The organism is Paenibacillus sp. J31R30 (assembly GCF_059692115.1).
The window spans coordinates 1,384,118-1,441,788 of record NZ_JCAUAV010000001.1 but is presented as its reverse complement, the minus strand read 5'-3'; the positions used below and the strand labels follow the sequence as shown (position 1 = coordinate 1,441,788).

The window sequence follows — 57,671 nt, the reverse complement described above, 5'->3', positions numbered from 1 at the left end:
GTGGAACAATCATTTGCCTTGCTGGATTCGGGACAGAAGCATCTTCAAAATCTAAAGCAATTACATGAGGGTGAGATTCGAATCGGGGCAAGTGATTCATTGATCAAGCATCTTCTGCTGCCTCAATTGAATACTTTTCACAAGAAGTATCCGGGCATACGGATTCGACTTTCGCATGGGAAAACGCATGAGATTACGAAGCGATTAAAGGAAGGCGAGATCGACTGTGCCATTGTTCACATGCCGATAGACGATCCTGAACTATCCATTCAAACTTTGGCGGTGCTAGAGGATTGTTTTGTGGTTGGGGAGGCTTTTCAAGCGCTGACGAACCATCCGATAACAATGAAAGAACTAGCGGAGCTTCCGCTTATCCTCTTATCTCCTGGCAGCAGTACTCGCGTATTTATCGAAAAATGGTTTGCCGCTAAGGGGTTAGAAGTGAAACCAGATATTGAATTAGGGAATATTGATCTCTTAGCGGAGTTCGCAAGGTTGGGCTATGGAGCTACCTTCATAAGTCGGTCATTTGTACAAGAAGAACTTCAATCAGGCACTCTTTTTGAACTCAAAATAGATGATCCCCTGCCTCCACGCAGTATAGGCTTGGCTGTGCGCCGAGATTTGAAATTATCGGTTGCCGCTGAAGGCTTTGTCGAGATCCTTAGAGCTTAGCTGCGATTGATCGCATAAATGAACAATATTCCTTACGCCAACGTCTAATAACGTACAAGTTAAAAGAAGGAGCTTGAGGATGAAATTTTTTTTCACATCACGAATGAATTGGCACACTTTCACTGAACAAGTAGAGTCCTATTGGGGCGCAAAGGTGTTGAAATGGAAAAAAAGGTTAAATCCATTGACGAATAAGATCGGGTATGGCATCTACTTTTATAAAAATATGACCCTCAATCTCAATCGATTGAACAAAGAGATCTTACAAATTGCCGAGGATTGTGTCCATCTTTCGCATTTCAAAAAATCAGAGTTTCCAAGTTTCATCTCCGTAGTTGATGGGATTAGTGCAACTACGATGGTTATGAAATTACCTAACCATATTACCCACCAGATCACGTCGATGGTCAAAGCGCTCCCAGGGTTTAAATCCTTGCAAGCCATAGCTTGTGAATACGGGTACAAATGTGAGCTCCATTACAACCAAGGGAAAGCATTTTTCGGCTCATTACAGATACATTTCGTGAAAATCAACACCTATTCGACCCTGCAGGCATGATGTTCGAAACACAAAGAAGCCTCTTCCAATTAGGAGGGCTTCTTTTTTATCCATTAGTTCCAACTCAGAACAATAATTCTCTAATCTTCATTTCTACATCGATTAATGAGAAAGGCTATTCAAGCCTGCTTCCTCCATCCTCACGCTCACTTACCTATTTTGATAAAGTACGATCTCAGTGAGAACAGAAATCAATTTTTCTTCTGTCTCTGTTAAATGAAGCTCCAATAACGCTAACTGTTGATGTTTTAGCACTTCTTCTAACTTCTCAGCAGCGTCTGACAACTTATAAGCACCAATTGTAGCCGCCAAGCCTTTCAAGGTATGGGCAATCCGAACTGCTAATTCGCCATGTCCAGTCTGAACAGCATCCCGAATTTCAGCTATAGCATTCGCATGATTTTTCTCGAATTTCAATACAATTTGGTTGTATAACTTCGAATTTCCACCAAGACGATTCATTGCTTCGTCTATTTCTAGAATAGACTCTCTCTGAAATGACTCGAACGGGGGCGTAGTTAGTATCTCATCTTTTAGCTCAGATATCTTAATAAGACTTCGTAACTCATTGTATAGTTTGATAGGGTCAAAAGGTTTCGTAATATATGAATTCATCCCCGCGGCCAATACTTGTTCTTCAACACCTTTCATCGCATCTGCTGTCATGGCGATAATCGGTGTGTCTTTGCCATTCTCGAGCTTTCGAATCGCACTTGTCGCTTCGTAGCCATCCATTTTCGGCATGATCAAATCCATCAATATAGCGTCATAGGGACGATTTCGGACAAACTGAATCGCTTCCTCACCATTGTAAGCAACGTCGACTAATATAAACACTTCACTAAGCAATTCTTTCACGATCAGTTGGTTGATTTCGTTGTCCTCTACCAACAGAATAGCTGCATTCCGAAGATTTGCGTAATCGCTTGATTCTGGCTGCAGTCCCTTGCTTTTCGAACGTGTCATCGGAGACTTGAATTGGGATACTGTATGCTCAAATTCAAGAGCTTGATGAAGCCCGAACTTCGCAGTAAAGACGAAACAACTCCCAGCCTTAGGAACACTTTCGACTTCAATAGAGCCGCCCATCAACTGAACTAGATTCTTACTAATCACAAGTCCAAGTCCCGTCCCGCCATACTTTCGCGTGATAGACATATCTGCTTGTGTAAATTCGTGGAACAAATGATCCATCTGCGAGTTCGTCATCCCGATTCCTGTGTCACGAACTTCAAAGCGAAGTGTAACCAACTCCGATTCCTTCGAGATGACATCCACGGAAATCGTAATTGCCCCCTTCTCAGTAAACTTCACCGCATTATTCGCTAAATTGAGTAAGATCTGATTCAGCCGGAACGGGTCGCCTATTAACTGCTGTGGTACATCCGGTTTCATCGCAATTTGCAGCTCTAATCCCTTATCATAGGCCATGAAGCCGATCATATCGAAAATGTTATTTAGAACCTCCGTTAAGTCAAAGTCGGTATGCTCAATAACAATTTTATTTGCTTCAATTTTCGAAAAATCAAGAATGTCATTAATCAGGGTCATCAAGCTTTGGGCAGAGGAGATCGCTTTATCAACATAGTTTTTCTGCTGGGGAGACAAGTTGGACTGCTGCAACAAATAATTTAACCCCATAACGGCATTAATCGGAGTACGGATTTCGTGGCTCATATTGGCTAGGAACTCGCTTTTGGAACGGCTTGCCAATTCGGCAGCTTTCTTGGCCTCTTCGAGTTTCGCATTGTTAATTTCAAGTTCTTGCTCTTTAAATTCAATCAGATTCTTTGACTTGATCACACGAATATATAAATCAACTAACGTATAGTACATCCTATTAAACTCAACAACGAGCACGACGAGCATAATATTAGCACATATCAAGTTATTCACCTTGGCCATGTACCAACCATAAGAGAAGCGGATCCCCGACAAATATAAGGAGAGTACGATATCGAGTAACAAGGCAAACACAGCTACAGCAAGCCATAAATTGACGACTGTTTTGATACGTGTCTTTACGATAAGACCGACTAGAGCTGCTATTATAAACAGGGTCGCAATGAGTCCAGGCCCAAGAGCAAAAAATGTCGTTACACGTCCATTAATGACTATTTCTGGCAACGCATTGTGAAAAAAAATAGTGATAAATGTAAGGAAGCTGACGGAGGCAACAGTAATAAGTACCATTAGTATCGACCATCGTTTCGACTTCTCTTTGCTCATCTCCACTTCTTTCTTACTAACGGAAACGAGTACATAGACACAGATCAGTAAACCGAATCCGCCATGCCAAATACAATATAGCCAAGGGGCCGTTTGCAGGCCTGCACCTAACAGACCAGTTTCGGAGAACAAGTTGGGGAAGGTTAAGAGATGTGCGATGGTGGTCAGCGCGGAAAACAAGTAGGCCGAGGCTAGTACAAGTACAGAAGGCATCCGATTCGTGCGAAATTGTTGTATGAAAATAAATGAAGTCATCAATTCAAAACAGATGGTAGTGAATAAGACGGTTGGCAGAAACGATGGAATTTCATGTTCTAACTTATTCGCATACGGAAGAGTTAGTTGAAATAAGAGACTTAGAAAAATGACCACTGCAATGACATACTTTCGTTGTGCTGGAACGACTTCATAAGTAATTAAAGAAAGTGGCTTTATTGGATCCTGACCATGTACCGACATAAGGACGACTCCTTCAAGTTTTTCTTAGCTGCTTCTCAACATCATTTGCAAAGCATTCATTGACTATTAAAATATAAGGGCAGAGCGAATTGGATAATTCGTCTACCCTTTCTTTTTTGAATTCTTCTAGAAAAATGGGAATACTTCATTTCATTCGACATAAAACGACTCATTACCTTCTTTTATGAACACAGACATGAGACTAAAGAACTACTTACTTCGTAAAAAATATTGTATAATTTGAATAGCGCAAAGTAAATCAAATATAATTTCACACTGTGTATAGTTTTACTTAACAGTTGGGGAGTGGGACAATGAATTTAGAGCAAATCGGATATCTGCTAGAAGTTGCCAAAGAGAATTCTATTCGAAAAGCCTCGCATAATTTGCACATAACCCCCTCAGCCATAAGTCAATCTATTTTGAATATTGAAAAAGAACTAGGAATCACGATATTCCAGCGGACAGGCAAAGGAACATTTCCAACCGTAGAAGGGAAAATCGTGCTAGCCAAGTCCCTGGAAATGCAAATTATATATAAAGAAATAATGGAGGATATTCATAAATTGAGAATGCAAGAAGAGGTCCATATCAAGATTGCGTTCTCCGCTACTTTTAGCCATATTATTTATGACGCATTAGTCTCTTTTAAAAAGAAGTATCCAGATGTTACCTTAGAAATCCAAGAAAAGTTACATCAACATATATGTGAAGATATCCAAGAAAATCGTGTTGATCTTGCTTTTATTGGCGAAAATATAGAACTTAAACATCAATTACAAGATAAAATTGTCACTGAAACTTTATACAGAAGTTATATTTGCGTATGTGTCGGCAAAGATTCTCGGTTTCGATTTAGAGGTTCGTTATCTTCTCTTGATCTAGCCAACGAACCTATAGCTTTACTAGACTCGATCACAAATAAAGAAATGGTCAAAAGAACAAATCTGGCGAGTAACCCCATTTTTATATCGTCAAACAATAGCTCTTTAGTAAGAGAGTTTATTAAATCTGGTTATGCATTTTGCGTTTTGGACGATTTCTCTCTTGTCACACATCCTGATATTACGAACGGCAATCTGATCATTATTCCTTTTAAAGATCCGGATTATCTCTATCGAGAAATGTGGGCAGTTCATTGTAATGCCAATGAGATTACCAATCATGCGAAAGAATTTTCGAAATTTGTTAAAGCGCAAATTAAGAAAAAGTAACATGCGGAAGCCCCTCCCATTCATGGGAAGGGCTTCATTTTCACTTATTTGTATCCGTTGAAATAACCGAACGGACTGCTGCCTCTATTTCTGCATAACTTGTGCAGCGACAAATATTGGATTGCAGCCACTCCTCCATCACATTTTCATCCACATTCGGTTGCTTATTAACCAAGGCATGACAGACCATAATAAAACCTGGCGTACAAAATCCGCATTGAAATGCGAAGTTCTCAACGAACGCTCGTTGTATGGGCGCATCTCCCCCCAATCCCTCAATTGTTGTTATCCGACATCCCTGCGCTTCTATAGCAAGCATTAAACAGGATTTGATTGGAATCCCATCTACAAGTATTGTACATGCGCCGCAATCTCCGTTTTCACATCCAGCCTTGACTCCTGTGAGTCCCACTTGTTCACGAAGTACACGTAATAATGTATCCGCGGAACGAATCGCGGCGTGTTGGCGTTTCTCATTCACCTGCAGCTCGATTTCACATTTGACGATGCCATGCAAGGTTGCTCACACCTCCCTCTAAAGCAGTCATAACGTCAAACAACGTATTACGCAGGACAAATATCCTGTAGGCGGCTGAACTTAACATATCATTCAGAATCGGCACTGGCCACATTCGGATCACTCGCTCGATTCGCTCTTCTAAGGATAGCGAGCTATCGTTCAGGACATTTTCTATTTTCCTTGATCGAAAAGGAACGGCACTAACACCGCTAAAAGCAATTCGAATCCCTTCGGTGCTCTGTAAGGCAGAGATCCGGACAATCGGATAATCAATCCTTTCCATTTTCGTCTTTTTCACAGTTATAAAAGGTAGTTCCAGGTATTGTTTATCCGTTATTATCTGCAGAAGCAGCTCCCCATTTGCGATGCGGGGCTCACCATTAAAGATCTGGTGGATCGAGACGTGTCGTATCCCATTGGTTCCCATCAACACAACTTGACTATCGGCGAGTAGAAATGGCAGCACAGCTTCCCGGTAAAAGAATTTCCCACAAAGGTTGCCGCCAATGGTTATCTTATTACGATTTGTATGATCAGCAATATGTCGAACAGTCTCACCTAAGAGTGGGAACATAGCACATTCCGATAATGTAGTCAGCGTGATCGCCGAACCTACGACAAGCTGATCCTGATGCATCTGCAACATATTACACTCGGGGATCGCTTTTATATCAATAACAGCGCCTGTATGAAGCTGATTTAGACGAGCCATCGAGATTATCTCTGTACCGCCAGAGTAATACAGTGGATCTAGACTATTAGCTTCCGCTTGCTGGAAGAGATTAATTGCCTCCCTATAGGTAGCTGGCTTGTAGTATTCGAAATCAAACGAGATCATCTGATTCCCCCCTATATCGCCAAATCAGTTCCGGTATAAGGGGAAGTCTATTCAGCTCACATCCAGCAGCGAGCGATAGCGCGTTGGCTAGACACGGCGCCATGCCGATTGTACCGTGTTCACCAACACCGCGTGCGCCGTACGGACCTTCCAGGAATGGCGTTTCCACAAAGTCAACGAGATAGGCTGGATTTTCGCCGAAACGCGTCAATTTATACGAGCGCAGCTGGGGATTCAACACAATGCCAGCGTCATTGAAGAGAAATCCCTCTCGACTAGCAAAGCTAAGGCCCATATTCATTCCGCCCATGACTTGACCTCGTGCCGTGGCTTCATTGATCACTTTGCCTGCATCGAATACGGAAGCTGCTTTGAGGATGCGATAAGTGCAATCTCTCTTATCGAATTCAACTTCAACGGCTTGGGCGCCAACGGTCCATTGCTGACCAGGAATGCCCTTTCCAGTCTCAGGATCTAGATTGGTGATGTGATGCACCCTATATCGCCCCCGACCGATAACCGGCTCGCCAGACGCACTGCCATCGGGATACATGTAGCCACTGACAAGCTGCTTGATCTGCAAACTGGTGTTCGGTTGCGATCTCACGAAGACTTTCCCTTGGCTGACCTCCAGCAGATCTGGATTAACTTTGAGTACCAGACTTGCATTGTGCTTAAGTTGAGCAATAACATCATCTGCCGCGTCGAGTACAGCACGGCCGACCATCATCGTGCTGCTGCTTGCTACCGTTTTCCAATGCTCAGGTGTAATCTGGGTGTCTACATCTATTTTGATATGTATGTGCTCGACAGGCATTTGCATCCGTTCAGCGAGAATCTGCGCCATAATGGTACGATTTCCTTGACCTAGTTCGATGGAGCCCACGCTGAGATTTAAGCTGCCATCGTGATTGCAGGTGATCGTTGCCCCTGAGCCTGTATCTATCGAGGAGCCAGAGGTTTTCCAAACACAAGCCATTCCTTTGGTCCTCACTTTATTGGGACCTGCTTCAGCCCATTGGCCTTCCTCCCACTTGATCAGCGATTTTAATTTCGCTATGCATAGCGTCAAATCTCCAATATTGCTTCTGTTGAGAGGTGCTTGCGTAGGTGTAATATCACCAGGCTTTATCGCATTCCGAAGCCGAAGTTCCATCGGGTCCATGTGCAGCTTCTTCGCTAGGATATCCATCGTTCGCTCCACACAAAAGGCCGCTTCCGTATGTCCAAAACCCCGAAAAGCGTTCGCGTAAGGATGATTCGTATAGATCGATAATGCATCGCACCATACATGGTCAATCTGGTAGGGTCCCGTGCAATCAACGGCAGCTGCTTGGGCTACAGCGGGTCCTTCATCTGTGTATCCACCGGTATCAAATAAAAAAGTAATTTCCATGGCTATCAGTTTTCCATTTCGGGCTGCACCAATCTTTACTTTGGCTTCCAAGCCAATATGGCTGGGAGAACTGATCATGTCCGACTCACGTGAATTATTGATTTTGACTGCCCGACCGCCACAGGCTTTCGAGGCCAGGTAAGCGAGATATTCCAATTGAATGGAGCCCTTACCGCCAAATCCTCCCCCTACGAACGGCACATGAACAACGACTTTTGACTGATCCACCTGAAAGAAACGCTCAAATGAACGTTTGATCATAAAAGGGTCTTGTGTAGAGGTTTGGATATGAATCAATCCGCTGGGCTGCACTTCAACGATGGAACAGCGCGGTTCCATAGCGCTATGGTCCGAAGTATTGAAAGCAAATGAACTTTCAACGACAACCTCACTGGATGCCCATCCAGCGTGCATGTCACCTTTTCGGATTTTAACATGACTCGCAATGTTCGTCTTAGGTACGGGATAGATGCTTCCAAATCTCTGGTAGCTGCCCAGATTCTCATGGACCAATGACGCGTTCGGCTGAAGCGCACCGCTAGGTGAATTAACAACGGGTAACGGGGCAAATTCCACACGGATATACTCCGCTGCCTGCTTAGCAATCTGTTCCGTTTCTGCCACAACCACAGCGATAGGCTCGCCGTAATAGCGTACCTTCTGGGTGGCAAGTGGTGGACGATCGGCAAGAAGTCCCCCTGTTAACACAGGACAATCCTCACCCGTGATGACCGCATGAACACCGCTTACCTCTAATGTTTTCGAACAATCAATTGACACAATTCGTGCGTGTGCAAAAGGGCTTATAAGCAGCCAACCATGCAATTGGCTTGGGGAAATCGTATCATTCGTATATTTGGCAAATCCGCTTACTTTATCCTTCGATTCAATCCGCGGGATGGCCTTTCCTATCGAGGACAATCTCCTCACACTCCCCTCATCAACTGACCGATACCAACAAGTCCACAACGATTTCCCAGAGCGGAGCGTTTTCCTACATCATATAGCGAAAATACTTGTCCTATTCCCTCCTTTCATCGGCATACAAAAACCCCCCAGCTTCAGCTGAGGGGAATATACATTGAACTTACACTTGTATGATGATCGGCAATATCATAGGTCTTCTCTTCGTCTGCGAGTACAAATATTTGCCAATCGCTTCCTTCAAGGCTTGCTTATAAAGCCCCCATTGGTTCGATTTCATCTCTTGTAATTGTGTGAGCGCCGCTAAGGCAATCCGATGTACTTCCTCCATTAAAGCCTCTGATTCCTTGACGTATACGAATCCACGTGAAATGATATCCGGTCCGGAAACAATTTTACCATCCGATCTGCTCAGAGAAATCACAAAAATCAATATACCATCTTCAGATAAGACCTTACGGTCTCTTAAGACAATTTGACCGACATCCCCAATACCCAAACCATCAACTAGCGTATTGCCATTCGGAACATGACGATCCTGACGAGCTTCTGACTTCATGAAATCAACGACTTCTCCGTTATTGATAATGAAGATGTTCTCCGACTCGACGCCAACGGCTTCAGCCAACAGTCGATGCTGATACAACATGCGATATTCCCCATGGATCGGGATGAAATAGGTAGGCTTCATTAAAGTTAGCATGAGCTTCAATTCTTCCTGACTCGCATGGCCAGATACATGCATACCTGTTACCGATCCAGATCCATAGATGACTTTAACACCTTTTGCAAACAAATTATCTACGATACGGGCTACATTCCGTTCGTTTCCAGGAATAGGCGTAGCCGCTAGTATCACTGTATCACCTCGAGAAACCTCCACTTGGCGGTGTGTCCCGCTGGCTAGACGAGCAAGTGCAGCCATAGGCTCCCCTTGACTTCCCGTACACAGAACGACGATTTCATGGGAGGTATATCGATTCACGTCTTGGGCTTCTATCAACATGTCAGGCGACATTCTTAAATAACCAAGCCTCAATGCGATATCGACGACATTGACCATACTTCTTCCCAAAAGGGCAATCTTACGGTTCGTCTTTTCCGCGGCGACAATGACTTGCTGTAATCGGTTAACGTTCGAGGCGAAGGTTGATAAAAATATTTTTCCCGTCGCTTTCGCGAAAGCTTCCTCGATATGATCGCCTACTAAGCGTTCAGAAGGTGTGAACCCTGGCCGCTCCGCATTCGTACTCTCAGATAGCAGCGCAAGTACTCCCTTTTGCCCAATAGCTGCCATCTTATGGATATCCGCATATTGCTCATTCACCGGGGTCAAATCGAACTTGAAATCACCCGTATGCACAACCGTTCCTTGTGGAGTATCGAATACAATACCTAGGCAATCGGGTATGCTATGGTTTGTTCGAAAAAAGCTGATCGGAATGTCGCCTAAGATAAGCTTCGTATTCGCATCAATCTCATGCAGGGTTGTTGTTTTCATAAGTCCATGCTCTTTCAGTTTTACTTCAATCAGGCCGAGTGTAAGCCGCGTGGCATAAATAGGCATGTTCAATTGTTTGATGACATACGGTATACCGCCAATATGGTCCTCATGTCCATGCGTAATCACTACGCCTCTAATTTTCTCTTTATGTTCAAGTAAGTAAGTGATATCGGGAATGATTAAGTCAATGCCTAACAGGCTTTCGTCCGGGAACTTGGAGCCGCAATCGATAATGATAATATGATCATTGTATTGAAGAACATACATATTTTTGCCTATTTCATTAACACCCCCGAGGGCGAAAATCGAAAGCTTATCTTGATGTACCTTCATGCATAAACCTCCAACGTATCCTAATAACGCGCATTGCTACTATTCACCACATAATTCGTCAGTCATAGTATGTCCCGTTCAATTAGATGAAAATTCATCTTCTGCGCATTTATGGTACTTACTGAGCAAAGAAAAAAGATCTCCAATTATGGAGATCTTTCTGTAAGAAATCTATTCTATCGTGTATCGAATAAATGCTAACAATGCTAACAAGCCTGCTGTGATGGAGACGACATATAAAGCCGATAATCGCACCCATTTGACCCCAGTTTTCTGAAAATAGGACTGATCTCCTTCACGATTCTTTCGCGAAAAGCCAATCATAAGTGTTGCCAGAACACCAACTACTAAGATTACTGTAAATATCACATAATATAACGTCATATTCATATGACATCCCACCTTCAATTTGTTTATTAAGTAATCACTTCTCATTACTAATTATATAGGAGCTCGTACTAAAATACATACAAAGCTTACCTAATTCATATAAAATTCAAATTATTTACGCCTTTTCCGACCTGAATCTGTCACTTTTGAAGAACGTAGGTAGTTTAGGCTCTTTTTATCCAAAACTTGCATCACAGAGAATAAATTTGTTTACATAATATAAATTATGTCACTTCATTTTAGTTCCTTATACCGAAATAATGGTTATAACTATACTTTCAATTGCTTCTCGTTCCACACAGCCGTTATGCTTCTCTTATACACGCAACTTATCGGAGGTCATAACAATGCTAAAAATTGGAATCATACTTGGCAGCACTCGCCCAGGACGCAGAGGTGAAGTCGTCGCTCAGTGGGTACATGAAGTTGCCCGTAAACGTACGGATGCGATATTCGAGGTTGTTGATTTGGCGGACTTCAACTTGCCGCTTTATGATGAGCCCCATCCTCCTATGTTGATGAAATACACAAAAGAACACACGATTGCTTGGTCAAATGCGATCAATGTGTACGACGGTTATATCTTCGTGACACCAGAATACAATCATGCCATATCAGGTGCGCTCAAGAACGCGATCGATTTCCTATGCAATGAATGGAAAGACAAAGCCGCTGGGATCGTAAGCTATGGCGGTGGTACTGGCGGCGCGCGTGCAGCTGAGAACCTGAGGCTCATCTTAGGTGAATTACAAGTAGCCGACGTTCGTGCACAGGTTACCATGTCCATCTTTACTGATTTTGAAAACTTCACAGTGCTCAAACCACATCCACGTCAAGAAGCCGCGGCTAATACCATGTTTGATCAAGTTATCGCTTGGAGCGGGGCTTTGAAGACTTTGCGTTAAAGCCTAGTAGTGAATTAACTTCAAATAATTCACGTAGTTCTTCTCGTGAATACAGCAGCAAAAATGCAAAAGAGCATCTTTTTCTATCGATTTAGCCTCGCTATCTGAAATGCTTGCAAATGAGCACTTATTTCTGCCAGTACTCATCATGTGGGCACCTTTTCGGTCCAAAAGGTTGCGTTTTCGCACGAATTCGTCGATGAGTAGCCGTTTCCCCCAAAAATGCGTGTACTTTCGCATCTTTGATCTTTTAAGCTAACGATGATGCCAAAGCGATTTGGCACCACTGCAGCCGCAATATACAATTGCGCAAGGAAAAGGAGCTAAAGGCAAACACGCCTCTTAGCTCCTTTTTCATTCCATATATCGATTTGTTTACATAACTTATATTATGTCGTCACTTCTTCACTCTTCGCAACACCCTTACGCCATAAGGCTCCAGCTGCAAGCTAGATGTTCCCACGTTTTCCTGCAAGAGCATGTCCCAATATTTGTCGTCATCCAGAGCAACCTCTTGCACTTGTTGACCAAAATTCATTAGGAATACATACGCATGCTTGCCATCCGTCCGAACCTGCGCCGTTACCTCAACGGGTAACTCGGTTTGCAGCACCGCTTCAATCCCAGCCGACGCAAGCACTTGCTTATAGAATGGATTCAAGAACCCCGCATCCGTTCGCGTCGCGATATAGTAGGCTTTGCCTTTGCCTAATGAATTTACAGTCAATGCAGGACGTCCTGCGAAGAAATCATCGCCATAGACGGCAAGTGTCTCCGCACCCTCCGTATGAATTAATTCACAGAGCTCGCGAGACTCGTACTCCCCTGCTAATCCTAACTCATTCCCGTCTAGACAAATCAATCGATTCTTCTCGTTATCATAAAGCGCATCGATCTCCTCGGACCAGATCCCAAGCGTTGTCCGAAGCGGGCCTGGGAACCCTCCTTGGAAGCACAGGTCATTCTCGTCAACGATTCCCGACCAATATGTCGTGACGAAAGTACCGCCTTTTGCAACAAACTGCTCGATGCGCTCTCCAACACCAGGACGAACCAAATACAGCATCGGTGCCACGATGAGCTTGTATTTACTGAAATCACAGTCCATATCGATCACATCGACGGGAACACCGCTCTCCCAGAATGCGCGATAGTGGCTGAGTATTGTTTGTTCATATTTGATCCCCATATTTCGCGGGCCTTGCGAATTCTTCACAGCCCAGCGATTTTCCCAGTCGAAAATCAAAGCCGTTTCGGCTGGCACCGAAGTCCCAATCACATCAGACAGCTTCTCCAATGCGACGCCAAGCTCAGCCACATCACGGAATACGCGTGTATGCTCATGCCCGACATGATCGATCACCGCACCGTGGAGCTTCTCACTGGCACCGCGACTCTTCCGCCATTGGAAGTATTGAACAGAATCAGAGCCATGCGCCACAGCCTGCAAGGAGGATAACATGTGCATGCCTGGCTTCTTCAACTTGGAGACAGCCTGCCAATTGGTTAGGCTTGGCGTGCTTTCCATCAGTAGAAACGGTTGTCCGCCTTTAAGCGAACGGAACATATCATGATTGAGGGCGAACCAAGCAGCTAAGTTGCGCTGATCTTGTGAATCATGCCAAGTTGGATACGCATCCCAAGAGATGACATCAAGGATTTCGGTGAATTTCCAATAGTTTAGCCCTTCAAAAGCATCCATAAAATTCGTTGTTACAGGCAGCTGCGCATTCGCAGCTTTCAGCGGGGCGATCTCATGACGGCAGAAATCTACCGTTTGATCCGTCACAAATCGTTTCCAATCCAAGTTCATGCCATGAACCAGGTTCTCACCGTGCGGTGCCGGAGACTCAATTTGAGACCAGCTCGTGTACGTATGACTCCAAAATGACGTCCACCACGCCATATTCAACGCGTCCAGCGTGCCATATTTCTGTTTCAACCAGCCTCGGAAGGCTTCTTGGCAATATGAGCAGTGGCATTCCCCACCATATTCGTTGGAAATATGCCAGCCCACGACAGCCGGATGCTGCGCGTAGCGCTCTGCCAGCCGAGCGTTCATCATTGCCACCTTTTCCCTGTACACAGGGGAGGTGAAGCACTGATTGTGACGTGCGCCGAATAAATTACGCACGCGATTCGCCCCAACTCGCAGTATCTCCGGGTACTGCTCCGCCATCCAAGCGGGCCTTGCGCCACTCGGCGTCGCAAGCCAAGCATAGATCCCATTCGCGGCGAAGGTGTCGAGCACGCGATCTAACCACTCGAAGGTATACGTACCTTCGGTTGGTTCAAGCGCGGACCATGCGAAGATGCCGATGGCCATGACATTACATTTCGCCAGCTTCATCATGCGGATGTCTTCTTCTAAAACCTGCGGATCATGCTGCCATTGATCAGGATTATAGTCAGCGCCGTGCATGAATACCGGCAATTTCGGGCTAATGGGTGGATAGGTAAGAGACAAACGGATCACCTCATAGATTCATATAATATAGAAATATGAACCCATTCTATCAGCTTCCTGTCCCTTTTTATACCCTATAAAATATCGATTACCTGTTCAATTTATAGACATCCGATCAGGGTAAGGTGGAGCTTTCGCTCCCCCTTACCCCAATTACATAAATACTAGCGAGTCATTCGAGTTAGTCGATTATTTCGACTAACTCATCCCACAGGCGTCGTTTTCATTCGAGTTAGTCGATTATTTCGACTAACTCATCCCACAGGCGCCGTTTTCATTCGAGTTAGTCGATTATTTCGACTAACAAATCCCACAGGCGCCGTTTTCATTCGAGTTAGTCGATTATTTCGACTAACTCACCCCGCAGGCGCCATTTTCATTCGAGTTAGTCGATTATTTCGACTAACTCACCCCGCAGGCGCCGTTTTCCATCGAGTTAGTCGATTATTTCGACTAACTCATCCATAACAAAACCGCCTCCTGCACGCAGGAAGCGGTCCTCACTCTTACTTTTTAGCTATAACAGGATCTGCTTGGCTTTGCATTTCAGCCACAATTTTATCAATACCTGCTTGCTTCAACTTGTCTTTGAAAATTTGCAAACCATGCGCAGCATCGCTAGGATCGACTAGACCATAGAACAATGGTTTTCCATAGGTTTCCATCACATTGCTGACAGCTGCAACTTCATTCTTCACTTTGGTATCATCGAATGTAAATGTTTCTAAAGGATGGTTAACTGTTACCGTCTTCTTCCAATTCTCTGTAAATTTGATTGTCTCTTCAGCAACGGTCGAATCCAGACGCTCATTCAATGAGTTCCAGCCCCATGGATCAGTACCTGATGGCGGGAAATCGGCCGAAGCAGGAAGAGGTTTAAACTGATCCTTGCCAATTGGTTCATAGTGCTTGCCTTTGATGCCGTAGTTCGTCAGATCATGAATTTCTGGGTCATAACGAAGAAGGTCAATCGCCATCAGTGCGCGCTCATAGTTCTTGGAGCCTGCGTGAATGGACATCCCGTTGTTGATGAACGGATTGGATAGACGTTTCTTGTCAGCACTTAGATCGTATAGCTCCACTTTCCAATCCGGATGCGTTGTTTGCATTTCGGATTTCGTGCGCAGCAAGGTTCCAAGATTCCACTCCACAGAAGCTAATTTACCGTCTTTAAAAGCTTGCGTTTTGTCCACTTTATTGGCAATCGCATCACGGGACCATGCTCCTGCTTTTTGTGTGTCGAACATTTTCTTAGCGAAAGTAGCGAATTCTGGTGTATCGACATAGTTGAAGAGTTTGCCCGTTGCTTCCGTTACTTTATAAACAATTGGCAGCTGCGGCACGACAAAGTTCCATTCATTCGGCTGCACTAATTCAACAGCATTAAATTCACTTACCCCAATACTTGGTTTGAAATCCTTCTCTTTCTCCGAGATCACCTTCAAGTAATTCACATAATCATCATACGTTTTCAACTCAGGCAAATTATTCTTCTTACGCAGATCACCACGAATACCGACCATATGATAGCTATATTCAAAATTATTTTGTGGAATCATATAAATTTTCCCGTTGATTTTTGCTTGCTCCCAAGCAACCTTTGGCTCTTCCGCCCATGTTTTTGGCGCGAATTTCTTGATCAGATCCTCAGTTAATGGCATGAAACCGTTCTTCGTAGCTTGCTGCGCATAATAGGACCAAGTCGCTGAGAACACAAGATCGAAGTCCTCATTCGCCGCAAACATCAATGGATATTTCTGTTGATATTCTCCCCAATCAAGAAAGCTGATATCTAGTGTTGCGTTAATTTTTTGCTTCATTAATTTGTTGACTTCCCCATATACCTCATCAAAAGCCTTCGGCTTGGAGCCTAATAAGACTGTTTTCAACTTAACTTCCTTGCTTGTATCAATACCCGTGCTAGCAGCCGCAGTCGCGGAAGCGCTTGCTTGTGGAACTGATGACGATGATGCACTTGGTGAAGGCGATGCTTCTTTCGTGCTGCAAGCTGACAGTACCGTTCCCATTGCAAATAAGGATGCTAGACTTAATGTGGCTAATTTCTTCGTGTTTGCCATGTTATTATTCTCCCCTTATAAAATGATAGATAAGTTATGATAAACCAGGAATTGGATTTCCCGGGGCTACCCTTTTTCCCTTTACCCTTTTACAGCGCCAACGGTTAAGCCTTGAACGAAATAACGCTGTACGAACGGATACAAGAAAATGATCGGTCCTGTGACAAGTATGGCTAAGGCCATTTTCAAGCTCTCGCCAGGCAAGTCTGTTACTTGCATACCGGTAATCGCCATAACCTTGCGGATCCCTTCGAGATTTCCTAGCATTTTATATAGTAAATATTGCAGGGTGTACAGCTTCTCATTCTGCACAAACAGCAACGAGTTAAACCAATCGTTCCAATAATTCAGAGCCGTGAACAAGCCAATCGTCGCTAGACCAGGTTTTGCCAAAGGGATAATCAATCGTATGAAGATCGTGATATCCCCTGCTCCATCAATTTTCGCTGACTCGGTAATGGCATCTGGGATACTCCGTAGGAATGTCCGTAAGATGATGATATAGAACACGTTTAACAATGGCGGGACAAGCAGCGCCCAGAACGTATTCTTCATGTGTAAATAGTTAACCATTAAGATATACCAAGGAACAAGTCCACCGTTAAACAGGGTTGTAAAGTAGAAGAAGAAGGAAAATCCGCTACGCCACTCAAAATCCTGACGTTGGAGCACATACGCTGCCATGGCAGAAATGAATAATCCAACAACTGTACCTGCCACCGTCAATGCAATAGTTAGCAAGTAAGAGCTCACGAACTGCTCTGGATGCTTGAGCGCGAACGTATAGGCATCCCACGAAAACTCCTTCGGCCATAATCGAAATCCATCGCTTGTAATCGACGATTCACTTGTTAATGATCCGCTAATGATGAGCAAGAACGGAATCAAGCATGCCAAACATATCACTACGATAAAGACATAGCCAAATATATCAAGGATTCGCTGATCGATTTGTTTCTTTTTCACACTGGACGTAATCATAGGTTCACCCCGCTAATTGCTGTAAGTTTAGAATAAGGCATTATCTTTATCCGATTTACGGACTAGGAAATTCGTCACCATGATGGTTACAAAACACAGAATCGATTGATAGAAACCAATAGCCGACGACATGCCGATTTCGTTGTTGACCAACAAGGAGCGATATACGTAAGTGTCAATCACATCCGTCGTTTCATACAGCAGGCCATTATTACCCACTAGCTGATAAAAGAGGCCGAAATCTCCACGGAATATGCCGCCAATCGCTAATAGGACAAGTATCGTAATCGTTGGTCGAAGTGATGGTAAGGTAATATATCGAATGCGTTGGAACACGTTAGCCCCATCGATTTCGGCTGCTTCGTACGTCTCACGATCAATGCTTAGAATGGAAGCCATATAGAATACAGCGCCATACCCCACCGCTTTCCAAGCTGAGAAGAAAACCAAGATATATTTCCAATATTCCGTTGTTGTGTAGATATCTAATTCAGGAATGTGCAAGGCTCGCAGCAGCGTGTTGACAGTTCCATGCTCGTAGTTGAACAAATTGTAAGCAACCGCTCCTACGACTACCCAGGATAAAAAGTAGGGTAAAAACATAATCGTTTGCGCTGTTTTACGAAACAGCTTGGACCCGATCTCCGCCATGAAGATGGCGACAATAATTTGCAGAACGTTATTAATCAGAATGAATGCCGCATTATAGAGCAGCGTGTTTCTGGTTACTCGGAAGGCATCCCCTGTTAGGAAGAAGAACTTGAAGTTGTCCAAACCTACCCAAGGAGACCCCATAATTCCTAAATCGTAGCGATACTGCTTGAACGCCAGCACAATGCCTGCCATTGGTACATAGCTGAAAAGCAAGAAGTAAAGCACTGCTGGCGCAATCATGAATAACAGCGCTTTCTTGGATCTCATGCGATACAGGAGTCCTGTTCTCATCTCTATCCTTTCCCCCATCCGTTTCTAGTTGTCTCTCTCCTGTATCTAAATTAACAGGTTACTTATTACGTGATAACCCGACAAAATATCGATTCCCTGTAACTTTTGCAGATGCCCCCTCCGACTAGTGGTATTGCATCACAATATAAGATAATCTATAGCTACAACTAAGGGGGGTTGCCCGTTATGAAGCTTCTATTCGTAGAAGATGAGAAATTCACACGTGAAGGTGTGCTGAAATCTGTCAGCTGGGAACGTCTCGGCATCAGCGAACTCATCGAAGCTGTGGATGGTCTGGACGCAGTTGCCATCGCCGAACAGTTCAAGCCAGACATCGTCCTCACTGATATTCGCATGCCGCGGATGGATGGGATCGAGCTTGCCTTTCACCTTCGCCGCAAATACCCGCAGTGCAAAATCGTCTTTATGAGCGGCTATGCCGATAAAGAATATTTGAAAGCCGCGATAGCCTTGAAAGCGGTTAGCTATGTAGAGAAACCAATCGATGTGGAAGAATTGGAAGAGGCATTGCGGGGTGCGATCGACATCGTGCTCGAAGAGCAGCGACATGTTGCGAATGATACGGTAGCCAAAGAGAACAAGAGCTACATGAAGCAAGAAGCCGCTTTGCAGCTAATTCGCGGCGGTTATGATGAAGAGATGCTGCGCAATCGCTTATTGGCTGCAGATTTCACAGCTGTTATGCAAGCGCCTGCGGCAACGGCGATGATGAAGTTAATTTCCCCCGGGCCTCATAAGGAGACGCTGGGATATTTAATTGATGAAGCACTGGCTATCGGCGAAAAGCCCTATTTGTACGCTTGGAAAGATGACCATCACGCAATCATTCACTTCTTTTCTCAGCAGCATGACTTCATTGAGATGAGCCAAGTTCAGCATTTATGCTATGTGCTTTCCACCGCTTTGAAGCGGGAATATGGCTTATTTTCGATCGCAGCAGGCAAAATCGTTCCTTCCGCTCATAAGCTGCAGGAGTCCTATACGAGTGCTGTGCTTCGCTTACAGGAATCATTTTTTCACAAACCCTGCTCCCTCATCTTGCATGATAACACGGGGAGCGACACTCACTCGCTGCATTATGTCGTGCAGCCTGAACAGCTCGTCCGCTTCACGGAAGCGTTAGCGGAAGAGAATTGGGCTGACGCAGCTCACCTGATATTCTCGATAACGTCTGACATCCGTCAGCATCCAGGCACGCTCATTGTCAGTGTGAAAGAACTTTATTATCGTTTGCTCCTCGAAATGGATAAGTTTGCACATAGTCGGAACATCACCCTCTTCGTCACCTCCGAGGAGAATGACGTGGCTTGGAAGCTAATTCTTGAATGCCAATATTTGGACGATATCCAACGTGTTATGTCGATAAAGCTAGATGATTTGAAAAATGCGATTCAAGAGCGCTCAACTGGCGGCTTGTCCTCCACAAGTTCACGCATTATGCGTTTCATTCATCTGCATTATGCTGACGACGATCTATCTGTACAGGATGTGAGCGATCATATGCAGATGACGGCTTCCCATCTGATTTCTATTTTCAAAGAAGCTACTGGAAAAACGATCAAGCAATACGTGACCGAATATCGGATGGACAAAGCGAAGGAGCTGCTGCGCAACAACCGGTTGAAGGTGCTGGATGTAGCTTCTCAAGTTGGCTTCAAGGACGGGGAACATTTCGCCAAGATCTTCCGTAAATCAACGGGCATGACGCCTTCCGAATACCGGGAGCGCTGCCAACTATGATCTTCTCCTTCATTCAAATGCTGCGCAAATGGCTGTATAACACGAAGCTGCGTCATAAAATCATGTACACCTATTTGCTGCTGATCATGCTGCCTCTCGGCTTCTATCAGTTCATTGCATCCGAGAAAATGTCCGATATCATCATCAATCATGTCACCTACTCAGCTAAGCAAGGCTTTGATCAGACGTATTCCTTTCTTAATTATCGTGTGCAGCGGATTGCAGAGACGACGAATATACTCGTTTCCAACTCCGCCATTTCGGACATTCTGATGGATAACAACGTAACAAGTGATATTAATCGGGAGCTGCAGGAATATGCTAATCTCAAAAAACTGCTCCGCTCCATGCAGGATAGCCTCGATATTTCACGCGTTATTCTGTATGTGCCGAGTGCGTTTATTTTCGCCAATGAGACCGAGAATTTCTTGCCATTGGATGAAACCGCAGACAGTCCTTGCTTTAATCGATTAAATGAGCTGCGTGCCAAATATTTATGGTGCTCAGCGCCTGAGTTAGGCAAGAAGTCTTCCCATGACAGTTCTTCACTTTACGTTGTCCGCAGTATTCTAGATCCTAACAATTACGCGAACCCGATCGGTCAATTGCGCGTGGATGTTCAAGCGGAAACGATTCGTTCTATGCTGAGCAAAGCCAATGTGGTTAGGAACAGTACGACCTTGCTGGTGGATCAAAATCACCAAATCGTCCTCTCCTCGGATCCGTCCGCTGTTACTCAAGTCGATCTACCGGAAACTTTGGACGATGCCGTCTCCACCACTTGGCAAACGAATAACAATTACTATTTGTTCAGGCAGCTTCCCTCCAATTGGGGGATGGTTACCATCATTCCACTCCATGAAGTTGTACAGCAGAGTCATCAGTTACGCAACGATTTGTTGGTCATTTTGCTCATTGTGTCCGTGATCGCTTACTTGTTAGCCTACCTTTTCTCCTTCTCCGTTACTCGACGAATCACCCAATTGACCAGCCGTCTGCGGGATGTACAGAAAGGAAATCTAATAGCGCTAGCTCAAACACAAGGGCGAGATGAAATTGGCGAGCTCATCCAGACGTATAATTACATGATTGAGCAAATAAGCTCTATGAATAAGGAACATTACCGGCTGGGACAAGAGGTCAAAAATGCGGAATTAAAAGCACTTCAATCGCAGATTAATCCGCATTTTCTCTACAATACGTTGGATCTGATTAACTGGATGGCAGACAGCGGACTGAACACAGACATTAAGAAGGTCGTCAAGGCACTTGCCCGTTTCTACAAAGTCAGCCTCAGCAGCGGCAAAGATATTATCACCCTGCGCGAAGAGCTGCAGCATGTTTCCTTTTATGTGCAGATTCAAAATATTCGTTTTGAAAATAAGATTGATTTTCAGATTGACGTTCCAGAAGCGTTACTTGGTCATCCGATTCCGAAAATCACCCTTCAGCCACTTGTCGAGAATGCCATTCTTCATGGTATTTTGGGACGAACGCAGCGTGAAGGCAGCATCTCGATCCGGGCTTATCTGGAAGATCAAACGATGCACCTGCTAATCAAAGATGATGGTGTAGGCATGAGTCCCAACCTCATCGAGGATATGATGGCGGGCATTAGCCGCAGTCGGATCGGTGGCAGCAGCTTCGGCGTCAAGAACGTTGGCGAACGTATTCGCCACTACTTCGGGGAACCTGCGACGCTAACATACCGAAGTGTCCCAGGTGTAGGGACCGAGGTTGAGATTACGTTTCCTTTTACAGAAGAGGAATTCTGAGGTTAAGGTGGTTGTATCATGAAACGTTTCTCGTTCCTTATGTGCTTTATCATCCTTCTTGCGGGTTGCTCTTCGCTGACGAGCTCCAAAACTTCAAGCAGTTATCCTAGCGTTGTGGCCTGGAATAACCACCTGTATGGGCTTTCAACTGCTGAAATATCTGCTCAAGACATTGGTAAGCAAATTGGACGAATTGAACGAAGAATTGCACCAATGCCCAAGAAAAACGGTGACGCGAATGATAAGCCCGTTGGCAGCCTTTTATTTGAGGTCAAGGGATCCGATGCAAATGAAGTCATCGCGGTTAAGGTCAATGACACCTATTTCAGGGCTTCGAAGCTGGCGCCATTGCAATAGAGGGATTTTAGGTACGGTGAAAAAGCCAGCGGATCTCCGCTGGCTTCTTACTGTTTGTGCTTACATTCGACAACCTTCATTTCTAACCCTCCTACCACTCCATCCGTTCATGGAGCGAAGTGATCTGGGCGATATGATGCCGATCATGCCAAACAAATCGTTGCAGAGCCATATCTAAGCTCATCACTCCGTGGGTCGGACTCGTAAAAGTCTTCATGAAATCTAAAGAATCTAAAGTGCGAAGCACGGCTACAAATCGAATATGTATAGCTGCCAGCATTTGTATCGATACTTCAATGGGCACATGATAATCTCCCAGCTCTGCCCATAACTCTTCCCTATAAGAGCTTGCGACAGGGCTATCCTCCGTTAACGCTCGTTTGAAACGAAGAAACGCATTCATATCACTATCTGCCAAATGATGAACGACTTGTTGAACGGTCCATCCACCTAGGCGATACGGAGTTAATCGTTGTTCTTGATTTAAGTTAATAACAATCCGGCTCAGTATATCCGCTGTTTCAGCGATGTCATTCATCCATTTGTCCCGCTGGGCTTGTGTTGGATGTTCGATGTACGCGAACTTCCCGATTGGATATCGAAGATGTTCCATATTCACGGTCTCTTCCCCCATCATTTCGCATTAATCCAATATGACTTCTTTGTTTGGATCCCTTAAATAATCAAACATTCGCTTCACCTGAGCAATCGTATTCCGTTCTGCAGATAATTCCGGCAGTTCATGTTCACCAAAAAATTGCACTTCGCTCGTTTCCACACCGCCTAAGGCATGCCCTCCAATGATTCTGCAAAGGATGAACATTTTATAAATGTGATAGGGTTCTGGTGGATGGCTATGGAACTTTTTATCAAGGACTGCGAGTAATTTAACCGGCACCACATCAAATCCGGCTTCTTCTTTGATTTCTTTCACCGCAACCTCAGACGGCGACAACCCAATATCGGCCCATCCTCCCGGGAGTGCCCAAGTACCATCTGCTTTTTCTCTCACGAGAAGAATTTTATCATCTTCAAAAACGACCCCTCGAATATCAACCTTCGGAGTTGCATACCCGGTTTCATTGGCGAAGCTAAGGTTAATTTTATCCATGCCCACAGAAGTATAGGTAGCCATAATTTCAACGCTTATTTCCCGCAATGCTTGGAATCGTTCTAGATCGTAAACATCCTTCGAATAGGTTAAGCCGATTTGCGCAATCGATTGAATTTGCTTTGCCCAGTCTAACCATTTATGGCTTGGAAGGCGATCCTCCATAAGCAGCTTATAAAACTGTTCAATTCTTGTAAAAATAAAATCCGGCTCCATTTCGAAATGTGTACTTTGATACGTAGAAAGCCATTGCACACCATACGTCCGCAAGCCAGCTGATTTACCTGCCCGAATATCCGCATTACTATCACCAACAAACACAGCCTCATCTTTCGAAACGTCTAGATACGTCAGAGCAGTGATAATCCCTTCTGGATCTGGCTTAGGCCATTGTACGTCATCACCCGTGATCACAATATCAAAAAAGTTCGACAAATGGAGGGCTTCAGATGAAATCTGATACGCTTTTCTGCTTTTGCCTGTGATAATGCCCATTTTCGTAGCATTCGATTTCAAATACGTGAGAAGTTGATACATGTCGTCTGACATAGGTACTTCTGCAGCATGATTCTTTTCATAAATTAGGTAATAATCAGAGATGGCATCGTCAACTCTGTCCTTATTTCCAAAATTAACAGTTATGATTTCGTCTTCGGTTGGACCAAACATGGCGATCAGTTCATCAGTGGAGACTTCGCGATCATCGTACTTTTTAAAAACATATTTAAAGGCATAAAAAGATAACGGCAATGTATCCGCCAGCGTCCCATCAAAATCGAATAAAACAGCCTTAATCCTCATCGTTCACACTCCTACTTTTCTCCCGATATATAACAAATGCGAAGAAATCCCTAATACCGATGGATCGCGGGCTATACGGATAAGAAGTTCAATGAACGCATCCTTTTCCCCACGTTCAGTCCAATATTGCTTCTGTTCATTCGATATCAAAGCACCTAGGTTGGAAGAACCAATCAGATCTAACGTTGCAAATCCCTGGCTTTCCATAAAAGGCTTAATATCTTCGACATTGTAATAGTACGCGCCTGTAAATCGGCCTGCATCTGTATGATTAAAAGTGCCTTCGTTTATAAAATGCGCAATCGCAGCCATATTGTCATTCGGTTTCCATGCTTGAGGGTACAGAAGTGATGTCAAAAGCATTCGCGTCCGGCTTTGAAAAGCGACAAAAACGATACCATTTTCCTTAGTTACTCGATGTAATTCCCTTGCGGCAGCTATTCGCTCTTCTTCTTCCTGCAAATGATAAAGAGGACCCAGCATCAATGAAGCATCGAAGGTTTCATCAGCAATTCCCTGCAAATTCGTTGCATTCAGCGAATGAAAACTAGTAAACCTATCTGCTAAGCCCAATTCAATGGCTTTATCTTTCGCGAGCTCGACGAGATTAGGTGTTAGATCCGAGAGGGTCACGTTATACCCATTCTTTGCTAATTCCATTGCGTATTTGCCTGGTCCAGCCCCATTATCGAGGATATGACCTCCGTTAGGGAGATACTTCTTCATGTAGTGCCAATTCACCGTAAACTCGATAGGCTCGCGATCCAGTCTTCCCCATTCATCAAACTTGGCATAGTAATCGATCACATTCTTCATTCGGTTTCCTCCCTTTTTGAAATACAAAAAAACCTATCGCCTACAAAGAGGCGATAGGTTTAACCTTCGCGGTACCACTCTTCTTGATTTGCAACACAAACACGTACAAATCCTTGAGACCCGATCTCGGAGGTTAACCGTTAAGATCTACTGAACACTTCGATCTTACCGCTCAAGGGTGAGTTGGGGAATGCTATTGACTGTCTTCCACCGAATCGACAGCTCTCTGGACAATAGGGGTTCCTTACTAGTCCCAATCATTGCGTTTACATATGAAATTAGAAAGTATTGATGTAAGTTTATATTCCCAAATACTTCCTGTCAATTGCTCTTTTTCAAGACTACTAGCAATTCGCTTTGTCTCGAGCTCCAAGCTCGACATCCAAAGAAAAAATCCACCTCTTGATGAGGTGGCTTTGATTTGAATATTCTCGTATCCGAAAAGACTATAAATGCTGTTTCAATTGATCAATAATATCCGCATATTCTTGCTCGCTCAGCTGCTTATTGTCAGCCGGATTCATCTCGAACATTTTCCCCCACGTGTAACCATCCTTACATTTCGGCACAATGTGGAAGTGAACATGAGGCATCGTGTCGCCAAAAGCGCCATAATTAATCTTGTCCGGTGAAAAAGCTCGCTCAATCGCTGCAGCTGCTTGGGCCACATCGCGCATATAGGCATCCTGCTTCTCCTGGGACAAGTGGAAGAATTCAGTATGATGCTCATTCAAAGCAACAATACAGCGCCCCTTATACGTTTGTTCTTTAAACAAATACAGGGTCGAAACACGCAATTGACCGATTTCAATCATCAAATTAGCTAATGCCTCATTCTTGCTGCAATAATTACATACTTGGCTCATTGTGGAAGTCTCCTATTCTAGCGATTAGTGAGTGGGGATTGTTTCCTAGTATCATAGCATAATACAGATAATAGCATGTACACAAAGTCAATCCAATCTTAACAGTACGGCTCCGCCAACTTCCTAACACGCTCTATACCATCCCACATATCACCAGGACCATCGTACACAAGAGTTAGAGGTCCTTCATAGCCAGCCTGCTTGGCGATGTCTAAGCAGCGAATAAACTCAACTTCATCCGGAATTCCTTCGGCGTTCGTTTGCGCTTTGGCGTGAATGGATTCACTATGTGGAATCGTCCGAGTGAGGTCGTCGTATTTCCCTGCGCCTTTGAAATTTCCGAAATCTGAAGTAAAACCAAGAATATCCCCACATCCTCCCAACAAAGCAACACAATTATCCGCTGTAGATGAAAGTGATTTGAAATTCTCTGTCACCACGCGCACGCCATGAGCAGCCCCATATTGCCCGAGCTCACGCAGTGCCTCTATGGATCTTCCTAATGCTTCTCGGTCCTCTGGCGCCGCTTCCCCAGCAATTACACGAACCCTTTCGGCTCCCGTTAGTGCCGCGACGTCAATCCAGCTTTTGATCCATGCCATATCAGATTGCCTTCGTTCTTCATCCGCGCTTGAGATATCTCCATATTCGAGCAAAAGCGTATAGAAACGCAGATCAGCATCTGTAAATGCGTTCTTCAACGCTTGAAGATACTCCTTACTCGTCTCTGGAAAATGAAAATGACACACTTCCAGTGACGTAAACCCCTTGCCCGCTAGAACCACCGGTAATTCAAGCAAGGAAAGCAGCTCTGGCTGATCTTGAGCATCTGTATATGGCTTGCGCGTGCTCTCATCCCAGCGTGTCCACCGCAATGGCCCCAGATTGCGATGCAAACTCCAACTTGTCAATGATAGAAATGGCATAGCTTCCATCCTTTCCATACTTCTTTTTGGAAGTATCTTATCAAACTCACTGTAGAATCACCATATTCGAATAGGCAGAAAGATGTCTTATTGTGCTATTTTTTTAGCTATGAAGATAATTTAATGGTATTAATAATTAATGTTATTAAATGTATGTAACAAAACAAAAAAGCAGGTCGCCTCAACGCCTGCTCTCTTCCATCTACTTCATTCGTTCCAACAGCTCCGCTAAACGCTCATATGAATCCTGCATCCCTTGCTCCATGCCAGAGTGCAGCATGCCATCCCGATCCGCGACTGACTGAAATACAGATTCCATCACCAGTTTTGTCTGACCGCCTTCAAGCGCTTCAAATTTGGCTGTTTCAAGGATAACATGTCCCTTCTCCGGGAGTCCTTCAAACTCAAAGGTTTGAATAATTCGTTCAGGTGCTGTAACTTCATGGTACACGCCGCGAAATGCATACGCGTTCCCAATGCTATCCCGATGGATATATCGCCAGCTGCCGCCATTCCTCGGTTCAAATGTCTCCAATTCCATCGTCAACGCCCGAGGTCCAAGCCATTCCACGATAAGCTTCGCATCCGTAAACGCTTTAAACACAAGCTCTCGTGGCGCATTGAACACACGTGTCATACAAATCTGCTGTCCTCCAGGTTCATAGGTGAGAATCGCTTCATTTTTAATCATGACTCCGCACTTCCTTTCCTCATCGTACCTTCTTACTATCATAATCGAAATTACTTCCATAATCCAAAGAATACAACGTTTACCTCGGGATGCGGCCAAAAGCCTTCAACGTCATCAAATGCTGTAAGGTCAAATATCCCTTCCACTCGGCCTTGGCTTGCTGCCATTCCTCTTCAAATCTCCCCCACGCCCAGTTCGGCTCCCAGCTCCCATCCTGACCTTGCTTTTGAATCAAAGCATCTAAGTCGGAAGAGAGTGCATCCTGATAGTTGTCATAAAAAGGAGATTCAGGACTGTCCACGATTTGAAGTGGAACCGCACAGTAACCGGCCCTGTCAGCTGGATTTTTCACTACACAGTTGTCGAGAAATGCTTCCATTGTTGGTTTGAATTCTTTTTGTACATCCATAGGCAATCGAGTAAACAATCTCACATAGCAAAAAAGTTCATGCATGTCTTTTAACTCAGATGTATGTAACAAATGTTCAAAGCATTTCGTTTGTAACTCCGATTTTAATGACTTATCTGCAAGCTCTGAGAACTCATAGAAATAGCCGAGAATTTCAGCATTTGGGTTCCCCCAATGAGCCTGAAAACCCTGATAATTCCACCATATCGCACGCGGAGCTTCATTTGCAGCCGATGTGATGATTTCCCAGCCTTGATATCGACCGATGAACGTATTTTTCAGATAATCAAAACAATCTTTCACCATGCTTACTCTAACGTCTGAGTTGATTTTGGACAAATATTGAAGCGCATGTGTTGTAGCTAGCACAGAAGATGCTTCACATCGAAGATCTGGCTCAAGTGCCCGACCGAAGCCATGATCTTCGTTCTGATAGATGTTAAGCGCGGCTATTACGTCTGCAGGGTCTCCATCCTCGAACTCGTACAGAAACATAACCTTCTCAATTTCTCTCGCCTGACTAAGTAGAAAGTCTCGTGCTCTGGCAAATTGCGCGCTAGACAAAATCATCAATCTCGCTCCCCTATTTATCCATAGTTTAAGTACTTAGTTCATGCTGCTTTCTCCGATAGAAGATCACAGCTCCAAACACAACAACACACGCCATAGAAAGCCATGAACTATAGAGAAAAACTTGTCTCATTCCATAAGCAGCGCTAGCAATGCCACCTAAGAAGCTACCGATGATTCGAGCCGCCCCAAGGCTAAGTAAGCCGTTAAGGGTTTGTCCGCTTGCTTTCCATTCCGCTGGTACTTCGCGATTAATAATCGTGGCTATCGTAACCGAAAGAACGATAAAGATGAGTCCATGCAAAACTTGTACCGGTAATATCCAGTGTGCCACTTCAATCTTAGAGAATAAGAACCACCGGATGGATGATGCCAAGGCTGCAACGAGAAAAATGATCGAGACGGGAATTCGCTTGAATATTTTTGCTGAAAATAATAGAAAGGGCAGCTCACTCAAGGACGAAATTGTCATCGACCAGCCTAACATCACACTATCCCCGCCCATTTCCTTGAAATAGATTGGGAAGAAAGCGTAATAATAGCCAAGTGTGATTTGGATAATAAAATTTAAGCTTAAATAGAACATGAGTTTACCATTTTTGAAAAGTTCACGGAATTTCCGCCCCATCACATGTGCCTGACGCCCAACTGCAGCCGGAAACCGCCATAAACAAAGCAGCGCAGCGACCATTGTACAAGCATAAACCAGAAACATCGAATCAATGTAAGACTTGGCAATGAACCCGAAAAGGAGTGACATCATGGCGAAGCCTACCGTTCCTCCCAGCCGAATCACCCCAAAGCTCCATGTAGGTTGCCGATCTAATTCCTCTAGAGTAATGGCATCACTTAGTGCAAATATGGAGGTCTGGAAAAAGGTGAAAATACAAATAAAAACAAGCATATAGAGAAATTGATGCGAGACCGGGAAGAATAAGATCGAAATACCGCTGCCTATGATTAATATTCGCAGGATTTGATTCTTCGATTTGGCACGATCCCCTAAAGCCCCCCATACGGGTTGACCAATCATTGCAATCAAGGGACCGAGACTCAGAAGGAGCCCGATCTGCTCCTGAGTGAACTTGGCGTTGTTGAGATACACCGGCATGAAAGTTCCATACACCGCATTTCCCATGTAAATGACGGCATAAAAAAATAAAAATACATTCAGTTTCGTAGCTGTTCCCTTCTTTCCTCTGTGAGAGCTAAATAATGCCTACCCGCATGCGGTATCCAAATAATATAGACCGTTCTTCTCCGGCGAACGCCTTCTCCACAAGCTGGCGAAATGCCGCCGCTTCCACTTCTAGCTCTTTCGCACCCAGCTTTAACGCGGTTTGCAAGCTGCCTTGACTCAACGCGAGGTTGGCATAGCGTGTTGCATCGCAGGTTTCCCAATTATGAAACACAATCTCTCTGGCGTATCGGAATAAACCTGACGCTTGGATTTGCTTTAAATGCTCTTCCTTATTCCATTTGTGCGCTTGCTCATCCTTCTGTGCCAGCTCCACCGCTCGCTGATCACCAAGAGCCGTAAGCTTCACATACTGCTGCTCAATTTCCCAGTCGATGACAGGCGGCCAATCGCAATCATACGCGGCAAATACCCCGCCTGGACGCAGCACACGAGCGAATTCGCTCAAAGTGCTTTGTGGTTCCATCCAATGGAACGATTGAGAACACGTAACGATGTCTGCAGAAGCAGTTGGAAGTGCTAGCTCATGCGATAGTCCTGCCATGAATTGAAGCGTTTCAGGTTTGCTCATTGCGTCCCACTTGGCTAAGGCAACTGCCCGCATGTCATCACTCGGTTCAATCCCGATAATCCGTTCTGCGTCATGCAGCCACAGAAACGAAGAAAGGCCTGTACCACAGCCTACATCGACAACGGTTTCCGGCTTTCTACCCAGATAAGCTGTCAAAATTCGGATCACTTCCTGCGGTGCCGTTGGCCGACTTTCATCGTATAAAGCTCCAAATCCAGTAAAGCGCTGAACATTGTTCGTGCGAATGTGTTCGATCATACGTTTCCCTCCCCTGATTGGTCACAAAAAAAGCTCAACCATAGGATGAGCTTCTAATCCTACTCCAGGACGCCAATATCTGCTATCCAACAATTAAGCTTGGAATAAGTTGACGAGATTATCCGTCGTCCCCTATTAAAACGTTGTGGTGTTATTATATCCATTTCGCCTGACCCCCGAAACTCCATGCCCCTCTAACTGGGCTAGTATGCACCACGAATATGATCGTGTACTTGAGTCGCATAAAAGCTTTGCAAACGGGACTGCTCTTCCGAAGTAAACGGTGGTACTTCAAGCGTTGCCAGATTATCTTCTATTTGCTTGACGTTTTTAAAGCCAGGAATGATACACGTAATGTTCGGATTCTCTAGAATCCAACGCATCGAAGCGCGTGCCATATTGCCACGCCCCTCGCCAATCCAAGCCAGTTCCTTAGCAAGTTCAACGCCTTTGGTAAAGGGCAGTCCAGCAAATGTCTCACCCACATTGAACTGATCGCCGTTAGCATTGAAATTCCGGTGATCATCTGCCGCAAATGTGCTAGAAGCCGTGAATTTGCCTGTCAAAAGGCCGCTTGCCAGCGGAAGCCTAACTAAGATGCCAACACCTGCAGCTTTCGCTTGCGGGAAGAGCTCCTCGGCTGGCTTCTGACGGAATAGGTTGAAGATCACCTGCAAGGCTTTGACACCTGGAACAGTGAGACAGAACAAGCCTTCTTCCACAGTCTCAACACTCACGCCATAATGGCGAATTTTGCCCTCGGCCTTCAATTTCTCAAGCACTTCGAACACGGAGCCATCTTTCAAGATTGCAAGTGGCGGGCAGTGAATTTGGTAAAGATCGATTCGTTCACGATTCAATCGTTTCAAACTATTTTCAGCAAATTGGCGAACAGCATCTTCCGAATAAGTTGCGAGGTCATGGATATCGCCCGATCGACAAAATTTCGTCGCGATATGTATCTCATCTTCTTTCCCCTTTGTCGCTTTCGCGAGCAGCTCTTCCGCATGCCCTGATCCATACACATCCGCTGTATCAAAAAAGTTAACACCTGCATCCATCGCACGGTGTAATCCTCGAATGGATTCATCGTCGTTCGCTTCTCCCCAGCCTCCACCAATCGCCCAAGTTCCGAAGCTCACCTCACTGATTCGAAGCTCTGTATCTCCAAGTTGACGGTATTTCATCTCTTCCACTCCTTATATGTAGATCTCATCAAGTTACTTCCAAAGATTTCATCTATCACCACTTCGCCATAGGATAAGAGGAAACCTGCCTGTTTATGCAAAAAAAAGGGTATCCGCTCAATGTCGGGTACCCTTGTTAGACCAGTCTTGTACATCCTTCTTTCCCTCTACCATCTAAGCTTCCTGTTGTTTGCGGAATTCATTCGGAGGGAAGCCCATTAATTTCTTGAAGGCACGGTTAAAGGTGAAATAATGCTCGTAGCCAACTTTTACAGCGATTTCTTGGATGGGCATCACTGAATCTTCCAGCAATTCTCTTGCATGCCGCATGCGAATATTCGTGAGATAATCTATGAAATTTTCACCAATTTCATCTTTAAATAAACGGCTTAAGTAATTTTTGCTTAGACCGAATCTCTCACTCAAAAGTTGTAGTGACAACGTACTATCGTTATAATGCTGCTCGATATAATCTCTGACGTCGCGCATTTGTGAACGCTGTCCTTTGTGATCGCGGGCTAATCGCCACTTCTCAGCTACGAGGTTCAGACTATTTAGATAAACACAACGCAGCTCATCTAGCGTCTCGAAAGTGCTAAGCGCATGAGAAATTGGCGCCATCGCCTCTAGCTTCCAAATTTCTGTATATTCTGGCGGGAAATCAGACAGCTCTCGGGTGAACGTATAACTCATATAGTTAAACAAATTAATCATTTCATCATGTGTATACAATCCACGGCCAATGGCCCCAAACAAAAAATCGAACTGTTTCATCCAATCCTCATTCCCGCATTTGTAAGCTTGAACGATCGAACGTATTAATTGGAGAACTTCGAATATCTCCGATTCAGATCGACGTGAGGTGGATGCGTAGTCAATGACGCGATTGTTTCCGAGTGCCGATTTATACTGCAATGCTTTATCGGCCTGATCGAATGAGATACGAATCTGCTCAGACAACGTAACAACCGACCCCACTCCGATCGTAACCGTAAAGTCCAAGTTGGCCTGCACCCATTCTTGGATGCTCCTACACGTACTTACGGTATCTTCTAGAATGAGCGTTTCTTTATGACCGAAAAGCACACCAAGTGTTTCTGAGGAAAGCCAATCACACCATACGCCCATTTGCTGTTGCTCAATAATTTCTTTAAGCACATTCATGAGCACGAATTTCAATAAATATTGATCACGATACGAGTATTCCTGAGCAAAATCGGAGATTCGGTCAATCTCGATCAAGGCAACGCCAAACGAGCTCCATTTTTCAGTAAAACCGAAATACCTCATCTCCTCATGCAGCTCGTTCGTATCAAAAACACGGTCACCGGCAAGCAGTTCCTGAAAGAAATGCTTCTGACGATAAGGCAAATTCGTATTGCTCTCCGATTGATAGCGCTTTGCGAAATCAATAATCTGATCGACCGCCAAATCGACGTATTGCAACACTTCACCTTTCGATTGTCCCAACTGCTTTCCGCTAATAAACTCCGATATTCGGTTCATGCTGGAGTCAATCGGTTTGGCATATCGTTTAGATAAATACACCATCCCCGCTGATGCTATCACAATCATGATGACGCCAAGAATGATCCAACCCTCATAGATATCGGTAAATATCCCGTAATGATAATTCGCCAGTAAACCACTGCTCATCTTCCAGCCTGTAACTTCTGAAGTTAAGGTCAAAATATCGCTGTTTGCAGCATTTTTACTGTTACCAAGTAGATTCCCTTGATTATCGAAAAGTTTGACATAGCTGATCGAGCCTGCGGTCAACTCATTTAACCAAGTTTGGAGCGAAGCCACATCCAAATTAACGACCAACACCCCATAGGGGTTAGTTGGGTCTGGAACCTTTTTGACAAGTGAGACGATCCGCACATCATAGGCCTGCATATCAAAATCTTTGTACTTCCTTACAGGCGTCCACGTACTAGTGAAGGATTGCGATAGCAGCTCCTGAAGAAACATCCGATCTCCAAACCGATCCAACGGAAGCAGCATGTCGGAACTCAGCACATTCATATCGATATTTCGATACAAATAAATCGAGTAAATAAGCGGAAAGCTCAGCTTGATTTGCCGAAAACGATCGGACACCTTACTACTAAGTAAATAAGGATTCAGCTCTGCATCATTTTTCAGATAGACATACGAATTTAGTTCTTTATTATTCGTGATTTCAGCATTCACTATTTGATCGATGTTCGCAAGAAGCGAATCCAACCGCTGCAAGGTATAGTGGGAAAATGCGTCGTTTGCTTTGACCGTTTGCCGCTGTGATAATTGATTCACCGTCATGAAAAAGACGAAAATCAAGACGAAGATCACCACGTAAAGAATCGGCAAATAGGTCGTTAGTAAACGAAAAAACAAAGTTTGCTTTGTTCGCATTAGATTTCCCACTCCCTACTGAGTTCGATCCGTGAAAGACGATGAAACTGTCGACAGGAAATCCTGCCGACAGCCATCACGGTATCGTTTATCGTTTAATTGTTGAATTGTAAGCTTAATAGATCATTTTGATTAACCATGGTGTCTTTATTTTTCGAATACCAGTCTTGGTACCAAGCTTCTAGCTTATCTCCATCTGATTTCTTCCAAAGGGATTGCGCGTCCTGTTTCGCTTGTTTGATGCTGTATGAGCTGCCGCTAACAATCGCTTTGTTCCAAATATCTTTGACAGGGCCGCCATTATCAAACAATGTTTTACTAATGAATTGAATATCGGACGGCAGCAGCGGATAAAACCCTGGCAGCGTAATATGAGCAAGCGGGCGATCCTTCGTAATGTAGAGCTTAAAGATCTGTTGAGACAGATCGTACACTTCCTTATCGAACGGTTTGGTTTGATCAAATGCTTTTGTTGTTGTATCAAACTCGTTGTAGACATACTGGCCGCCCAGCATGCGGAAATCACCTAACCAATCCAGCTCTTTCTTGTTCTTGTCTTTATCAATCGGCACTTCTTTTCCGCTATCCAGTTTAAAATGAATACCTTCCTGGCCAACGTACGTTGTTTTTACCCATTCCTTCGAGCTTAAGAAGTCAACCGCTTTAATCGCAGCTTCTGGATTTTTGGTCTTCACATTCAAAGCGCCCGTTAATTGTACCGGAGGATTGAAATCAGGCGAGAATTGACCGAATTGGCTCTTCGGCAGGGCGATCGGAATCAATTTTGCATCCGACACGTTTTTACGCAATGTTTCGTACAACGTGTAGAAGCCTTTAATTGAGCCGCCTGAACCGTAAATGCCCGTTTTGCCAGTTACGAAGTCCTGCTCCGCTTTCTTCCCGTTTTTATCTGTCAAGAAGTCTTTATCGACGATGCCTTCATCGAACAGTTTTTTACGGAATTCCGCTGCTGCTTCGGCGCGATCCCAATCCTTGGTCCACTTGCCATCTTGGAGTACCCAATCGACGTTCTGAAAAATATAGTTAATCCAATTGTCATCTCCTGGAACGGTCGTGCTGAGGTTGAGTCCAAAAGTATCCTTCTTGCCATTCCCATCTGGATCCTTCTCTGCAAACGCTTTCGTTACCTGGTACAACTCATCGACAGTTGTCGGTACACTCAGGTTTAGTTTTTTCAACCAGTCCTCACGAACGAGAACATAGTGATAAGGTACATAACCGAGAACGCGTCCAAAATCATACAACTTTCCGTCGTCATGGGTTCCTAGTTTTTTGAGTAAAGGGAATTTGGCTAGCGTATCTTTATACGTGGTACTGTATTTGTTAATCAGGTCGTCGATCGGCATGATCTGCTTCTGGACATACAGCTGATTACGGAAGCCTGCGTCATATTCAAGTATGAGATCAGGGGCAGATCCGGAAGCAACTAGGGTATTGAATTTTGCTACGGACTCCCCACGTGGAATCGGAACAACTTTTAAGTCGACGCCAGCCTTGCTCGCGATATACTTCGTCCACAAGTTATTCTCTGGTGTGCCCACTTCAGGAGGAATGCTGCCGCGATCATAGAAGGATATACTAACCGCCTGCGGCGCTTTAGGCGTAGCCTGCGTAGTTGCTTGGGCCGTTGCTTGCGAAGCCGTTTCTACAGCCTTATCTGCCGGCTTATCGGACGAACACCCAGCTACAGCGACACCACTTAGTAGGACGGATACGGCAGTGACAAGCATTGTTTTCTTCTTCATTTTATGACCTCCCAATTATATTATAAAGCAATCTTTTGGAAAAGATATGCAATTCCAACAATTTGAAACTATCCTTTGACGGAACCGATCATAACTCCCTTGACGAAATACTTTTGCAGGAACGGATACATAATCAACATCGGAATCACCATGACGAACACACCTGCTGCTTTAATAGACTCTGGTGTTATGGAGTTCAGGTCCTCAGACGAAGTGTTCGCAATTTGCTGCAGCAGCTGCTGACTTTGAATCATTTGTTGGACGAGTACAGCGAGTGGTGCTTTTGTAGAATCATTAATGTAAATCATCGCCCCGAAGAATGAATTCCAGTGACCTACTGCGTAAAAAAGCGTCAGTGCCGCAAGGACAGGTACCGAAAGCGGGAGTATGATTTGCACAAGAAGGCGTACTTCCCCGCATCCGTCGATGCGAGCAGCCTCTTCGATCTCCTCCGGAATCCCCCCGAGAAACGTGCGAAGTACAAGCATGTTATACACGCTGATCAAAGAGGAAAACCATAAGGCACCGAACGTATTCACGAGTCCCAGCGATTTAACAACCAGATAGGTTGGGATGAGCCCTCCGCTAAACAACATGGAGAAAATGATCAAAAGAGAAAAGAAACGTCTTCCGTACATAAACTTCCGAGACAGCGGATAAGCACAGCATACGGTAAATACCATATTCAGAATGGTTCCCACGACGGTAATCACGAAGCTGTTCCTTGCTGCGGCAACGATATGCGTACCGGTAAATAACTTATTGTACGTCTCCCAATTCCAACCAACTGGCCAAAGTTTAACAAAGCCTGACATAATGGCATCATTTGAGCTAAGCGACAAGGCAAATAGATGAAACATCGGCAGAGCGCAACTCAGCCCTATGATAGCTAACAGCGTATAGTTAAACACATAAAACCATTTCTCACCCAATGAAGCTTTCAAACCTGGTCCCTCCTTCTCACCATAATCCTTGATCAAATCGTCTTGCAATTTGGTTCACAGAGACGACCAAGGTCAGACTCACGATGGATTCGAAAAGTCCCATGGCTGTTGCTAAGCTAAATCGGCCACCATTAATGCCGAATTTATAATTCCATGTTGAAATCACTTCAGAAATATTGGCCACCGCCGAATTCTGCAGCACATAAATTTGATCAAAACCCACTTCCATGACGTGCCCAACCGATAGAATAAACATAATGGCCAGTGTTGACCGAATGGATGGGATCGTGATGTGATAAATTTGCTTCCATTTCCCCGCACCGTCCATGCTAGCCGATTCGTACAAGGCGGGGTCGATGCCAGCTAGTGCGGCCAAGTAAATGATAGCGCTCCAGCCTGCTTCTTTCCAAATTCCGCTGCTCACGAAGATGGCCACCCAGGCATGCTCTTTATAGAGAAAGGGATAAGGCTCACCCGTCCAGCTCGTGACAAAATGATTGATAATCCCGTTTTGCTGAGCGAAAATCAAAATGATAATGCCCCCGATAATGACCCAATTCAGGAAATGCGGTAGATACACGATCGTCTGCACGATTCGTTTGAACCATAGCTTTCTCGCTTCATTCAGCATAATGGCTAGAATAATGGGAAATGGGAATCCCACCACGACTTGGAGCACACTGAGCAATAAGGTGTTCTTAATGATTTGGATCATTTGAGGCTGCGTAAATAAAATATGAAAGTTTTTCATCCCTACCCATGGACTTCCGAAAATCCCGTCGGTAAAGTTGTACTCCTTGAAGGCGATAATCAAGCCTCCCATTGGGGCATAGCGGAAAATGAGAAAATAAGCGAGTGCTGGCAGAAACATTAGCATGATGGGAATGTTCTGTTTAAACCGTCTGTCATTTATTCGTTTTTTAACTTTAACCTGAGGTGCGACAACATCCACCTGTACATTCGAGATGATACTCACCCCCCTAGCGATAAATTTTAATTGAAAGCCGACTGCTTCCCCGTTGGCCTGAACTCAGCATAGGACGAAGCAGTCATGCATTCAATTCACACTTTTAAACATGCCTCACATTTATTCAGAAATCACACTCTTCACACTTTCTATTCGCCTAACATAATGTGTTATGGACAGCCTCCAGCTCCTTTCGTATGTTTAAACAGGTGATGGAGGCTAATTAAAATTGTTCGGATAGAAATCCCACGTTCCGTTCAACATCACATTATCTCGATCATAAGCACCGGCTGCAGCTTTTTCTGGCTGCGCCGCGAGTACGATCGAAAGAGCAATTAACATGCACAACATGAACATGCATGCTTTTAACCATCTTTACCTCATCAATTTATTACCTCCTTTTAATTGTTCTTCTGCGTTACGGCTTCGTTCGCATATGTTTCATATGCTGAATCGAATTGACCTCAGCATAGAGTCAGACGTATCACCGGTACAACTCACACATTTCATTGAGGTTCACACTTTTGATGATGACAAGGCGCTTCACATATTTCGCACGCTTCACTTTTTATGTTATTCCGACTTTAAAAAGTAGAAAAAAACCTATCTGACAGGGATTCCCTGACGGATAGGTTCTTATAGTTCAACTGCTATGAAGCTTAACGCTTGCGTTTATTATAGCCCTTCTCGTCGTACGGCTCTAGTTTCTCTAGCCATAATTCAAGCAGCGCATCCACTTCGGCCCGGTAGCTTTTCAGATCCGTAGCGTCCAGCACGGTTTCCTCGCGGGGCTCGATTTCATCTAACACCTCGAATACGAAGCTACCGCCTCCGAACGTCGCCCAATCTTTCTGGAGCTCGTTGAAGGTATTCGTATTCATCTGTTTACAAAATTCAAGCCGATTCCTCATTCCGTCTAAATCCATGCTGCCGTTAACAAATATTTTATCATTCTGGATATTTCGAATTTGATAAACGCCCATCGCGCGAAACGTTTGCTTATAGTTGGTGGCAAGCTCCTTCTTCTTCTGTTTGTCTAACATGTTGATTAGTACCCCATTTCTTTTAAAATCCTGGAAAGCGTGCGTAACCGTTCGCCGATCAACTCTCCGTCATCACTCAATGCTTGGCTGAAGAGCTTGATATCTTCGTTAATTTTCTCATTATCCGTACATACCCCTACCGTCATGGCATCCCCTTGCAGCCCGATACGGTCGATTACAGGATTCTCGGGATTATAAGAGTTCTCATAGCGATAAGCATCCTCTTGGAAATGCAGCTTCGTGCGGCACACGAGGATCGCCAAATCTAACACGCGGTGCAAGGGCAGCTCCTCTGATTGACGGGACCATTTCTCACCGGTGTAACGCCAGACTTTAGCAGAAATATCTACCTTCCCTCTGTCGTTCCACTGGGCAAGCCCTAAAGAAAGACCTTGCGTATCCGTGTTTTGCGTATATCTGCCGTCAATATTGGCATAATTCTCAGCAACGATGACAGGTTTATGTTTAAGCGTCGTTGGTATTTTCATTGTGATTCCTCCAAGTTCGAATAGGATTCGGATGAAAGATTTTCAGTTTGTATCTCTCACCGTTTTCATTTACTAATTTACTAATTTACTAAATTTGAAACCGATGAATGAAGTATACCTCAGCTTCATTTTCAAGTCAATTGATGCCTGTCAACATAAACATTAGTCCCCTCGAGCCGTTAAAAGTGAACGCCTATGTATGCGCATATCTATTTTGGGTCATACTGAATAGACGCGAACGGCGTTCCTCATACAGAAAAACTCCTGCTGCAGTGCCCGAATGGCACTGTTAGCAGGAGTTTTTCCTACGCTATTTATAAGTCCTGACTTAAGCGAATCATATCTCGGCATTGAATGCCATTTTCGAAAATCGGCTCCTTATAATGCCTTGTGAAGAAATCGAGATCAACACCATAGATCCGAAATCCGCACTTCTGATAAAGACTTAGCTGCTGCACACCTGAATTACCCGTGCCAACTTCAATCGTCTGATAGTTCAAAGTCCTTGCTGTCTGCACGGCGTGCTTCACAAGTTCTTTCCCATAACCTCTGCCTTGTTTCTTCGTGATCACCGCAATATTCACTAGTTCAATTGTCTTCGGCCGCGTTGGCAGCAGCAAATAAGAACCGATAATTTCATGATTTTCTTCCAAAACGAAGCATTTGCTCTGATAGACATACGACTCCACCATCGCAAGCTCTGGATCAGCTAAAAGAAACAAATGAATAGGATACTCTTCGGTAAGCTGTAATTCTCTAATATGCAACATCATCTATGCCTCCATTCTTATCGTGAAGGATTCAGAAATGAAACTTTTCATTGATCATCGCCGCTACTTCCACTGGGCTCAGGCCAACATTGTTGATTCGCAAGTAATTCTCTCTAGTAATTTCACCTTCGAACGAGTTCAATCGATGCGTCTCCATGCTTATGAGCAAGTTCTGTTCTGATTGTGAGACATCACGTTTGGTCGGTTTATGCGCAAGTCTATGTGGCGTTTTGTTCCGTTCAATGCGCTCATCCACGGGTGCTTCAAGTTCAACGAAATAAATCTCACCACCTTTGGATTCGAAAATCGCACAAACTTTTTGCACAAAATCCCAATCTGCTTGCACGTCAAAACCCCAAACATAAGTGAAAATTAATCCATAAAGCTCACTTTTGGCAACAGCTTCGAAAATCTCACATCGAAACAAGTCAACTAGACGCCAAGTTTCTGCGGTAAACCCGAAAAAGGGATGAACAAGATCAATCGTCATATGATTATGGAATAGTTTCAACTCGGTTATTTTACATAGTTCGTGTCCGACTGTCATTTTGCCTACAGCTTGCGGACCGAAAATTAGCACAAATTTCATCTCTGCACCTCACTAAGATTCATCCCTCGCTCTTAGTTTATCATGCTCACAGCCCATTTATTTGGAAAAAATAAGTAGCATTCAATTTTTCCTCTTTTTCCAAGTGATTAAAGAAAACGGCCGCCCAAAGGCAGCCGCAACTTAATTATACGTAATTTTTAAGCCCAATTCCGCGGCACGCACTAGCGCTGCGTCTGAGAATTTCGGCTTTTTGTATTTGACTTCGAACTCTTCCTTAGTCAGCGGGGTCCAGTTAAAATCTCGGTTCTGATACACCCATGTTTTCGTGCCCCAGTCCACATGAATTGTACGACTAGCTACTTTTTTCACGACACCAATTTCAAGAATGACACCTGTTTTGCCAAAAAACTTCGCACAGTACTTGCCAACCATTTCACTCACGATACATCCTCATTTCCACTAGTCAAATCACGAAGAATGCCAATTGCGATTTCAAACGTCTCTTCACCTGCTTGAAATTCATCCAGAAAAGACTTTTTGAATATCCGTTGGATGGCTTGTCCTACACCAGCAACGCTAATATCATCCATATGTTTAATTATATAAATGGCTACGCTGCGAGCCTCACCATCATACTCATCATCTTGACTTCCACCCTCAAGCAGCCCAATCGGATCCCATAGATCCAAATGATGCTTAACAACACCAATGACAGGTGAAGGATCAAACGGTAATGACGCTAAGTACTTATTTTCTTTCCTAATTTCATTCTGTATACTCCAGAGCAAATAATTCATCTTGGTCTCATTCGATACGGCTCGAAATTTCACTGAGATTGCCTCCTTTGTTGGACACCAGCTTGATCAGCATGTCCCAATTATCAGATCAATCCGCTGCGGTGTCGCCCTTAGCAGTTTATCATGTTGCTAGCGCAATGCCAACATTTTATAATTAATCATCTAAATCATTAATGACATTAATCATTTTCATTTTAGTCTCAGCCAACCGATTCCGATTGTCATGACGATCCTCTGGCTCCAACCAGCCAAAGCCATCCCCCACATATCTTGGAAAAACATGGACGTGTACATGGCCTAAATCATTGAAGGTACCTCCATTTTGGAGGATCGTTACGCCATCTGGTTGATATAGTTTTTTGAGCAAACGGGACATTTTCATTGATGCTTTCAGCATTGCCACTGACGTCGCATCCTCCATCTCCTCCATTTCAGCTACATGTCGCTTCGGAAGTAGTAGAACATGCCCTTCATTCAATGGCGCGATATCTAGGATACAAGTCATCCACTCGTTTTCGTATACCACATGAGCCTGAACTTGTCCGTTCGCTAATTGACATCCTAAACAAGCACTTTCCATTGTTCCTATCCCCTCCTTTTTCTTCTGCAACTAAGATTCTAGGTTTCATACCTATTCCATCTGATCCCAGCAATTACCTTCCGAAACAAACAAAAACAGCCCCTCCTTTGAGTGACTGCACATTTCAAAATTACGTATTCCGTTCTTCGCGATCAACCTGTATACACATAAAATCCTTGCCCCGACTTCCGTCCAAGACGACCTGCCTTCACATATTTCCTAAGTAATGGACATGGCCGATATTTGGAATCCTTGAACCCATCGTAGAGAATCTCCATGATCGATAAACAGGTGTCCAAGCCAATTAAATCGGCTAGCTCAAGAGGTCCCATCGGATGGTTCATCCCGAGTTTCATCACGGTATCTACAGCTTCAACCGTAGCTACCCCTTCATATACGGTAAAAACAGCTTCGTTAATCATCGGCATAAGAATGCGATTCGAAACGAAACCTGGGAAATCCTGCACCTCGACCGGTGTTTTGCCTAACGCCTGGCTTAGTTCATAGATCTTATCAAATACATCCTGTGACGTTTCCAGACCGCGAATAATTTCAATAAGCGGCATAACGGGAACTGGGTTCATGAAATGCATGCCAATAACCTGTGCAGGACGTGAGGTCGCTGCAGCGATCTCAGTAATTGGCAAGGAGGACGTATTCGTTGCCAAAATCACATTTGGCGGACAGATATCGTCCAACTTGTGAAAAAGCGCCGTTTTCCACGCCATATTCTCAGAAATTGCCTCGATCACAAGATCCACGTGCGCAGCATCTTCTATTGTCTCCGTTGGCTGAATCCGGCTAAGGATGCCGGCCCTCGCTTCCTCCGTCACCTTTCCTTTCGCTACACTTCGATCCAAATGTTTGTTTATGGTCAGCATGCCCTTATCTATCAACGGCATAGACAGATCGTGCCAAAGCACCTTACGGCCTGAAGCTGCGGCCACCTGGGCTATACCGCTGCCCATCTGCCCTGCCCCTACTACCATGATGGTTTGAATTGACATTGTTCATCGCTCCTACTACTTCATGGAAACATAACTCAACCAGCGCCTGTTAGCACACCTGTCAATCCACGCGCAGCAATACTGCATCGCCCTGCGCCGTTCCGCTGCATATCGCTGCAATTCCATACCCGCCACCAATTCTACGAAGCTCATGAATCAAAGTAAGAATAATCCGCGTGCCGCTTGCGCCAATGGGATGACCAAGCGCAATCGCGCCTCCGTTGACATTGACCTTCTGCACATCCCAACCAAGCAGATTTTCGCATGTGAGTACAACAGCGGCAAAAGCTTCATTCACCTCGAATCGATCGATCTGATCCAACGTCATTCCCGTTTGCTGCAGCAGCTTCCTTATGGCCAAAGCTGGTGTCGTCGCAATATATGGCGCACGCTCACCGACACTCGCATGGCCGACTATCGTCGCCAGCGTCATCAAGCCCTGGGCGTCGGCCATTTCCTTCGCCATGACAACCAAAGCGGCTGCGCCATCGTTCACACCAGGCGCATTGCCCGCTGTAATGCTGCCTTGCTTATCCAACACGGGGGCTAATGCAGCTAGCTTAGCCAAACTCGTATCTGCACGCGGTCCCTCGTCGTGCTCCACTACACTCGCACCTAGATGAACAGGTACAATTTCTTCTGCGAAATAACCTTTAGTCATCGCTTGTAACGCTAACTGATGGCTGCGCAATGCCCATTCGTCCTGCTCCAAGCGTCCAATGCTGTACTCCGCAGCAACACGACTGCCATGGACCACCATGTGCACACGCTCAAAGGGACATGTCAGACCATCATGTATCATGAGATCGAGAAGTCGTTGTTCGCCCATTCGTGCGCCCCAACGCGCATGCGTTGCCAGATAGGGAGCGGAGCTCATGCTCTCCATGCCGCCAGCCACGAGTATCGATGCATCCCCGGCGCGGATGATTTGGTCCGCCATGGTCACACTGCGCAAACCTGAAGCGCACACCTTATTGATCGTCTCTGACGTCACGTTCCACCCAAGGCCCGCTCTTCGCCCCGCCTGTCGGGAAGGGATCTGTCCTGCACCTCCTTGCAGCACCATGCCCATCAGCACTTCATCGATGGTTGAAGGATCCAGAGACGCACGTCGTATGGCTTCCTTGATGACGATACCACCCAACTCGACAGCTGGAACATCCTTCAGCGCACCACCGAACTTGCCGAACGGGGTCCTCGCACCGCCAACAATGACACTTTCTCGCATTCACCTCGCCCTCCAGTCTAACGTTGCTTGTTATTTACCTTCCTCGACAGTGTTTCTCACTGGAGCAGTTCCTTCCCCTCATTTCATCTTTAAAAAGCGTGCTATCGCTCTCCGCTGCTCATCTAATGTGGTTTCCACCATTTGGAGCATTTTAGCATCCCGCATATAGCGCTCAACTGGATACTCTTTCGTATAGCCATAGCCACCGTGGATTTGAATGGCTTCCAACGTTACCGCCATCACGGTATCCCCAGCAAACAAATTGGAATAATTCCCTGCGCCACCTCCACCCTCACTCTCACGCCATGCGGTTTGATACGTGAGCAGCCTTGCAGCTTCGATTTGCGTAGCCATGTTCGCGAGCTTAAAAGCGATCGCCTGCTGCTGCGCAATCGGTTTACCGAATTGCTTGCGAGTCTTCGCATACGCAATCGACACATCCATGGCCGCTTGCGCAAGCCCTACCGCCAACGCTGCGATGCCACTGCGAGCACTTTCAAGAGTTCGCAAGGCAATTCGATGGCCGTCACCTTCCTCTCCAAGACGATTCGCCACGGGGATACGGCAGTCCACAAGCTCTAGCGACATGCTTGGTGAGCCACGCGTGCCGAGCATGGTTTCCTTTTTGCCTACCATACATCCAGGTGTGCCTTTCTCAATAATAAAAGCACTGCACATGTGCGCTGAATGATCATCCTCCGTCACGGCAAACACGACATACACATCTGCTTCATCCGCATTGGATACGAAAACCTTTGTACCCTGCAGCACGTACTCCTCTCCCTCACGCAATGCTCTCGTCTGCAGCTCTGCTCCAACTGACACAGTCGCCTGCACCCTTTCTGACCACGCAAAAGCCCCAAGCTTACAACCCGCCCCCATCGGGCTTAGGAAATCCCTCTTCTGCTCCTCACTGCCAAACATCGAAATAGCTCCGCCTGCCAATGCACTATGCACAAAAAGGGTATACCCCGTTGAAGCACACGCACGAGCTAGCTCCTCCAAAACTAAGCAATTCGTCAACACATCCGAACCAAGTCCGCCATACGCCTCAGGCACTAAAATCCCCGTTAAGCCAAGCTCCCCCATGGTTTCGAATAGAAGGCGATCTAACCTCATCTCTTCATCTCGCATCGCCGCTGTCGGCGCAACCTCCCCTGAAGCAAAATCGCGAACCATGCTGCGAATCATTTCCAATTCCTCTGAAAGGCTGTAATCCATGTGGAGCCCTCCCTCAACCCGCGTGCACTTACCCTTTATCCTCCCATGTTGATCGTGCGATCGTTCCGTCTAGGGCTTCATACTCCTCATAACGTATGGTCTTATATAACTCGGTGCGAGTTTGCATGTTAGCTAGGGAACCCAATTGCGTCCCTTGCTGACGAATCTCCTCAAACACTCGCTCATAAGCCTTAGCAGCAACACGGAGCGACGTGACTGGATAGAGAACCATGCGGATGCCCCAGCTTTCAAATTGCGCTGCCGTAAAGTATGGTGTGCGTCCAAATTCCGTCATATTTGCTAAAAGAGGGGCATCCACTTCCTTTCGAAAATGCTGAAAGTCTTCCTCATGTTCCAATGCTTCTGGGAAAATCGCATCCGCCCCAGCGGCGAGATAGTGCTTTGCACGGGTTATGGCTTCTGCCATGCCCTCGACTCCTTTCGCATCCGTCCGTGCAACAATATACAAAGTCGGGCTAACCGCTTTGAGCGTGCGGATTTTTTGACACATTTCTTCGGTAGAAATGAGCTTCTTTCCGCTGAGATGGCCGCATTTCTTCGGCATGTCTTGATCCTCAATCTGTACAGCGGCGACCTTCGCCTCCACCATCTCCTTCGCTGTCCGTGCAACATTCAGGATGCCGCCGTAGCCTGTATCGATATCTACCAGCAACGGAAGTCCAGATGCTCGAACGAGCTCACGCGCACGCTCAGCGACCTCGTTGGAATAAATAAGCCCCAAATCAGGCAATCCTCTACTCGCCGTATAAGCAGCTCCAGATAAGTAAAGGGCTTGAAACCCTGCTTGCTTCGCCACTCTTGCCGCCATACCATCGTGGGTACCAACAACCTGAAGGATTGAACCCGCTTCAACCAAACGGCGCCATTCAGCTGCTAACTGCGCTTGACTCGGCTCCTCCTCAATCAGCCATGACATAGGGACCTCCTGCCTCACCTCATACGACCCGTTCTGTCGCCAAATCAAATCACAAATAGCGACATATAAGCGGGAACGGTCGTTTGAATGAGCTTTTCGTAATCGAGCGATAGCTTCATAATTTCTTCCGTCTGTTTCCGAGGAAAACGCGTTTGCACATTCGCTTTGAACTTGTCGATCACCTTCGGCAATCCCTCAACACGCCGTCTGCGGTGTCCAATGGGATATTCACAGACAATTTTCTCCGTAGATGTCCCATCCTTAAAATAAATTTGAATGCTGTTCGCAATCGAACGCTTATCCGGGTCTAGATAGTCCTTGCTGTATTGCTCGTTCTCGACGACAACCATTCGTTCCCGAAGGGCATCAATACGTGGGTCAGCAGCGATATCATCTTCGTAATGCTCGGCAGTTAATGTGCCGTAAATGAGACCGATGCCAACCATGTATTGTAGACAATGATCACGATCTGCTGGATTATGCAGGGGCCCTTTTTTATCAATAATCCGCAGCGCCGATTTATGTGTTGTTAACATAATTTTAGTTATGTCAACTAAATGATCTTTGACACGCTCATGCAGGGTGAGTGCACACTCAACGGCCGTTTGTGCGTGAAACTCGGCAGGAAATGAAATTTTGAATAGAATATGCTCCATCACATAACTGCGCAAGGGTCGTGCCAAGGTTAATGTCTTTCCTTCAAACAAAACATCCTGAAATCCCCAATTCGGAGCCGTCAAAGCCGATGCATACCCCATCTCCCCGCCTACGGCCATCAGAGCCAATCGTACCGCACGACTTGTCGCATCACCCGCTGCCCAAGATTTCCTTGACCCCGTATTCGGCGCATGCCGATACGTTCGTAAGCTTGCACCATCAATCCATGCGTTAGAGATGGCGTTGCATACCTCCTCTTTTGTACCTCCCAACATGACAGTTGCTACTGCCGTTGAGGCGATTTTCACCAGATGAACATGATCCAAGCCAACACTGTTCAAGCTATTTTCCAATGCGAGCACGCCTTGGATTTCATGAGCTTTGATCGCCATCGTCAGAACGTCCTTCATATTGAATGGCGTCTGTCCCTCTGCGATCCGCCTTCGGCTCACATAATCGGCAACGGCTAGGATGCTTCCTAAGTTATCGGATGGATGCCCCCATTCTGCGGCTAACCACGTGTCATTATAATCGAGCCACCGAATCATACAGCCAATATTAAAGGCCGCTTGAACGGGGTCCAATTCGTATCTAGTTCCTGGCACACGAGCACCGCCGATTACCTCTGCACCTGGAACAATAGGACCCAGATGCTTCGTGCAGGCTGGAAAACGCAGCGCAAGCAAGCCCGTTCCCAAAGAGTCCAACAGGACATGCTGGGCAATCTGATACGCTTCCTCGCTCTCAATCTCAGCATTCAGAGCATAGTCAGCAATCTCACTAATTAACGGGTCAAAAATCATCTCCCTCTGATTCGATTCACTAGGCGTACTCATACGATTTCGTCCTCACTTTCTGTCAGACTTTGTGCCTGAGGCGGGTGCAAATCTCTCGCTCCGGTATACCGTACACGTGGTCTGAACAGGCGATTATTCGCATGCTGCTCCATGACATGTGCACTGATGCCCACCGTTCGCGAGGCGAGGAAAACGGGTGTAAACAGCTCAATCGGAATACCAAGTAAGTAGTAGACAGGCGCTGCATAATAATCTAGGTTCGGATGCAGCTGCTTCTCCGTCCGCATCACATCTTCCCCGCGTACACACATGTCGTACAGTTCTTGTTGATTGCATAGTGGTGCGAGCTTAGCCAGTGCTTCTTTCATCAACAGCGCGCGCGGATCTGGCTTTCGCATATACACACGATGCCCAAAGCCCATAATGCGCTCCTTCCGTGCAAGCTTCGAACGAATCAAAGCTTCGAGCTCATCTTCCGAACCCGCTTCAAGCAGCATGTGCATGACCGCTTCATTCGCTCCGCCGTGCAAGGTCCCTTTGAGTGAAGCAACAGCTCCGACAAGTGCACCGTATATATCAGACTGTGTAGAGGCAATTACGCGTGCAGTAAACGTTGAATTCGGCAGCTCATGTTCACTATATACGACCAAGGATTGATCAAAAATCGCCTCCTCAATCTTCGACGGTTTCTCGCCTGTAATCATGTACAGAAAGTTAGCTGTATACGATAGCATCGGGTCTGGTTCGATCAGCGGTTGTTTGGTCAGCGCACGATAGCCATACGCAACAATCTGCGGTACCTTGGCAAGCAGACGTATCGCTTTACGTCCGTTAGCCTCCGGTGATCGATCATCGAGTTCCTCATCAAAGCTCGCTAGCGCGGATATACTCGTTCGCAGCACATCCATCATATCTGCGCGATCTGGCATCAAATGGAGCATCGCTCGCACATTCGGCGGTAATCCATATTCAGCTTGTATCTTTGACTCAATCGCTTTTCGCCTTTGCTCATTCGGCAATTCACCTTCGAGCAGAAGCCCCACAACGTCCAAATAGGTCATTTGCTCCGCAAGTTCCATCAGATCATACCCGCGAATGACGATTTCTTCCTTCTCCACATCCAAAAATGAAATGCTAGTCTCACTGGCAATCACATGCTCAAGTCCAGGCAAATACTGATCACTCATGTTTTCGCTCTCCCTTCCTACGTACTTTCAGAAAGCAGCAAACGCGAAATCACAATACGCTGAATTTCATTCGTCCCTTCATAAATTTGCGTCACTTTGGCATCTCGCAGATAACGTTCTACCTTCGACTCCTTCAGGCAACCCCATGCGCCACAGAGCTGCACAGCTCGCAAACAACCTTTAACAGCCGTATCACTGGCAAAAAGCTTCGCTATGGCAGCCTGCTTCCCATAAGAGAGCCCCTTGCTCTTGCGCCAAGCGGCTTGATAGGTCAGCAGCCTTGCGGCCTCAATGTGCGTCGCCATCTCGGAAATATGAGCGTCGAACAGCTCGCCACTTCGTATGCCGGCTCCCGCTCCAAATGCAGTGACAGCGTCCAACGCCCCTTGGCTAATGCCCGTTGCTTGCGCGGCAATCCCGATCCGTCCGCCGTCTAGACTCCGCATCGCGATGCGGAAGCCTTCGCCTTCGGGACCTAGCCGGTTCTCCGCTGGCACTCTACACCCCTCAAACCTCAACTCCATCGTCGTGGATGAGCGGATGCCGAGCTTCTTTTCTTTCGTGCCGAAAATCAGCCCTTCCATGCCTTTTTCCACGATGAAAGCCGTACAACTCTTTTGCTTGTTCATCGCATCCGTTACCGCAAAAACAATATACACCTCCGCCTCTCCGCCATTCGTAACGAATAGCTTGGAGCCGTTAAGCTCATACGCATCTCCCACATTGGTTGCGGTCGTGCGCATAGCTCCAGCGTCTGAGCCGGATTCGCTCTCCGTCAGACAGTATGCGCCAAGCATATGCCCCCCAGCCATTGGGAACAAAAACCTTTGTTTCTGAGCATCCGTACCATACGTATAAATCGCCCAGCTGGCCAGCGACGTATGCACGGAGAGCATAACACCAGTAGAAGCACATACACGCGAAAGCTCCTCAATCATCATCGCATAGGTTAAGAAGTCGGCTCCCCCGCCGCCAACTGCTTTGGGCCAGGGTATCCCTGACCAGCCAAGCTCACCTATGCTGTCGAAAATCCCACGATCAAATCGCTCATGTTCATCCCTTTCCTCTGAAGTCGGCTCCATTCTCGCGAGTGCAAATTCACGAACTTTCGTACGCATATCTTGCTGATCTTGGGTATAAGAGAAATGCATGCGACGACCTCCTTCGACGTGTTCATGCTGCTAACACCTGATTGGCCGAGGTTGATTGGGTCGATCGTAATTCTTTGGACAAGCTGTAAACGCTTTCAAATATATGTTATATATACACGCTTTTCTTAGCCAATAGACTGCGCCGCGACAAAAAATGATTATCTCGTATCTAGTCCGGTGTCTTTGCTTGCTTTCTAACATTTCATTCATTTGTCTATTAATTTAAAAGATTAATCTATTAAGACTCTTTTAAATATCGCAATTATCTTTTTTAAAATTAGACTATCCTTTATTTGGGAAAATAACTACATTCAAGTAGGACTAACCACCTATTTCTTTTTAATATATCTTTTGAATCAAAATTGAGTCACCTAAACTACTTGAATAGACAATTCACTAGGGTCTTTCGCCGTTTCCTACCGAGTCACCACAGATATGATAATGTAGCCAAGCATTTAGGCATTAAATTAGATGTGTTGGAAGGATTTCAGCGCAAAGGAGTGTCAATATGAGAAGTAACACTAGTAAGCCTCGCAAAAAAAGAATATGTCCATGTAAGAGAGTGACGATTATGAGTAAGAAAAAACAAGTATTTCGTAGTAGAAGATTCAAACACTGTAAAGTGGTTGTATGTAGACCGCTGAAACCCAGAAAAGTTAAACGCCCATTAAAAATTTCACAGGTGTTCGACAAAAAAAGTGCAAGCAAATCAGCCAATCTATCCGACAATGATAGTAACGCTCAGGCAACTGAGACTTCTACAAGCACCAGTGGAGCGAATAATCAATCGGATACCGATAGTACCTCCAATGCGTCAGAGACATCTACAAGCTCCAGCGGAGCAAATAATCAATCGGATACCGATAGTAACTCCCATGCGACAGAGACATCGTCAAGCTCCAGTGGTGCCAACAATACGTCAGATAACGATAGCACCTCTCATGCATCCGATAAGTCTTTAAGCTCCAGCGGAGCAACGAACATATCTGATACGGATAGCTCAGCAAATGTGAATGAAACCTTAACGAGCACCAGTGGATCTAACAATACCTCTGATACGGATAGTAATTCCACGGCTACTGAAACGTCGAACAGCAACAGCGGCGCTACGAACACATCCGATACCGACAGCTCAGCAAATTTAAATGAAACCTTAACAAGCACCAGTGGATCGAACAATACCTCTGATACGGATAGTAATTCCACGGCTACTGAAACGTCGAACAGCAACAGCGGCGCTACGAATACATCCGATACCGACAGCTGGGCTACTGTGAATGAGACTTTGACCAGCAATAGCGGATCTAACAACACCTCTGATACGGATAGCAATTCCACAGCTACGGAAACGTCTAATAGCAACAGCGGCGCTACAAACACCTCCGATACCGACAGCTCGGCTACAGTTAATGAGACATTGACCAGCAACAGTGGATCAAATAATACCTCTGATACGGATAGCACTTCTACTGCTACGGAAACATCCACAAGTACGAGCGGAAGCACCATTACGTCGGATACAGACAGTACTTCGACAACAGGTGATAATACCTCGACGACGAGCAGCGATGCGACGAATTCATCCGATACCGATAGTACCTCTACCTCTGGTGACAGCACTTCAACAACAGGTGACAACACGTCAACGACGAGTAGCGATGCGACGAACACGTCCGATACCGACAGCACCTCTACCTCTGGTGACAGCACTTCAACAACAGGTGACAACACGTCAACAACGAGCAGTGATGCCACAAACTCATCAGATACGGACGCGACCTCCAGTGCAGGGCCAAGCTCTTCAACGACGGGAGATAATTCCTCCACGAGTACGAGTGATTCCGAGAACTTATCGGATACGGATGCAACATCTACAACGGGTGATAACACCACCACCAACACAAGCAATGCAGATAATTCTTCCACCAATGATAATGCGAGCTCAGCAAATAGCACCTTAGATTCAGAGAGCTGCGCATCGAACAACTCTGCCAATACTAGCACCGCGGATAATACGTTTGACTATAATAGTTCTTTAACTAGCAGTTCAAATGGACTGGCTACAGCTGCCAATAACTCAGCTAATACCATTTCGAATGGTAATAGCTTCACTGTTGGTAACAGCACATTAATTAATATTAGCGATAATACGGTTACTCTAGCCATTTTACTCCTGTTATCGAAATGCCTCTGTCCAGCATCGGGTACTGGAGGTACCACGACTACGACTTCAGGATGTGGAGGAAATATTGCAATATCCAATCTTGAAGGTCTGATTACTAACTTAATCAACGACGAACGTGCGAGTAAGAAAGCGCTAATTGATGCCTTGAATCAAAATAACTCCATAATCGGATAGGAGATATGATAATGAATTCCGAGAACTTTTCGAAATCCCTATTTACTTTTTCAAAAAAAGAGGGTCAATCTGAACTAGCCGTCATTATTAATAATTCGGGAAATCTTCCACGAAGTATCAATCTTGAAATAAAAGATAGTGAAACTGGACAAACCTTGCCAGCTTCACTCGATGGTCTTCCTTTCATTTCCCCCCTTGTCGTTCCAGAGCAATCGGTTAGTACGTTAATCGTGAACGTAGCCGAAGCTAAACAAATGATTGCTATTGAGTTTCAGCGTACTTCTTCCGAAGGCGGCATGTCACTACGTCAAAAAAACAGCTCCAGCAATGGCGTTGTAACGAATCTTGTGGAATTGATTTTGAAATAATCCGTATCGTTGTGAGATGCTAGATGCTACACATCGCAAAAAGAGGAGCAGTTATCTGCCCCTCTCTCTCTTAAATATCTTGCTATTCGGTTTTCATCAATACACCGGCAGGCAGAACTCGCTCCACATGCTCTCGCAGTGAACGATTCGTAACCAGCTCATCGCTGAAAATAGCAATTATCCCGCTGTCTTCACGCGTTCTGATCAAACGGCCCATCCCTTGTCGCAATCGAAGCAGCATGTAAGGAATATCGACTTCTTCATAAGGGGAAGCAGCCGCCTCACGCTTCGCATTAAAGACCGGATCCTGCGGAGGAAACGGCAGCGCCCAGACAATGACATTGGATAGTGATGGACCAGGAATATCGAGTCCCTCCCACAGGCTAACGGCAGCCAAGACGCTGTGCTCATCTTCTTGGAACGAAGCGATCACATGCGAAATTTCTTGATCTCCCTCATAGAAGAAAGTTAGATCCTTACAATCCGCACGAGATGACATCTCAGCTTTGAATCGTTGTAACTCCTGATGCGTTGGGAACAAAATGAGCGCCCTGCCTTGTGTCCTATGAAGCAATGCAACGGCAGAAGCCATTTTCTCTTGGAAAGTCCCGCCCTCCGCGAATCGAGGAGCCACGACTTCCATCCGTTCCGCGTAGTCATATGGTGAGTCTACCGAGAACGAGAGATATTTCTCAAGGCCTAAGCTGTTCGCCACATAATCGAACTTACCCTCTACCGATAATGTTGCTGACGAGAATACGATTGGCATTTTGGTGGAAAAGACATACTCCTTGAGCACTTCCTTCACCGTTCTTGGCATAACAACAAGCGTGAGCCCTATAATACTTTCTGTCGCCCAACAAATAAAAGAATCCTCGTTGCGGAATAATGCAAATGCCTTCTGCATCATTTCCAGATGCTCCTCAACAATTTTTAGCTGATAGTCATTGAGGGTAAACATTTCCCCTTCAAAGACTAACTCCTCTTCGATCTCGGACAAAATATCACAGAGCGTATGAATCTCTCTTTTCAAACGATCACTCATGACGATCTGCTTACGATCAGAGCCTGCAATCGGACGACAACTGCTTTCCAACAACTCAAACATGCGTTCGCTCTGCTCAATTGCCCGATCAATACAGACAGCTAGGGTTTCACGAACTTCCCCTTTTAACAACCGAATGACCAATTCCTCGAACACCATATGCTTCAGCTTATAGGTCAAAGCTTTTTGTGCTGCGGATTCCATCAAATGTCCTTCATCAAAAACAACCGTGCAGTGATCCGGCAGCAATGGCAGCTGGCCTTCACGCTTTCTTCCATCATAGGTCCATACATGCTCCATGTAGAAATCATGTGAACATATAATTAGATCGGTTGACTTCCGGTAGGATTCCCGAGATAACGTTTGTCCACAACGATGGCGCCTATCGCAGACAAAGCAATCTTGGAAAACATCCCAGTTCATCCGATTCCACTGTTCATCGCTAAGATGCGGGTAATTCTTACGATCACCGTATGCATAGAACGTTTGCAGTGCTTCTCGCGTATGGACAAAATCAGGAAGAGACTCGTGTACCTCGCGATACAGTCCCGTTTCTTCATGTCCGAATCTGGCCTCATCTAGCTTCACCAAACAAGCATATTGGTCCGGAGATTTCGCCAGTCTTGCATCAATTTGCAGATTCAAATGGCGAGAGATTTTATCAATATCTCCACCGGGTTTCACGAGCTGCTCAATTAATGATTCGTCCGCGCATGCGATGATCGCCGGTTTGTTCATAAATCGCGAATAGCAGATCGCATATAATAAATAGACCAACGTTTTCCCTGTGCCAACGCCAGCTTCCGCAAAAATCGTCTGTTTCTCCGCATATGCCCGTTCTAACTGAAACGCCATGTAAATTTGTTCATCTCGTACTTCAAAGCCTGCTTCAGGCAATATGTCATAAAAGATATCCGCAATCCAGTCAGATACCTGCTGCATAAATGGCTGTGCATGATCATATGCAAATGGATAACGTCCCACGTTTATGCCCCCAACCCATAGTTTGAATCAAACTTGTATTATCTCATGAAATCCTAGTAAAAGCAAAACTTCGCTTTCTTTGCGCAAGCAATCCAACTTGATTACAAACAAAAAAACTCACACCAGAGCCAACTTTCTCTCCGGAATGAGATTTCCTCTTACATACTAAACCGTTCGCGATATCCGCACTTGCGGCATAGCTCCTCGACCACTTCACGTCTGGAAAAGCCTTCAAACAAGCGATTGGCCCGCTCTCCCTCGACGATTTCAGAGAATGGCGTGTGGTTAATATTCCCCAAATTGATAACCCCTTCCCCATCCAAACAACAAGGAATAACGGTTCCGTCAACGAGAATACCAGCTTGATTACGCAGCGCATGGCAAAATCCAGGACCTGAGATCTCCTCCGCTTTCAAATCTGGCCACTGGAACTCGTGATCCTGATTCAGATACACACGATCCGCAAGCTTCACGCCAGTTCCGCGGACGAATTTCTCATCGATTTTGTAATCGAGGTCGAATTCTTTCTCCAATAGCTCCAACACTTCTCGGTTACGTTGCCGCTCCAAATTCGTCTGATTATCCGTGTCCAAATTCCATAATCGGAAAGAAATAATGACATTGGACTTCGCCACGATTTCCTTCGCAAACCGAAGAATACTTGTTACATAGCCCTCTTTATCTTCGGAGCCTTCATGACCGTCAAAGCTGTGCAAGGAGAAATTCATTTGGCGAAGCGCCGGCTTATCGAGCAATTTGTGTCTATTTTTGTTAATCAGTGTACCGTTGGTTGTAATATTCACCTTAAAGCCCTTCTCATGGCTGAGATCGAGCAGTTCGTCGATTTTGGGATGAAGCAGCGGCTCACCTTTTACATGCAAATAAATGTGATCCGTATGCGGCTTAATTTGATCTAGAATATTCGTAAACGTATCTATTTTGATGAAATTCGCTTGACGCTTCGTCTGCGGACAGAACGTGCAGGCCAAGTTGCATACACTCGTAATTTCAATATAAAATTTCTTGAACTTCTTCATGGTCGGACTCCGTTTCTATTTTGCGTTACTATGATAGAGGCTATTATACCAAGCGAGGCGACTGAATGAAAGGATTTCACACATTTTAGAAAAATAGCTGTACACTCCACCCAATGAAATACGCGGAGGGCACGAGAAATATTTGCGCCAGAAGCGTTCCTAAGAAACGTGTTGTCATGAGCAAAGCGTAGATTTTGCCTAGCTGCTTTCGCTGATCCTCGTCATGCAGTGCCTTGTCAGTGATGAGGCCTAACTGTGGATCAATGAATATCGTTAGCAAAATGGTGGCAATCCCGTTGATCAGACCAGATGCTTGCGAGGCAGTTGTCGCATATTCAGGCCAAAGATGAGCCGCATACAGTGAAGCTAGAACACCGACAGAATAAAATGCCGTAACGACGATATTAATGAACAGAAACCGTTTGGAAATACCGAGATAACGGAATTGGCTTAGCTTTAATTTTGGCTTTTTGATGTATTTGGTCGTATTCTTAAGTTGAGAAATGGTGACGTTCGTAAGCATCTTCGGTAGGGAGCCTGCAATTTCGAGACGAGCAATCACTCTAGCGCTAAGGTTGATAAAAGTAGGAAATAACGCAATGGCAATGATCGTCCCGATGGACGAAGCTAGTAAAGAAATGCGTAAATATCGCACCAGATCAAACGTAGGCTCATGCTTGGCAAAATCCACAAAATGCGCCGTCATTGGCGCCTGAATCAGGTTCGCTGTGCGCGAAACTAGCACAACGATGCCGACTAGCGAAAGCGCCACAGCGAGCTTATTCACCCGCACACCTGCGTAGCGAATCGAGTACGACAGCGTCTCCGCCGTGTGAATAATCATCGTTAAAATGAATACCAATATGAGCGTGTTGATCATGGGAAATAATCGCCTTCCTCCACTAGAGTAATAGGTAGTGATGCGAACGAAAACCCACCTCCTGTGTTAGCATCGGTGGGTTCTTGGGGTTATGTTTAGGGAATTCTGTTACTAAACTATTCGTGACGCAGCGAGGATTCCCTCTATTGGAATCCGCAAAACAAAGGAACTCGGAACTACGCCTTCCGGTCGTCCCCGTACCACAGCTCACGGAACGTGGAACTGTGTCGCAGCAACTCCTCCGACGTACCTTCCGCTTCGATACGGCCGTCCTTCATCACGATGATATGGTCGGCACGTGTCAGCGCGGTTTTGCGGTGCGAGACGACCAGACACGTCGCATCACTGCGGCGCTGGAACATCCGCTCCCAGAGCTTCTGCTCTGTCTCGACGTCGAGCGCGCTCGACAGGTCGTCGAAGACATACAGCTCGGCGTCCCGCACGAGCATGCGGGCTGCGGCGGTCCGCTGCGCTTGGCCGCCGGAGAGCTTCACCCCGCGCGGGCCGATGACCGTGTCCAGCCCGCCAGGCAGCTGCGCAACGTCGTACTCGAGCACCGCCGCGTTCAGTGCCTGCTGCAAGCTGTCACCTTGCTCCGCTTGCCCGAGCAAAATATTATTGCGCAGCGTATCGCTGTACAGCCGCGGCACCTGCGCGGTATAGGCGCTCTGCGGCGGTGTAAAGAAGGTGCCCGGATCCTCGACGGGCACACCATTCCACGCGATCGTTCCTTGCTCCTTGGGCAGCAGCCCAAGAAGGGAACGAACCAGCGTGGTTTTGCCAGAACCGATCGTTCC

52 protein-coding genes and 1 other annotated feature (2 of these 53 running past the window's edge) are annotated in these 57,671 nt (G+C 45.5%); of the genes, 8 read left to right on the top strand and 44 right to left on the bottom strand.

The genetic code is table 11. From position 1 onward, the window contains the following. On the top strand, positions 1–675 hold the 3' portion of the coding sequence (locus AC58QO_RS05765) for a LysR family transcriptional regulator (RefSeq protein ID WP_497264282.1). It extends 204 nt beyond the left edge of the window; only the last 675 of its 879 coding nucleotides appear in the window; its start codon lies off the left edge, out of view; it ends in the stop codon at positions 673–675. Positions 676–754: 79 nt separating this feature from the next. Further along, entirely contained in the window at positions 755–1,234 is a 480-nt protein-coding gene (locus AC58QO_RS05760; protein WP_497264281.1) for a hypothetical protein, read from the top strand. Between the two features lie 150 nt (positions 1,235–1,384). Here the strand turns inward: AC58QO_RS05760 and AC58QO_RS05755 are convergent, their stop codons facing one another. Beyond that, the gene (locus tag AC58QO_RS05755) at positions 1,385–3,922 is read right to left on the bottom strand and encodes an MASE4 domain-containing protein (RefSeq protein ID WP_497264280.1); all 2,538 of its coding nucleotides are present in this window, start codon (positions 3,920–3,922) and stop codon (positions 1,385–1,387) included. Positions 3,923–4,236: 314 nt separating this feature from the next. Between AC58QO_RS05755 and AC58QO_RS05750 the strand changes: the two genes are divergently transcribed. Beyond that, positions 4,237–5,136: a LysR family transcriptional regulator gene (locus tag AC58QO_RS05750; RefSeq protein WP_497264279.1), complete on the top strand. Its 900-nt coding sequence runs from the start codon at positions 4,237–4,239 to the stop codon at positions 5,134–5,136. 40 nt (positions 5,137–5,176) lie between these two features. Here AC58QO_RS05750 and AC58QO_RS05745 read toward each other — a convergent pair whose 3' ends face one another. The 5 genes from AC58QO_RS05745 to AC58QO_RS05725 form a co-directional block, all read right to left on the bottom strand. Further along, the gene (locus tag AC58QO_RS05745; RefSeq protein WP_497264278.1) at positions 5,177–5,653 is read right to left on the bottom strand and encodes a (2Fe-2S)-binding protein; all 477 of its coding nucleotides are present in this window, start codon (positions 5,651–5,653) and stop codon (positions 5,177–5,179) included. Beyond that, positions 5,631–6,494 carry an FAD binding domain-containing protein gene (locus tag AC58QO_RS05740; protein WP_497264277.1) on the bottom strand — a complete coding sequence of 288 codons (864 nt, stop codon included), beginning with the start codon at positions 6,492–6,494 and terminating at the stop codon, positions 5,631–5,633. Before AC58QO_RS05740 ends, AC58QO_RS05745 begins: the two co-directional genes overlap by 23 nt. Next, complete coding sequence (locus AC58QO_RS05735) at positions 6,481–8,820, bottom strand: xanthine dehydrogenase family protein molybdopterin-binding subunit (RefSeq protein ID WP_497264276.1); 2,340 nt, start codon at positions 8,818–8,820, stop codon at positions 6,481–6,483. Before AC58QO_RS05735 ends, AC58QO_RS05740 begins: the two co-directional genes overlap by 14 nt. Before the next feature lie 157 nt (positions 8,821–8,977). After that, positions 8,978–10,651, bottom strand: coding sequence for a ribonuclease J (locus AC58QO_RS05730; protein ID WP_497264275.1), 1,674 nt, complete (start codon positions 10,649–10,651; stop codon positions 8,978–8,980). 171 nt (positions 10,652–10,822) lie between these two features. Beyond that, positions 10,823–11,041, bottom strand: coding sequence for a hypothetical protein (locus AC58QO_RS05725; RefSeq protein WP_497264274.1), 219 nt, complete (start codon positions 11,039–11,041; stop codon positions 10,823–10,825). A gap of 347 nt (positions 11,042–11,388) precedes the next feature. Here AC58QO_RS05725 and AC58QO_RS05720 point away from each other — a divergent pair, with 347 nt between their 5' ends. Next, positions 11,389–11,946 (top strand): NADPH-dependent FMN reductase, encoded by a 558-nt coding sequence (locus AC58QO_RS05720; RefSeq protein ID WP_497264273.1) that lies wholly within the window; start codon positions 11,389–11,391, stop codon positions 11,944–11,946. A gap of 397 nt (positions 11,947–12,343) precedes the next feature. On the opposite strand, the gene AC58QO_RS05715 is transcribed toward AC58QO_RS05720, so the two are convergent. The 4 genes from AC58QO_RS05715 to AC58QO_RS05700 form a co-directional block, all read right to left on the bottom strand. After that, positions 12,344–14,368: a beta-galactosidase gene (locus AC58QO_RS05715; RefSeq protein ID WP_497264400.1), complete on the bottom strand. Its 2,025-nt coding sequence runs from the start codon at positions 14,366–14,368 to the stop codon at positions 12,344–12,346. Positions 14,369–14,919: 551 nt separating this feature from the next. After that, positions 14,920–16,491 carry an ABC transporter substrate-binding protein gene (locus AC58QO_RS05710; RefSeq protein WP_497264272.1) on the bottom strand — a complete coding sequence of 524 codons (1,572 nt, stop codon included), beginning with the start codon at positions 16,489–16,491 and terminating at the stop codon, positions 14,920–14,922. 81 nt (positions 16,492–16,572) lie between these two features. After that, positions 16,573–17,472 (bottom strand): carbohydrate ABC transporter permease, encoded by a 900-nt coding sequence (locus AC58QO_RS05705; protein WP_497264271.1) that lies wholly within the window; start codon positions 17,470–17,472, stop codon positions 16,573–16,575. Between the two features lie 27 nt (positions 17,473–17,499). Then, positions 17,500–18,417 carry an ABC transporter permease gene (locus tag AC58QO_RS05700; protein WP_497264270.1) on the bottom strand — a complete coding sequence of 306 codons (918 nt, stop codon included), beginning with the start codon at positions 18,415–18,417 and terminating at the stop codon, positions 17,500–17,502. A 186-nt stretch (positions 18,418–18,603) separates the two neighbouring features. Between AC58QO_RS05700 and AC58QO_RS05695 the strand changes: the two genes are divergently transcribed. From AC58QO_RS05695 to AC58QO_RS05685, 3 genes are read left to right on the top strand one after another with little or no spacing between them, the layout of a single operon-like run. Continuing rightward, positions 18,604–20,178 carry a response regulator gene (locus tag AC58QO_RS05695; RefSeq protein ID WP_497264269.1) on the top strand — a complete coding sequence of 525 codons (1,575 nt, stop codon included), beginning with the start codon at positions 18,604–18,606 and terminating at the stop codon, positions 20,176–20,178. Continuing rightward, a complete protein-coding gene (locus AC58QO_RS05690) occupies positions 20,175–21,953 on the top strand; it encodes a cache domain-containing sensor histidine kinase (protein WP_497264268.1) in 1,779 nt (592 codons plus the stop codon). Before AC58QO_RS05695 ends, AC58QO_RS05690 begins: the two co-directional genes overlap by 4 nt. 18 nt (positions 21,954–21,971) lie before the next feature. Beyond that, positions 21,972–22,310, top strand: a complete 339-nt coding sequence (locus AC58QO_RS05685) for a hypothetical protein (RefSeq protein ID WP_497264267.1) — start codon at positions 21,972–21,974, stop codon at positions 22,308–22,310. Positions 22,311–22,401: 91 nt separating this feature from the next. On the opposite strand, the gene AC58QO_RS05680 is transcribed toward AC58QO_RS05685, so the two are convergent. The 30 genes from AC58QO_RS05680 to AC58QO_RS05535 form a co-directional block, all read right to left on the bottom strand. Further along, the gene (locus tag AC58QO_RS05680; protein WP_497264399.1) at positions 22,402–22,923 is read right to left on the bottom strand and encodes a YfiT family bacillithiol transferase; all 522 of its coding nucleotides are present in this window, start codon (positions 22,921–22,923) and stop codon (positions 22,402–22,404) included. A gap of 30 nt (positions 22,924–22,953) precedes the next feature. Continuing rightward, positions 22,954–24,222 (bottom strand): NUDIX hydrolase N-terminal domain-containing protein, encoded by a 1,269-nt coding sequence (locus AC58QO_RS05675; RefSeq protein WP_497264266.1) that lies wholly within the window; start codon positions 24,220–24,222, stop codon positions 22,954–22,956. 3 nt (positions 24,223–24,225) lie between these two features. Further along, a complete protein-coding gene (locus AC58QO_RS05670; protein WP_497264265.1) occupies positions 24,226–25,038 on the bottom strand; it encodes a class I SAM-dependent methyltransferase in 813 nt (270 codons plus the stop codon). A 43-nt stretch (positions 25,039–25,081) separates the two neighbouring features. Further along, positions 25,082–25,308, bottom strand: a binding site (T-box leader). A 176-nt stretch (positions 25,309–25,484) separates the two neighbouring features. After that, a complete protein-coding gene (locus tag AC58QO_RS05665; protein WP_497264264.1) occupies positions 25,485–25,904 on the bottom strand; it encodes an HIT family protein in 420 nt (139 codons plus the stop codon). A 98-nt stretch (positions 25,905–26,002) separates the two neighbouring features. Further along, positions 26,003–26,830 (bottom strand): sugar phosphate isomerase/epimerase family protein, encoded by an 828-nt coding sequence (locus AC58QO_RS05660; RefSeq protein WP_497264263.1) that lies wholly within the window; start codon positions 26,828–26,830, stop codon positions 26,003–26,005. Between the two features lie 202 nt (positions 26,831–27,032). After that, entirely contained in the window at positions 27,033–27,521 is a 489-nt protein-coding gene (locus tag AC58QO_RS05655) for an SRPBCC family protein (RefSeq protein WP_497264262.1), read from the bottom strand. Positions 27,522–27,600: 79 nt separating this feature from the next. Beyond that, complete coding sequence (locus tag AC58QO_RS05650) at positions 27,601–28,500, bottom strand: hypothetical protein (protein ID WP_497264261.1); 900 nt, start codon at positions 28,498–28,500, stop codon at positions 27,601–27,603. Between the two features lie 28 nt (positions 28,501–28,528). Next, positions 28,529–29,674 carry an MFS transporter gene (locus tag AC58QO_RS05645; RefSeq protein ID WP_497264398.1) on the bottom strand — a complete coding sequence of 382 codons (1,146 nt, stop codon included), beginning with the start codon at positions 29,672–29,674 and terminating at the stop codon, positions 28,529–28,531. A 34-nt stretch (positions 29,675–29,708) separates the two neighbouring features. After that, positions 29,709–30,527 (bottom strand): class I SAM-dependent methyltransferase, encoded by an 819-nt coding sequence (locus tag AC58QO_RS05640; RefSeq protein WP_497264260.1) that lies wholly within the window; start codon positions 30,525–30,527, stop codon positions 29,709–29,711. Positions 30,528–30,730: 203 nt separating this feature from the next. Further along, positions 30,731–31,714, bottom strand: coding sequence for an aldo/keto reductase (locus AC58QO_RS05635; protein WP_497264259.1), 984 nt, complete (start codon positions 31,712–31,714; stop codon positions 30,731–30,733). Between the two features lie 174 nt (positions 31,715–31,888). Beyond that, positions 31,889–34,111, bottom strand: coding sequence for a helix-turn-helix domain-containing protein (locus AC58QO_RS05630; protein ID WP_497264258.1), 2,223 nt, complete (start codon positions 34,109–34,111; stop codon positions 31,889–31,891). A 95-nt stretch (positions 34,112–34,206) separates the two neighbouring features. Continuing rightward, positions 34,207–35,877 (bottom strand): extracellular solute-binding protein, encoded by a 1,671-nt coding sequence (locus AC58QO_RS05625; protein ID WP_497264257.1) that lies wholly within the window; start codon positions 35,875–35,877, stop codon positions 34,207–34,209. A gap of 68 nt (positions 35,878–35,945) precedes the next feature. After that, entirely contained in the window at positions 35,946–36,821 is an 876-nt protein-coding gene (locus AC58QO_RS05620) for a carbohydrate ABC transporter permease (protein ID WP_497264256.1), read from the bottom strand. Between the two features lie 16 nt (positions 36,822–36,837). Then, the gene (locus AC58QO_RS05615; protein ID WP_497264397.1) at positions 36,838–37,698 is read right to left on the bottom strand and encodes an ABC transporter permease; all 861 of its coding nucleotides are present in this window, start codon (positions 37,696–37,698) and stop codon (positions 36,838–36,840) included. Positions 37,699–38,007: 309 nt separating this feature from the next. Further along, positions 38,008–38,139, bottom strand: a complete 132-nt coding sequence (locus tag AC58QO_RS05610) for a hypothetical protein (RefSeq protein WP_497264255.1) — start codon at positions 38,137–38,139, stop codon at positions 38,008–38,010. A gap of 308 nt (positions 38,140–38,447) precedes the next feature. Next, positions 38,448–38,831, bottom strand: coding sequence for a GIY-YIG nuclease family protein (locus AC58QO_RS05605; protein WP_497264254.1), 384 nt, complete (start codon positions 38,829–38,831; stop codon positions 38,448–38,450). Between the two features lie 5 nt (positions 38,832–38,836). Next, complete coding sequence (locus tag AC58QO_RS05600; RefSeq protein ID WP_477593919.1) at positions 38,837–39,319, bottom strand: DUF6530 family protein; 483 nt, start codon at positions 39,317–39,319, stop codon at positions 38,837–38,839. A 314-nt stretch (positions 39,320–39,633) separates the two neighbouring features. Further along, positions 39,634–40,086, bottom strand: coding sequence for a GNAT family N-acetyltransferase (locus tag AC58QO_RS05595; RefSeq protein ID WP_497264396.1), 453 nt, complete (start codon positions 40,084–40,086; stop codon positions 39,634–39,636). Between the two features lie 34 nt (positions 40,087–40,120). Beyond that, positions 40,121–40,678 carry a DEAD/DEAH box helicase family protein gene (locus AC58QO_RS05590; protein WP_497264253.1) on the bottom strand — a complete coding sequence of 186 codons (558 nt, stop codon included), beginning with the start codon at positions 40,676–40,678 and terminating at the stop codon, positions 40,121–40,123. Between the two features lie 141 nt (positions 40,679–40,819). Further along, on the bottom strand, positions 40,820–41,080 hold the full coding sequence (locus AC58QO_RS05585) for a hypothetical protein (protein ID WP_056625290.1): 261 nt from the start codon (positions 41,078–41,080) through the stop codon (positions 40,820–40,822). Next, on the bottom strand, positions 41,077–41,469 hold the full coding sequence (locus AC58QO_RS05580; protein WP_497264252.1) for a hypothetical protein: 393 nt from the start codon (positions 41,467–41,469) through the stop codon (positions 41,077–41,079). Before AC58QO_RS05580 ends, AC58QO_RS05585 begins: the two co-directional genes overlap by 4 nt. A gap of 121 nt (positions 41,470–41,590) precedes the next feature. Then, on the bottom strand, positions 41,591–42,016 hold the full coding sequence (locus AC58QO_RS05575) for an HIT family protein (protein WP_497264251.1): 426 nt from the start codon (positions 42,014–42,016) through the stop codon (positions 41,591–41,593). Positions 42,017–42,168: 152 nt separating this feature from the next. Beyond that, entirely contained in the window at positions 42,169–43,023 is an 855-nt protein-coding gene (locus tag AC58QO_RS05570; RefSeq protein WP_497264250.1) for a 3-hydroxybutyryl-CoA dehydrogenase, read from the bottom strand. Between the two features lie 61 nt (positions 43,024–43,084). After that, entirely contained in the window at positions 43,085–44,251 is a 1,167-nt protein-coding gene (locus AC58QO_RS05565) for an acetyl-CoA C-acetyltransferase (RefSeq protein WP_497264249.1), read from the bottom strand. A 78-nt stretch (positions 44,252–44,329) separates the two neighbouring features. Further along, a complete protein-coding gene (locus AC58QO_RS05560; protein WP_497264248.1) occupies positions 44,330–45,472 on the bottom strand; it encodes an acyl-CoA dehydrogenase family protein in 1,143 nt (380 codons plus the stop codon). Between the two features lie 28 nt (positions 45,473–45,500). Then, a complete protein-coding gene (gene prpB, locus AC58QO_RS05555) occupies positions 45,501–46,409 on the bottom strand; it encodes a methylisocitrate lyase (RefSeq protein ID WP_497264247.1) in 909 nt (302 codons plus the stop codon). A gap of 44 nt (positions 46,410–46,453) precedes the next feature. Further along, positions 46,454–47,902, bottom strand: coding sequence for a bifunctional 2-methylcitrate dehydratase/aconitate hydratase (locus AC58QO_RS05550; RefSeq protein ID WP_497264246.1), 1,449 nt, complete (start codon positions 47,900–47,902; stop codon positions 46,454–46,456). Next, positions 47,899–49,050: a citrate synthase gene (mmgD, locus tag AC58QO_RS05545; RefSeq protein ID WP_497264245.1), complete on the bottom strand. Its 1,152-nt coding sequence runs from the start codon at positions 49,048–49,050 to the stop codon at positions 47,899–47,901. The genes AC58QO_RS05550 and mmgD overlap by 4 nt, the downstream gene beginning before the upstream one ends. Before the next feature lie 17 nt (positions 49,051–49,067). Further along, positions 49,068–50,201, bottom strand: a complete 1,134-nt coding sequence (locus tag AC58QO_RS05540; protein WP_497264244.1) for an acyl-CoA dehydrogenase family protein — start codon at positions 50,199–50,201, stop codon at positions 49,068–49,070. A 939-nt stretch (positions 50,202–51,140) separates the two neighbouring features. Then, entirely contained in the window at positions 51,141–52,196 is a 1,056-nt protein-coding gene (locus AC58QO_RS05535; RefSeq protein WP_497264243.1) for a hypothetical protein, read from the bottom strand. Between the two features lie 375 nt (positions 52,197–52,571). Between AC58QO_RS05535 and AC58QO_RS05530 the strand changes: the two genes are divergently transcribed. Beyond that, positions 52,572–52,928 carry a hypothetical protein gene (locus tag AC58QO_RS05530; RefSeq protein ID WP_497264242.1) on the top strand — a complete coding sequence of 119 codons (357 nt, stop codon included), beginning with the start codon at positions 52,572–52,574 and terminating at the stop codon, positions 52,926–52,928. Positions 52,929–53,010: 82 nt separating this feature from the next. Here AC58QO_RS05530 and AC58QO_RS05525 read toward each other — a convergent pair whose 3' ends face one another. The 4 genes from AC58QO_RS05525 to AC58QO_RS05510 all read right to left on the bottom strand — a co-directional run. Then, positions 53,011–54,957: an ATP-dependent DNA helicase gene (locus tag AC58QO_RS05525; protein ID WP_497264241.1), complete on the bottom strand. Its 1,947-nt coding sequence runs from the start codon at positions 54,955–54,957 to the stop codon at positions 53,011–53,013. 158 nt (positions 54,958–55,115) lie between these two features. Further along, positions 55,116–55,994, bottom strand: a complete 879-nt coding sequence (locus AC58QO_RS05520) for a radical SAM/SPASM domain-containing protein (protein ID WP_497264240.1) — start codon at positions 55,992–55,994, stop codon at positions 55,116–55,118. An 85-nt stretch (positions 55,995–56,079) separates the two neighbouring features. Then, positions 56,080–56,874, bottom strand: a complete 795-nt coding sequence (locus AC58QO_RS05515) for a lipid II flippase Amj family protein (protein ID WP_497264239.1) — start codon at positions 56,872–56,874, stop codon at positions 56,080–56,082. Between the two features lie 176 nt (positions 56,875–57,050). Continuing rightward, a protein-coding gene (locus tag AC58QO_RS05510) for an ABC transporter ATP-binding protein (RefSeq protein ID WP_497264238.1) crosses the window boundary here: on the bottom strand, positions 57,051–57,671 show its 3' end. 1,185 nt of this gene lie beyond the right edge of the window; the window shows 621 of its 1,806 coding nt (coding positions 1,186–1,806); its start codon lies beyond the right edge, outside the window; it ends in the stop codon at positions 57,051–57,053.

Excerpts from the sequence above, each read along its gene's own strand:
- AC58QO_RS05760 (WP_497264281.1), top strand. The coding sequence starts at position 755 with ATGAAATTTTTTTTCACATCACGAATGAATTGGCACACTTTCACTGAA.
- AC58QO_RS05755 (WP_497264280.1), bottom strand. The coding sequence starts at position 3,922 with ATGTCGGTACATGGTCAGGATCCAATAAAGCCACTTTCTTTAATTACT.
- AC58QO_RS05750 (WP_497264279.1), top strand. The coding sequence starts at position 4,237 with ATGAATTTAGAGCAAATCGGATATCTGCTAGAAGTTGCCAAAGAGAAT.
- AC58QO_RS05740 (WP_497264277.1), bottom strand. The coding sequence starts at position 6,494 with ATGATCTCGTTTGATTTCGAATACTACAAGCCAGCTACCTATAGGGAG.
- AC58QO_RS05730 (WP_497264275.1), bottom strand. The coding sequence starts at position 10,651 with ATGAAGGTACATCAAGATAAGCTTTCGATTTTCGCCCTCGGGGGTGTT.
- AC58QO_RS05725 (WP_497264274.1), bottom strand. The coding sequence starts at position 11,041 with ATGAATATGACGTTATATTATGTGATATTTACAGTAATCTTAGTAGTT.
- AC58QO_RS05720 (WP_497264273.1), top strand. The coding sequence starts at position 11,389 with ATGCTAAAAATTGGAATCATACTTGGCAGCACTCGCCCAGGACGCAGA.
- AC58QO_RS05715 (WP_497264400.1), bottom strand. The coding sequence starts at position 14,368 with ATGCACGGCGCTGACTATAATCCTGATCAATGGCAGCATGATCCGCAG.
- AC58QO_RS05710 (WP_497264272.1), bottom strand. The coding sequence starts at position 16,491 with ATGGCAAACACGAAGAAATTAGCCACATTAAGTCTAGCATCCTTATTT.
- AC58QO_RS05705 (WP_497264271.1), bottom strand. The coding sequence starts at position 17,472 with ATGATTACGTCCAGTGTGAAAAAGAAACAAATCGATCAGCGAATCCTT.
- AC58QO_RS05700 (WP_497264270.1), bottom strand. The coding sequence starts at position 18,417 with ATGAGAACAGGACTCCTGTATCGCATGAGATCCAAGAAAGCGCTGTTA.
- AC58QO_RS05695 (WP_497264269.1), top strand. The coding sequence starts at position 18,604 with ATGAAGCTTCTATTCGTAGAAGATGAGAAATTCACACGTGAAGGTGTG.
- AC58QO_RS05690 (WP_497264268.1), top strand. The coding sequence starts at position 20,175 with ATGATCTTCTCCTTCATTCAAATGCTGCGCAAATGGCTGTATAACACG.
- AC58QO_RS05685 (WP_497264267.1), top strand. The coding sequence starts at position 21,972 with ATGAAACGTTTCTCGTTCCTTATGTGCTTTATCATCCTTCTTGCGGGT.
- AC58QO_RS05680 (WP_497264399.1), bottom strand. The coding sequence starts at position 22,923 with ATGGAACATCTTCGATATCCAATCGGGAAGTTCGCGTACATCGAACAT.
- AC58QO_RS05675 (WP_497264266.1), bottom strand. The coding sequence starts at position 24,222 with ATGAGGATTAAGGCTGTTTTATTCGATTTTGATGGGACGCTGGCGGAT.
- AC58QO_RS05670 (WP_497264265.1), bottom strand. The coding sequence starts at position 25,038 with ATGAAGAATGTGATCGATTACTATGCCAAGTTTGATGAATGGGGAAGA.
- AC58QO_RS05665 (WP_497264264.1), bottom strand. The coding sequence starts at position 25,904 with ATGAGCCAAGTATGTAATTATTGCAGCAAGAATGAGGCATTAGCTAAT.
- AC58QO_RS05660 (WP_497264263.1), bottom strand. The coding sequence starts at position 26,830 with ATGCCATTTCTATCATTGACAAGTTGGAGTTTGCATCGCAATCTGGGG.
- AC58QO_RS05655 (WP_497264262.1), bottom strand. The coding sequence starts at position 27,521 with ATGATTAAAAATGAAGCGATTCTCACCTATGAACCTGGAGGACAGCAG.
- AC58QO_RS05650 (WP_497264261.1), bottom strand. The coding sequence starts at position 28,500 with ATGATTTTGTCTAGCGCGCAATTTGCCAGAGCACGAGACTTTCTACTT.
- AC58QO_RS05640 (WP_497264260.1), bottom strand. The coding sequence starts at position 30,527 with ATGATCGAACACATTCGCACGAACAATGTTCAGCGCTTTACTGGATTT.
- AC58QO_RS05635 (WP_497264259.1), bottom strand. The coding sequence starts at position 31,714 with ATGAAATACCGTCAACTTGGAGATACAGAGCTTCGAATCAGTGAGGTG.
- AC58QO_RS05630 (WP_497264258.1), bottom strand. The coding sequence starts at position 34,111 with ATGCGAACAAAGCAAACTTTGTTTTTTCGTTTACTAACGACCTATTTG.
- AC58QO_RS05625 (WP_497264257.1), bottom strand. The coding sequence starts at position 35,877 with ATGAAGAAGAAAACAATGCTTGTCACTGCCGTATCCGTCCTACTAAGT.
- AC58QO_RS05615 (WP_497264397.1), bottom strand. The coding sequence starts at position 37,698 with ATGCTAATGTTTCTGCCAGCACTCGCTTATTTTCTCATTTTCCGCTAT.
- AC58QO_RS05610 (WP_497264255.1), bottom strand. The coding sequence starts at position 38,139 with ATGTTGTGCATGTTAATTGCTCTTTCGATCGTACTCGCGGCGCAGCCA.
- AC58QO_RS05605 (WP_497264254.1), bottom strand. The coding sequence starts at position 38,831 with ATGTTAGACAAACAGAAGAAGAAGGAGCTTGCCACCAACTATAAGCAA.
- AC58QO_RS05600 (WP_477593919.1), bottom strand. The coding sequence starts at position 39,319 with ATGAAAATACCAACGACGCTTAAACATAAACCTGTCATCGTTGCTGAG.
- AC58QO_RS05590 (WP_497264253.1), bottom strand. The coding sequence starts at position 40,678 with ATGAAATTTGTGCTAATTTTCGGTCCGCAAGCTGTAGGCAAAATGACA.
- AC58QO_RS05575 (WP_497264251.1), bottom strand. The coding sequence starts at position 42,016 with ATGGAAAGTGCTTGTTTAGGATGTCAATTAGCGAACGGACAAGTTCAG.
- AC58QO_RS05570 (WP_497264250.1), bottom strand. The coding sequence starts at position 43,023 with ATGTCAATTCAAACCATCATGGTAGTAGGGGCAGGGCAGATGGGCAGC.
- AC58QO_RS05565 (WP_497264249.1), bottom strand. The coding sequence starts at position 44,251 with ATGCGAGAAAGTGTCATTGTTGGCGGTGCGAGGACCCCGTTCGGCAAG.
- AC58QO_RS05560 (WP_497264248.1), bottom strand. The coding sequence starts at position 45,472 with ATGGATTACAGCCTTTCAGAGGAATTGGAAATGATTCGCAGCATGGTT.
- prpB (WP_497264247.1), bottom strand. The coding sequence starts at position 46,409 with ATGTCATGGCTGATTGAGGAGGAGCCGAGTCAAGCGCAGTTAGCAGCT.
- AC58QO_RS05550 (WP_497264246.1), bottom strand. The coding sequence starts at position 47,902 with ATGAGTACGCCTAGTGAATCGAATCAGAGGGAGATGATTTTTGACCCG.
- mmgD (WP_497264245.1), bottom strand. The coding sequence starts at position 49,050 with ATGAGTGATCAGTATTTGCCTGGACTTGAGCATGTGATTGCCAGTGAG.
- AC58QO_RS05540 (WP_497264244.1), bottom strand. The coding sequence starts at position 50,201 with ATGCATTTCTCTTATACCCAAGATCAGCAAGATATGCGTACGAAAGTT.
- AC58QO_RS05530 (WP_497264242.1), top strand. The coding sequence starts at position 52,572 with ATGAATTCCGAGAACTTTTCGAAATCCCTATTTACTTTTTCAAAAAAA.
- AC58QO_RS05520 (WP_497264240.1), bottom strand. The coding sequence starts at position 55,994 with ATGAAGAAGTTCAAGAAATTTTATATTGAAATTACGAGTGTATGCAAC.
- AC58QO_RS05515 (WP_497264239.1), bottom strand. The coding sequence starts at position 56,874 with ATGATCAACACGCTCATATTGGTATTCATTTTAACGATGATTATTCAC.